We start from the raw sequence: 57,671 nt of genomic DNA, 5'->3' as shown, positions 1-57,671 counted from the left end.
AAATCCTCCTTCATTAGTGTTTTCTGTCTTCCATGACTATCATAACAGAAAATGTCTAATTATTGTTCCCATATTGTATAAGAATCTTGAATATTTAATATCTTATTATATTACAATGGTTTATAATTTCTATTGGCATAATTATATTGTTATACTATTGTAACAAGGAACAATTTAAAGCAAGTTTACATTATATACCTTGACAAAACTTTGACAATAATATATGTATGGTACATTATGATTGCAAAACACCCCATAAGAGTCGTCTCCAAAAAAACCGGCCTCTCCCCCCATCTGATCAGGATTTGGGAGAGACGTTACAGGGCTATCCTTCCGGAGCGATCGAGTACTAACCAAAGGCTGTATTCCGATGAGGATATTGAAAAACTGAAACTGCTGCATCAGGCCACTGAATCCGGCGAAAGTATCAGTCAGATTGCCGGTTTATCGACTGGAGAACTCCGGAATATGCTGGGTGAAAATTCCAAATCACCATCCATACCTTATCAGGATTCAAAGTTGAATGGCCCGGGAGCGGGGCAACCGTTACGCGAAATCATCGAAAATTGCATTATGGCTATCCATGAACTTGATTCCGTCAAACTGGAGGCGGTTTTGTTGCGCGCCTCGGTTGATTTGAGTCAGCGGGTATTGATTACAAAGGTTATTCAGCCCCTGATGTATGAAATTGGCAATCTCTGGGCCAGGGGCAGTCTTAAAATTGTTCACGAGCATCTCGCTTCGGCGGTTATTCGGACTTTTCTGGGCGAGATGATGTCTTCTCTCAGATTATCCCATTCTGCCCCTGTTCTAATAGCCACCACGCCTCGCGGTCAGACCCATGAATTCGGGGCAATGATTGCGGCAATTCTGTCCTCATTCGAGGGCTGGCGGCCGATTTATCTCGGGCCGGATATGCCTGCCGATGATATTGCCCATGCCGCCAATACAAGGGAAGCACCAGTAGTCATTCTGAGTATTGTTTATCCTTTAAATGATCCTCTTCTGGTACGGGAACTGCGTCGGTTGAAAAAACTACTCAATGGCGATATTTCGATTCTTGCCGGCGGGCGTGGAATTGAAAACTACCGTGGGATTCTCGCTGAAATTGGAGCCATACCGATAAACGATCTCGATAGTTTGATTACGGAGTTGAAGTCTATCCGACCTTGAAAAGGAGTTCGGCCCGAACCCAGCTGTATCCGTCGGCTCCATGAAAATAATAATTGCCGGGCAGAAAACCTTCCCACAGAAAATGACCAGTCAAGTTCTTATCGATGACGAATTTCAACAGGCCGATGAAAAGGTTACCGCGGTTATGTCCATCTCCGCCGGGAAAAGCCGATTCCGGGTCCGCCACCCGCGGAGCCATCAAATGGTGATATTGCAAACTGAGGTTAATCTTCGGAGTGAAATCGAAATCGCACCGGCCATAAAGCGAGGCCAGATTGGTCCACCAGGCCACCCGGTCCTCTTTGATCTGGGTATAAATATACGATTCGCTCCACTTGGGCCAGCGGGCAAATATTGGATTCCACCCTTCATCTTTCTCGGTAGCCCGATTATCCCCGCTCAGGCAGATAACTCCCAGCTGAATCATTTTCGGCAGATACGAAGGCCAGACCGTTTTATAATCAAGATGAAAATACCCCCCGAATGCGGCCCGATCATATTGTCCCGCTTGGCCGAACTGGAATGCTCCCTCGCCGGTTACCGACAGACTCTCAATCAATGGAGATACAATCCGACCCCCGATCGTGTTGATTTCCGATGCTAGCGTATCGATATTGTTGGCATCGACATTTTTCCGAACATAATACCCCTGGATATCATAGCGGTTTATCCTGCCGGAATAATACAAACCGATCCCTTCCTCGGGTTGCTCGACCAAAACCTGGTCAACTTCGTTTATCACCGGAAGCCATTCATCGATTTCTTCCTGATAGCTGTAAAAAACGGTTAGTTCATGCCCGGGAGTTATCCGCCAGTCGAACCGCGCGGCATTGAAATAAATCGAGCGGGAACCGTCCAGAGGATGTCCGTCCATTACGATAAACCCCTCACCCAGCATAATATTCTGTCTTCCAAGAGTCAGAATCCCATCCAGCGGCTTTTTCAGATTCCATTTCAAATAAAGCTGATCGACAAAAATCTCATCGATCTCGAATTCGCGGTCGGCCGGTATAAAATAATAGCGGAATTCGTTGGTCAGTTTCAGGGCCAGTTCCATTTTCGGATCAGGATAATACTGCCCCATCAGGCTGGTCCGGTGACGGGTAAAAGTGGTGGTTTGGGCGGCTGAATCGGCCAGGGTTATGGTATTGTCCCAGGTCACCAATCGCAGGCGTTCCGAAAACGATATTTTTAAATGCCTGAAGTTATTTCTTTCTGCGGTTTCTTCAGAGGCAACCGACTGCATGATAACGCCGCTTATCAGAAGTATAATGATTAACGTTTTTTTCGCCATTTCGCCTTGCACTCTCACCGGTTAAATTTACGTAAATTCGGTTTTAAAATATACATCATAATTATTTCTGAGACAAGACCTTTGGCGAGGGGACACCATTGGGGGCTTATAGCCCGGATACCGGGTTATTTTGTCAAATAAAAAACATCCATTTACACGAAAATTGTAAGGCTTCGTCATTACTCTTGTAAGTTAATTTTAGTCTACCATACGACCTCCATCAATTTCCATGCCCCCCAGTGGACCTTCTGACCTTCCCGGAATGATGGAGGCCATTAATTATGGGAAAAATCGGCCAAGAAATCGGCCGAATAAGGGTTTAAAGCAACTGGCCGGATTTAAGTTTCTCATCCATCAAGCGGCATCCTTCCATCAGGATCGATTCGTTGGAGAGATCATTGTTGGGCGCAGGAAGACTTTCCGGGCCAATTGGCTCCACCGTCCAGATTCCGTCCCCCCAGGTCAGCCCTTCGTAAACCGCCTCGGCCCCGACCAGATCCCGCAGTTGCGCAAAACTCAAAGAACCCCGATCGAGATAAATAGTCAGGCGGTCACCTTCGGCGGCACTGTTTATGACAGATATTTTGACAGTTTTCAGACTGGGACCGAGCGCCTGAAGTAAATCTATCAGATTCATATCCGCCAGCCGTCCGCGGGCGCCCGAGGTTCCTCCAGCCACTTCATCGCTCTTATTGACCCGCGTTTTACTGCGAGCCTGGAATTTACTGATTTTGGTGACCAGCATATCGAGATTGTTATCCCGGGCGATGATATCCTCGACCCCTCGTTCCAGCAGACCAGTCAACCGCGATATGGAACTGGTATCGGTCAGAAGGAATGTAGGCGTTTTTTCGAATTCAATTCCGCCCTCGGTCAGCTCATCGATAAACAGCGTTATCCCATGCGATTCGCCCGCCACCACCAGAATCATGATATCCGGCCTGGAACGCTTATAGAGGTCTATAAAGGAGGTAGTCGAGGTATGTGAAACGGTCCGGAATCCTTCGTTCTTAAGGCGCATCTCGAGCGGCTGCAATAACAGCAGGTCCTTGCAGTAAATCATCACCTGGCCATTGTTTCGCGAGGTGTCGTGATCGAGTATCTCCTCCTGGATCAAATCGATAAAGGCCTCGACCACTTCGGCCAGGAAAAGCTTGCCGATCATATCGCGGAGTTTTTTCCTGATGGCATCGAAGCGATCCAGCGATAACCGGTCGTACTGCAGGGTGCTGTCACAGAAAAGATCGACAATGGTTAAAATATTCCCGCCCAGAATTTCAATCGGTAAATGCCGGGTGTATTTATCATTCAGGTCGAGATACATGGATTTCAACATTTCCAGCACCACCGGGGGATAATTAAGAGAGGCCAGAAGTTTGATAGTCAACTGCACCACCTTGCGGTTGTCCTCGGCCTCCTCACTGTGGTAATAAAACCGGGCCAGATCGTGAATGTAGGCGGCGTTGGTGATCAGCATCCGATCCTTTTCGGGAAGCCCCAGTTCACGGCAGAGCTTTTCGGTATAATGGCCCACCTGGCCGCCATGATTGATCGGCAGTTTGGATTTAGACGACAATAGCGAGGTGAACAGGTCCAGATTACGCTGAAGCAGATCGCTTTCGACCGTTATGGCTTCCTTTTGAAGCAGGAGCGAGGCGGTATTACCGTAGTACCGAACGGTTGTCCCCGGAGAAATTTTCCGCACCCGGTCAATCAATCGTAAATAGTCACCAGGGACAGTATCTTTGACCAGCATCGACTGGAATTTCATATCGCCGATAATATCGTAGGCGTCATCGGCCGAATCGGTCATCACCACCCGATAGTTATCCCGTTCCAAGATGGATTGAAGAAGCGGCGCGGTGTAAATCTCGTCGGTCACCAGAAGAATTGCCGGACGATTGGTTTCGTTCAATTCCGGCGCGGCGGATTCCTCGAGGGTTGGAATCCGGCCGGTATCAGTAGCGATATCGGGGATTTCCAGAAGGAGATTATCCTCCAGAGTAATATCCTGACCATGATAAAAACGGGCTATGGCGGTGGTGATGGCGATTTCGGCGGCTACGTATAATTTTACATTCTTGCCCCGGGCCACGAAATTCAGTTCATTGATCAGGCTCTGATCGTTGGGATCGGGACAGGCAATCTTGATTACATTCTCATCGGGATTGTAATCGAACGGAATCACCCGGCGCACCTCGGCCACCTTCTGCGGAATCAGCTTGATTATAATTTCGGGAATTTCGAGACCGGAGAGTACTACACCCTCGCATTCCAACTGGGTTTTGAGAGCCTCGACCAATCCGGTTTCATCGATATATCTATAGTACAGTAGTTGTGAGCCGAATTTCCCGCCCCGGGCTTTCTGGCGAAGAAGCGCTTCCTTGATCTCCCCCTCGGAAATCAATCCCTTTTCCACCAGAATTTCATCGAGACGTTTTTTCCCGTTCGCTTGCCCCATATTACACTTTCACCTCATGTTCCATAGGAATCGGCATTTCGATAAAACTGCCGGGGTCGGCCGCCACCCGGGCCGCCTCTCGGGCGGTTACGGTTCCGGATTCGACCAGGCTTCTCAGGTGGTTGTCAAGAAGCCGCATACCTTTCTTACTTCCGGTCTGAATGGCCGTTTGAATCTGGTGCGTCTTGGCTTCACGAATCTGGGTTGAAATAGAAGTGCTCTGCAACAGTAATTCATAAGCTACTACCCGACCGCTTCCATTGGCCCGTCGTAATAATTGCTGCGAGATAATTCCTGCCAGAGAATCGGCCAGCATGATCCGAATCTGAGCCTGCTGATCGGACGGAAAAACATCGATGATGCGATCGATAGTGGCTGTCGCCGAGCAGGTATGCAATGTCCCCATCACCAGCAGGCCGACTTCGGCGGCCGTTACGGCCAGTGAGATGGTTTCGGTATCGCGCATTTCACCGACCAGGATAACATCGGGATCCTCGCGCAGGGCGGCCCGTAGTCCCGAGGCAAAAGTCTGCGAATGAAGGCCGATCTGGCGTTGCGAAATCAATGAGTTTTTCGGCTGGTGAATATATTCAATCGGATCCTCAAGCGTAATAATATGTTTGGAAAAGTTGGTGTTGATATGATCGACCATGGCCGCCAGAGTGGTTGTCTTGCCCGAATTAGTCGGACCGGTAACCAGCACCAGACCCGCTTTGGTTTCGGCCAGCCGGGCCGCTACCTCGGAAAAGCCGAGCGAAGACAGATCGGCGATTTCATCGGAGATAAGTCGAATTGAGGCCGCCAATCCTTTGCTGGTCCGATAAATATTCAGCCGAAATCGCCCCACTCCATCTATTCCATGAGCCAGATCGAGATCGCCCGTCCGTTCGAATTGCCGTATCTGATCATCAGATAACAACTCATAAATTAACTGGCGAATATCCTCTTCGGACAGATTCCGATGCCGGGTTTTTTCGAGTTCGCCATTGACCCGTATGATCGGGACCGATCCGGCCACCAGATGCAGGTCAGAAGCTTCGGCTAACTTGACTATTTTCAAAAGGTTATCTATCTTGGCCATAATCCATTTCCTGTCGGTGAGCATTTCCCATTATGTTTTAGATATCGGACGATTGCAGTAAAATTTAAACCATGCCGGTTATGATATTGAGCGATTTTTTATCCCGCTTGTTTGGAATGACACTCTCGACCGTTTTTCCTTTCGAATACCTCCCGAATCGTTTAAATTGGATGTATATCCGGAAAATAATCCAGGACATTAACTAAAGAAGGGATTATCTATGGTGTCGGCCGGAAAATCGGTATCATCAATTCGAATCGGTATCAGCGCCTGCCTGCTGGGTCAGAAAGTCCGCTTCGATGGCGGGCATAAACAGAACCACTATCTGACTGATATTCTCGGGGAGTACTTCCACTTTGTCCCGGTTTGCCCGGAGGTTGAAGTCGGTATGAGTGTCCCGCGCGAGGCGGTTCAACTTGAAGGCTCTCCCGATAATCCGCGTATGATCGGCATTAAAAGCCGTCGTGACTGGACCGATCGGATGAATCGCTTTGCCGCTAAATGGACCAAAAAGCTGAAGCGCGAAAATCTGTCGGGGTACATCCTGAAAAAAAATTCCCCCAGTTGCGGGATGGAACGGGTGAAAGTGTTCAGTAAAAGCATTCCCGCTAGGACCGGACGAGGTCTTTATGCCGCCGCCCTGATACGACATTCTCCGCTTCTCCCGGTTGAGGAGGAAGGACGGCTTAACGATCCGGCCCTGAGAGAAAACTTTATCGTTCGGGTTTTTGCCTATGCCCGGCTGAATCAATTGTTCGACGATCGTTTCAGCCGCCGGTCGGTGATTGATTTTCACACCAATCACAAGTACCTGCTTCTGGCTCACAGCCCGAAACATTACCGGGAAATGGGGCAATTGGTGGCAAGGATCAAGGACCTCCCCCCAACTGAGTTCCGGGACCGATACAGCCGGTTATTCATGGACAATCTCGGGGTTAAGACAACGATTAAAAAGAATGTCAATGTTCTGATGCATATTCTTGGCTTTCTAAAGAATAAAATTACTTCCGATGACAAGCAATCGATTTTATCGGTTATCGAGGATTACCATCGCGCCCTGGTACCGCTGGTCGTTCCCCTGACGCTTATAAAACATTATGTTTTAAAACATAATATCGAGTACATCAAAGACCAGATATACCTTAACCCGCACCCGAAAGAATTGATGTTGCGTAATCATGTCTGATACCCGGCTTGGTTGGAAAGGAGTCTCCTATGTCACCGGATGGGTATGAAATTATTGTCGAAGTCATGGTGGAGATAATCAAAGGCAGTCGCAATAGGTACGAGTACGATCCGGTCCGGAAGATGATCTGCTTCGATCGGATGCTTTTCTCGGCAGTTCATTATCCCAGCGATTACGGCTTTATCATAGATACTCTGGCCGAAGATGGCGATCCTCTCGACGCTCTGGTACTGGTCTGGGAGCCGACCTTTCCCGGTTGCCTGATCGAGGCCCGCCCGGTGGGGGTCTTCAAAATGTGGGACGAAAAGGGAAGCGATGAAAAAATCCTCTGCGTTCCCATCAACGATCCAATGTGGAACAATATTATGGAGCTGGAACAGGTTCCCCCCCACCTGCTCAAGGAAATCGAGAATTTCTTCAGAATCTACAAGGAGTTGGAACAAAAAAAGACCGGGATTGAGGGCTGGATGGGGCGTGATGAGGCGCTTGAAGTGATCGAAAAATCGAAAGGAAATTTCCTCCGTAAAAACCGCCCCTGACATCTGAAGATGCAGTGGATTAAATAACCTCTCGTATCTATACGCCTCCCTTGACAATCGAATCGATCCGGCCTATATTTGAAAAAAACGGGCTTCAATTTCCCTGCCGGCATTAAGGAGTCATTATGAAATTACGGCTGATTACGATTTTAACCAGTGGTCTGGCATTATGCCTGCTTTGTACAGGTTTAGCCTTTGCCGGCGAAAACGGGGCGCTGACCCCGAAGACGGTCGACAATATTCGTTCCCGGTTCATTATGGATCCGTATCTCCGGGCCATGTATAACGCTGTCACCAATAATAACATCAGTAAATTGGCCTTGAACCGCGATCTTCTCCGGGATCACAATAATCTGTTCAGCCATAAAATTAAAAGTCGGGGCATCACCGACCAGAAAGCCTCCGGCCGCTGCTGGATTTTCGCCAGCCTTAATACTCTCCGCCCGGTCATGGTCGAAAAATATAAACTCGATAATTTCGAATTTTCCCAGAATTACCTGGCCTTCTGGGACAAGATGGAAAAAGCCAATACCTTTCTGGAATTTATGATTGAATTCCGCGACCGGGACCCGCTTGACCGGGAGATGGAGGGGCTCCTCCGCCGTCCGATCGGCGATGGCGGCTATTGGCAATGGGCGGTGAACCTGATTGAAAAATACGGGGTCGTTCCCAAAGAAATTATGCCCGAAACCAACAGCTCCGAAAATTCATGGAACCTCAATTACCCCCTGGAACGTCTGCTTCATTCCGATGCCGCCCGGTTGAGACGGATGGCCAAAGATGGCGCAAATGTCAGCGAACTGCGGACCGAAAAGGAGAAAATGCTGGCCGATGTTTATAAACTGCTGGTGATGAATCTCGGCATGCCGCCTGTTCAATTCGAATGGCGCTATGAAACTAAGGATACCGCCCAAATCGATTCCGCCAAGCAAAATGACACACCCGAAAACGATACCAAAGACAAAAAAACAATCGTCTCGGGAACCTATACGCCGTTGAGTTTCTACCATGATGTGGTCGGGGTCGATCTCGATGAATATGTCGATATCTTCGATAATCCCACCCAGGAATACTACCGGCATATTCTGGCCCAAAATACCCGGAACATGTACGATCGCGATGATCTGCACTATGTCAGTGTCCCGGTCGATAATCTCAAAAAGATTGCCATGGCTTCGGTCCTCAATGATGAGCCGGTCGTATTTGCCTGCGATGTCGGCCATGACCAGGACAGCGACGACGGGATTATGGCCGGCAATATTTACGATTATGGAACCGTGTTCGATATCGACCTGACCATGAGTAAGGAGGATATGGCTCGCTATTTCGAGAGTACTTCTAATCATATGATGGTTTTCCTCGGAGTCGATACGGCCGACGGCCAGCCGGTCAAATGGCTGGTCGAAAACAGCTGGGGTGATAAGAAGGGCAAAGACGGCTACTGGACCTTGTACAACGATTGGTTCGATAATTATGTTTACGGAATCATCGTGAAAAAAAAATATGTCCCCGAAGAAATCCTGAAAATATATGATCAAAAACCACTGGTTATTCCGCCGTGGGATCCAAACACTCAGATGCATCGGCTGGATTGATATGATTGCAGGTTGATAAGGGGCGCGGCCATTGCGCCCTATTTCCGTCCGTGCGGCTGATCAATAGAATTTATCCTAATCATCGTTTTTGTCTTTTGCATATTTTGCTTGTTTTATCAAAATCCTGACCTGCGCCTCTTGCTTTTTCGCCGGGAATAATATATAAATAACGCCTGTATATATGGCGTTTTGCTGGAGGAAGCTATGACCCTGACGTCTAAAAGAGCCGGGGATATTATGATTCCCATTCACCGGTATCCTAATGTTCTCCATACTGCCACCCTGCACCAGGCCGTAGAAATCATGGAACATGCCTCAATTGATATTGATGGGCGGAAATCCCTGCCTCGAGCCCTGCTGGTTTTCGACGAGGAATACCATCCGCTGGGAATTGTCCGACGCCGCGATATCCTGCGCGGTCTGGAACCGAAATTCATGCGAATTATGTCGGTCCCCCATCGCCGCAAACTGTTCGATATCGAGGGCGATCCCAACCTGGTCGAACTGGCCTATGGTAAGATCGCCAGCGGCATGAGGGAACAGGCCGAACACCCGGTCAGCGAGGTGATGCAACCAATTGTTTCGACCGTCGATATCAATGATCACCTGGCTAAAATTATCTTCAAGATGATTACCAAAGACCTCAACCTTCTGCCTGTTCTCGACCAACAGAAGGTGGTCGGTGTGGTCCGCAGTGTGGATGTGTTTAACGAGGTGGCGCATTTACTTGAGGACTGATGCTGTAAGGCGGGGGTCCTTCCATAATTGGAGAACCTATGTACAGAAAGTATCGTGACAGGGACGAACGCGGGGGGAGCGGCAAAGAACCATCATCGATGCCGCGCGATATTTACCTGGCCAGGGTAACCCGTAAGTTTGACTGGAAAAGGCTGTTCTTCATTTTTCTGGGGCTCTTTCTTTTCGCTATCGTCTATTTTTCTCCTGACTGGCCCGATGCCATAGATCCCAAAGGACAGCATTTCGTTTTAACTTACGAGGGTAAGGCGGCCTTGGGGCTGTTTTTCCTGGCCGCTGTCTGGTGGGTGTTCGAGGTTATCCCCATCGGCGTCACCGGGATCGCCATTGGCGTGATCCAGGCCCTTTTCCTGATCCGCGACACCCGGGTGGCTTTCACCGATTTTCTCGACCCCTCGGTTTGGTTTATTGTCGGCTCGGTGGTGATCGGGATGGCTTTTGCCCGAACCGGATTGACCAAACGCATGGCCTACAAAATGCTCCTGCTGGTCGGCGAAAAAACCAGTATGATCTATCTGGGATGCTTTATCATGACCGCCATGTTGACTCTGATTATGGCCCATACGGCCGTGGCCGCCGCTGTCTTTCCCCTCCTGATGGCCATTTATTCGCTCTACGATGAGGGTGATAAGCCAACCCAATTCGGCAAGGGGCTTTTTATCGGCATGGCTTTCGTGGCTGGGGCAGGAAGCGTTATCACTCTACTCGGAGCGGCCCGCGGGGCGGTCGCAATTGGCTTTTTCAAAAGTATTATCGGCCGCGAAATTACCTTCTTCGGCCTCTCGGAATACATGTTTCCGCTCGGCGCGGTCATGGTTATTCTGCTCTGGGGATTGATGATGATTATGTTCAAGCCGGAACAAAAAACTATCCCCGGCCTTCGCCAAAGAGTCGAAACCCTGAATAACAACCTGGGTGGAATCACTCGCCGGGAAATTCTGACCCTGGTGATTGTCTTCGCCACCATCGCCGTTATGAGTCTGCGCTCCTTTATCCCGTTTCTCGAGGATTTGAATAAAAGCGCCGTAATCCTGATCGCCACTCTCCTCTTTTTTCTTTTGAAAATCCTGACCATTGATGATCTGGAGGAAATTCCCTGGAATATCGTCCTGCTGTTCGGCGGGGCCATGAGTATCGGTTTCTGTCTCTGGCAAACCGGAGCCGCCAGCTGGATCGCTATCCAGTGGCTGGCGATTCTCAAGGATGCTCACTGGTTTATATTCGTCATGGGTATTTCGCTCTTTATCCTGATTATGACCAACCTGATTATGAATGTTGCCGCCATCGCCATCTCGCTCCCGGTGGCGCTGGTGATTGCACCCTATCTCGGAGTGGCCCCGGAAGTGGTCATGTTTTCGTCGCTGGCGGTGGCCGGGATGCCGTTCCTGCTTCTGGTTGGTGCCGCCCCTAATGCCATTGCCTATGAAAGCCGGCAGTTTACCAGCGGAACATTTTTCATGGCCGGAATCCCCGCCAGTCTTTTACTTTTGATTGTGCTGGGGCTTTTTGTCTGGATTATCTGGCCCTTGATGGGTATGCCGGTTACCATCGATAATCGAGCCCCTGAAATCCTTACCATATCCGATCAGACAATCATGATCGGGGAAAAATTCCTCGATATCCCGCTCGATTCATTTATCAGCGATGATAAACCAATTGAAGAAATCAATTGGAGTTTCTCCGGCAATGAAAATCTCATGGTCCGGATCGAACAACGGGTGATGAACATTGACATTCCCGTCACCGGCTGGACCGGGACCGAAGCAATTTGGCTGAAAGCCTGTGATGCTTCCGGATTGTGTGATTCCGCCGCTGTCAAATACACTGTCCTGGCGCCATAGAGCATCCTGAAGCGGATCGGACAGGTCCGCCTTGGTATATATCGACTCAATCCCCCGGAACTCAGCGGACCTATTAATCTTCTTGACATTTCCGCAGTTATGCGCATTCTATACCATAAAAACAGCCACTTGCGGCCGTTTGAAGCAGTTTAAAAGCGGAAAAGAACATGTTTTCTCGAAAAAGCCGGCCGCCGGAAATAGTCCGGAACAGACCATCAGCCAGATCGGCCAAGGATTTTATTTTCCTCTCACACCAGATTCTCCAGCTGGCCGATCGCAGACTACGCCGTTCCGATTTTATGAGAAAAATAGCTTCTCTGCTGGTTAATTTTTCGGAGTGCGATGAGCTGGAAATTAGGCTGGGGCAGAACAATGATATGTTGCATTGTATATGCGGCCGGAATATCGATGAGACCTTTCATCTGGAGACGCGCCCCTGCCTGAAAACGGCCGACAGAGTTTGTCTGCCCTGTTTGACCGGCGACCATACGACTGAAATAATCTGTCAGAAAGCGGCGGATATTTCCTTGGTGCCATCTCCCCCGCTGGTTGCCAATAAGGGAAGTCTGTGTATTAATTTCGCGGGAGAAAGTATCAGAATTCCCGTCAGGGGACAAGATTCGATTGAAATAAAAAGCGAACTCTTTCCCGGTTTTCAATCGACAGCGTTGATGCCCTTTGAAACTGATGATGGCAAAAAGGGATTGTTGATCTTAAAAGCGCGGCCAATCGATTATTTTACTTACGAACTGGTCGAAGCCTATGAGGAAATCAGTCACATCCTCGGGATGACTATAAGCTACCGGAGTACCCGGGTCGCCCTGCGCGAACGGGTCAAGGAACTGACCTGCCTGTACCGGATTGCCCGGGCCGCGGCCAATCCGGACCGATCGATTGACGATATTCTAAGGGAAGGCGTTCAACTCCTGCCGCCGGGCTGGCTTCATCCGGAAATAGCGGCGGCCCAGATCGAACTGGATGGACGCCGTTATGCCACCATCAGTTTCGACCGTTGTGTTCAGAAAATCGGTGCCGATATCATTTCCCTTGAAGTTCGCCGCGGCCGGGTCGAAGTGGGTTATGTCAAAATCATGCCCGAACTTGATGAAGGAGCGTTTCTTCGCGAAGAACGGGACTTGATCGATGCTGTCGCCGCCGAAATCGCCATGATTATCGAACGGCGCCAGGCCGAGGAAGATAAGATCAATCTCCAGGAGCAGTTGCGGCATGCCGACCGGCTGGCAACCATTGGCCAACTGGCGGCCGGAGTGGCCCATGAGCTGAACGAGCCGCTGGGCAGTATCCTGGGATTCGCCCAGCTGGCCAGAAAGGACCCGGAAACACCTGCCCAGGTGGGTCAGGATTTGGAAAAAATCGAGGCGGCCTCACTCCATGCCCGCGAGATTGTCAAAAAATTGATGCTATTTGCCCGACAGGCTCCGGCTCAAAAAGAATCGACCAACCTCAATCGGATTATCAAAGACAGCCTGTTTCTTCTGGAATCCCGTTGCGCTAAAGCCGGAATTATCCTGACTCAGATATATTACTCGGATTTGCCGGATATTCGGGCCGATGCCGGGCAGATATCCCAGGTTTTGGTTAACCTGGTCGTCAATGCCATCCAAGCCATGCCCCGGGGCGGTAATCTGACCATCGAAACCGATCTTAAAGATGACCAGGCACTATTGATAGTTGCCGATACCGGTCACGGTATCGACAAAAAGGTTATTGATAAAATTTTCCTGCCCTTTTACACCACCAAGGATATCAACGAGGGAACCGGATTGGGGCTGGCGGTGGTTCAGGGAATAGTGGTGGGCCACGGAGGCTCTATCGGGGTCGATAGCGAGCCGGGAAAGGGAGCCCGTTTCGAGGTCTGTCTGCCGCTGGTTAACGGCAACCATTTTACCGGTAATGGAGAAATCGAGCATGACTAAAGATAAACCATCAATTCTGGTGGTCGACGATGCTGTGGATACTCTCGAAATTCTTCAGCGAAACCTGTCATCGCAGGGTTACCAGGTATTTACCGCCACAGGGGTCATGGAGGCCATCCAGTTTTTAAAAGGCACCCCGGTCGATCTGGTTATCACCGACCTGAAAATGCCGAAAGTCAGCGGCCTTGATCTTATACGGCATGTCCGTGAAAATATTCGCGATACCGAGGTGATGATGATTACCGGCCATGCCACGGTCACCGGAGCAGTCAAGGCGGTTAAAAGCGGAGCCGAGGAATACCTGCCCAAACCGTTTACGGACGAGGAATTATTCACGGCGGTGCGGCGGGTTCTCGATAAACTCAAAGCCCAGCGCATTGCCCGGTCAAGGACCACCGCCAAATCCGGCTCCCGCTATGGTATTATTGGGGAATCGCCGATTCTTCAGGATGTTTTCCGGTCGATTGCCAAAGCGGCTATGACCTCGGCCACGGTTTTAATTACCGGGGAAAGCGGAACCGGAAAGGAACTGGTGGCCAGGGCTATTCATTACAGCAGTCCCCGGGCTTCGGCTCCCATGGTGCCGGTTAATTGCGGTGGTATTCCTGAGGGTCTTCTGGAAAGCGAGCTATTCGGTTATGTCAAAGGGGCCTTTACCGGGGCCACTGAATCGCGCGCCGGGTATTTTCAGACCGCCGAAGGCGGCACCATCTTTTTTGACGAAATCAGCGAGACCGGCCTGCCGATGCAGGTTAAACTGCTTCGGGTATTACAGGATAAGGAGGTCTGCATGGTTGGGGCCAGCCGAACCAGAAAAGTCGATGTCCGGATTCTGGCCGCCACCAATAAAGACCTTCGCAACCTTGTCAACAAAGGTTCCTTCCGTGAAGATCTGTTTTTTCGTCTCAGTGTTATCACTATCGCGGTGCCCCCATTACGTGAGCGGGGTGATGATATTTTTCTCCTGATCAATCACTTCACCCGCAAATTCGCCGAGGAATTCGGCAAACCAACCCCCAGATTTTCCGATGAAACACTGGATATTCTGAAAAACTACTACTGGCCCGGCAATGTTCGCGAACTGGAGAACGTTATCCAGCGGCTGGTGGTTATGACCGATGATGATGTTATCAATGTCCCCGACCTGCCGGCCTTGATGCGATTCTCCATTATCCGCGAGGCGGGGCTTGATCGATCTCTGGCAGAGATTGAAGCCGAATACATCCATAATGTCCTGGCCGGAGTTGATGGCAATAAAACCAGGGCCGCCGAAATATTGGGGATCGATCGCAAGACACTCCGCAAAAAATTGGAGGGATTCAAAGACAAACCCTCCTGAGTATTTGACCGGGGAATATTTCCCCGGCGGGACGATTATCCTCAGATATATGAGGCCGGTTTTACCGGTAGCATTTCGAGAAATACGCAGTATTTTTCATTCAATCATTATAATCTATTGTCTATCAATAAAATAAACGCGCTGTACAACGGGCGGGAAACAGCAAAAAACATCCCTGGTATATATCAAATGTTTGGCACGCTTATTGTTATATAATTGGTCAAATATTAAACAGGTAATCAGGGAGATTTATCTTAATTAAAAGCGCTTTTAAAGGAGGGACCAGCCTTTTCTTCCCCATTTAAACTCCTTGCTATTCTTGATGGAGGGAGAACAGGTCGAGTCTCTCGTTTAAAAGCGCTTTGTAATTAAGAAGCGCCGCCGGAAAGAATCTGTCAAGCTAATTTTATTCCAGAGTCTTCCGGTACAAACAAATTCAAGTAAGAAATTCTCCCTGATTTCACCGGTCACGCAATTTAGAGTTTTGTGCCGTGCCATGTCATGATTGACGATAAATCTTCATCGCCAGATCAAAAGAATGATGGCCATCGCGGTCATTCCCAAAACACAGCCAAATCCTCAAACAACAATCATTCACCACAAAAACCATTCAAGGGGCTCTGTGTCAGTTGTGCCATTCGAGATACCTGCACCCGGCCCAGGCCCGATGATGGAGTCTGGCATTGTGAGTATTACCGCTGATTTCAAACCATTTTGTCAATGTATAGATGATTCAACTGTACGGAAGGTTAAGCCATATGGATCATGTCGAAATTTCGGGTATCCTGAAAAAACATGAAAACGAAAGGGAGGGTATTATCGCCATTCTGGGTGATATACAGTCGAAATACGGCTATCTTCCCGAGGAAGCGCTGAGAGAGGTGTCGCTGAAAACCAGGCGGTCCCTGGTCGATATTTACGGAGTGGCTACTTTTTATAAGGCTTTCAGCCTGAAGCCGCGCGGTAAACATTTGATCTCGGCCTGCCTGGGAACGGCCTGCCATGTTCGGGGCGGTCCCTCTATCGCCCGTGAAATCGAAAATCAACTGGGTATCAGAGCCGGTCAGACTACCGACGATCGTGAATTCACCTTCGAAACCGTCAACTGCCTGGGTGCCTGTGCCATCGGGCCGGTGGTCGTAGTCGATGGACATTATTTCTCCAATGTCAAAACCTCAATGGTCAAAGGCATTCTGGATAAAGCCCGTCGGGGATTGGACCGAATCGAGGTCGAGACCGATGAACGGGTCTTCCCGCTCGATGTCAGCTGTGCCCATTGTAACCATAGCCTGCTTGATCCCAGGCATCGGATTGACGGTCACCCTCCAATCCGGGTAACCATTTCATTCGGCAATAATCATGGCCGACTGGCCCTGTCGAGCGTCTACGGCAGTTATAATGTCGAAGCCGAATTCGAGATTCCCCCCGACACCATCGTTCAAATGTTCTGCCCCCATTGCCATGCGGAATTGACCGGCGGCGCCCGGTGCGGCGAATGCGGAGCGCCGATGGTCCCAATGATTGTCCGCGGCGGCGGGGTGGTGCAAATTTGTTCGCGGCGCGGGTGCCATGGTCATATGCTTGACCTGCGCGGCGCCGGAATCGAATAATGCGGTGAGATATGAGGAGTAATGACAAATGAGAAAACTAAAAACGGTTCAGGAATTGATTGATTTCCGCCGCCGCATTATCAGCGATAATGAAATCCAAGAGGTTAAACCGACCTTGGTTATCAGTGCCGATACCGGGGCCCAGGCCAGCGGAGTCAATGATATTATCCGAATTGTAAAAAGATATATCCTGGAAAGAAGCCTCAGAGAACGGATTAATCTGAAAATAACCGGATGTCACGGCTTCTGTGAAATGAATCCCTATATCGTGGTCGAACCCTACGGCCATTTCTATCCCAAACTGAAAATGGAAGATATCCCCAAAGTTATCGATGCCGCGCTGGGCGGTTATGTCGCTCAGGCAGTGATTTATAGGGATGTCAACGGAACAGCGATTGAAAAGAAACAGGATATTCCTTTTTTCCGACGGCAAACCCGGAATATTCTTGGCAAAAATGAAAAAATCGATCCTATCCGGATTTTCGATTATATCGAAAACGGCGGCTATAAAGCCCTTGAAAAAGTAATCCTAAAGAATGATCCCGAATGGGTCGTCAATGAGGTGATCGCTTCGGGTTTGAGAGGCCGCGGCGGAGCCGGTTTCCCGACCGGGAGGAAATGGCAGTTTGCCCGGGCTTCCGGCCGCAAAGGCGAAGAAAAATACATTATCTGTAATGCCGATGAGGGCGATCCCGGGGCCTATATGGATCGGGCTGTTCTCGAGGGAAATCCTCATGCCATAATTGAGGGTATGATTATCGCGGCCCTGGCCATTGGGGCCACCAAGGGTTACATTTATGTCCGCAGCGAATACCCGCTGGCCATCAAGCATTGCCTGATCGGGCTACGACAGGCCCGGGAAATGGGCCTGCTTGGAGACAATGTCCTCGGATGCGGAATCAAGTTCGATATCAAGATTTTCCGTGGCGCCGGGGCTTTTGTCTGCGGCGAGGAAACGGCCCTGATTCGATCTATTGAAGGGCATATGGGTGAACCCCGCCAGCGGCCACCCTACCCGATCGCCAAAGGTCTCTGGGGACATCCAACCTGTATCAACAATGTTGAAACGCTGGCCAATATCCCCGATGTCATTAACAAGGGCGCGGCCGAGTACGCCAAAGTGGGTGTTCCGGGCAATACCGGGACCAAGATTTTCTCGCTGGTCGGAAAAATCAGGAATACCGGTCTGGTCGAGGTCCCTCTGGGAATTACCATCGGCGAAGTGGTTTATGATATCGGCGGCGGCGCCTCCGGGGGCGGCAAAATAAAGGCCGTTCAGACCGGCGGCCCCTCCGGCGGCTGTATCCCCGCCCGCATGTTCGATCTGCCGATCGACTATGATAATCTGGCCAGGGCCGGTTCGATTATGGGCTCCGGCGGCATGATTGTCATGGATGATAATACCTGCATGGTTGATGTCGCCAAATATTTCATGGGCTTCCTGAAAGATGAATCCTGCGGCAAATGTTACACCTGCCGCAAGGGCACGCAACGGATGTACGAGATTCTCGATGATATCACGCGCGGGGTGGCCACTATGGAACATCTTGATCTGCTCGAGGAACTGGCGGTGGTCGTCCGGGATACTTCCATGTGCGGCCTGGGTCAATCGGCGGCCAACCCGGTCCTCAGCACCCTTAAATATTTCCGCCATGAATATGAGGAGCATATCAGGGAGAAAAAGTGTTCGGCCTTCGTCTGTCATGACCTGGTCGGCGCTCCGTGCCAGTCGGCCTGTCCCTTGGGAACAGAGGCCTGGCGCTATGTGGCTTATATCGCCGGAGGTGAATATGAAAAGGCCTACACGGTTATCCGCGAAGCCAACCCCTTCCCGTCAGTTTGCGCCCGCGTCTGTCATCATCCGTGCGAGTCGCGATGCAAAGCGGGGACTTCGGGAGGCGATCCGATTGCCATTCGCTCGCTAAAACGTTTTATCACCGACCGGATCGAGCCTTCGACCTATATCCCGATCCGCGAGGTATGGACCGACGGTGAACCGCCACGGGTAGCTATCATCGGTTCCGGACCGGCGGGGCTGACAACGGCCCACTATCTGTCGCTTCGCGGTTGCAGGGTGACCGTGTTCGAAGCCGAGGATTGTCCCGGCGGCATGTTAACCTGCGCCATCCCGGCTTACAGGCTTCCCCGCGAGACTATCCAGAAAGAGATCGATTCTCTTCTGGACGACAATATCGAGGTTATCTGCAACCGGCCGCTTGGTGCCAAACTCACCGTGGATGGCTTATTCAAAGATGGTTTCAAGGCAGTCCTTCTGGCTATGGGAGCTCACAAGAGTAAGCCTCTAAAAATCGAGAACGAGGATGCCGAAGGAGTTTATCCCTCGATAGAATTCCTGAAATCATTCAATTTGAAAAATCAACAGAAAGCCAAAGGCCGGGTCGGGATTATCGGCGGCGGGAACTCCGCTTTCGATGCCGCCCGCATGGCTCTTCGCCAGAAAGAGGTTTCCGGCGTGACGATTTTCTATCGCCGGACCCGGAATGAAATGCCGTCCTTCGAAGAGGAAATCGAAGCGGCCGAACAGGAAGGAATCAAAATCGAGACTCTGGTCACGCCGGTTCGGATTGTCAAGAAAAACGGTCACGTGGCCTCGCTGGTCTGCCTCCGCAATCGGCTGGGCGATCTTGACAGCAGCGGCCGGCGGCGGCCGCTTCCGGTCGAAGGCTCGGAATTCAGCGTTGATCTGGACACTCTGGTGGTGGCTATCGGCGAGGATTCCGGAACCGATTGTATCGCCCCGGCGCACTCCAGCGGTATTGAAACAACCGAATGGGACACTGTCAAGGTTGACCGGGAAACGCTTCTGACCAACCGCCCCGGGGTGTTCGCCGCCGGCGATGTGGTCACCGGCCCGAACACCGTGGTCGATTCTATCGCGGCCGGAAAACGGGCGGCTATCATGATCGAGCGGTACCTGAAAGGTCAAGAACTGAAACAGGCCCATCGGCCCAATCTTCCCCGTGTCTACGTCGAACCGGTCAAAATAGAACCTGAAGAAATACAGCAAATGAAACGGGCGGAAACTCCGCGCGCTTCGGTTGAGTGGCGGAAACGCAATTTCGCCGAGGTCGAGGAATCCCTTTCGACGGGCGAAGCCCGGCGCGAAGCCTGTCGATGCCTGCGTTGTGATCTGGAATTCACCCGCGCGGTAAAAAACGAAAAGGAGGCAGCGGCGGTGGTCTCAGGAGGTAAAACAGTATGATTAATTTAACCATAAACGGAGTCAAGCTCGCCGTCGAAGAGGGCACCACCCTGCTCGAGGCGGCCCAGTTTCTGGGTTTCCCTATTCCGACTCTCTGCCATATGGAAGGATTGACGCCCTACGGTGCCTGCCGCCTCTGCGTGGTGGAAATAGGTGATCCGCCCAACTCGCGGCTGGTGACATCATGTACTTATCCGGCCCAGGAGGGTCTTAAGGTCCGAACCGCATCGACGCGCGTTGTTAAAGCCCGCCGGATGATTCTGGAACTTCTGCTGGCCTCCTGCCCGCAGTCCAAGACCATTCAGGATCTGGCCTCGGCCCACGCAATCAAACAACAGCGTTTTCGCCAGGAGTATGAGGATTGCATCCTTTGCGGGCGATGCGTGAGGATGTGTCAGGAACAAATGATGGCCGGTGCCATCGGCTTCCGGGGTCGCGGGGAAAACCGTTCCCTGGGAACGCCGTTCGACATCAAATCCGATGTCTGCCGGTTGTGCGGTGGATGTATCTATGTCTGCCCGGCCTGCGAACTCCGGTGCACCTTCACCGAACCGGAAAAAGCCATTTGCGGCGGTTGCGCTAACCTGGCCCCGCCTTGCCTGGAAAAAGAGAAATTTGACGACATGATGTGCTATATGAAACCGTGTGTCGCTTGTGAAATAAGAAAAGATTGAAAATAAAAGAGCCAAAGTATAGAGGAGAAAAAGCAATGTCATTTACGCGTGTGAATGCTTCGGCGGCAACCCTGACCAAAAACAGAACCGAGGATTCGGTTGTCCCCAATTCCGGCATGTGTGTTACCTGCGTGGACGGGTGTATCGGGATGTGTGAAATCGGTAAATCGGCCTATCGCGGTCATGAAGTTATCTACCCCCAGCCATTCGGCGTTATCACTACCGCCGGGGAGAAAAATTACCCGGTTGATTATTCTCATTTCAATATCATGGGAACCGCCGTCGGCGCTCATGGTATCGAAGAGGACAGCGATAAGGCCATTTTCCCCAATGTCAAGCTTGAGGTTATGATCGGGCACGATAAGGGCGTCAAATTCCGTTTACCCTGGATCATCCCCGGAATCGGATCAACCGATGTGGCCAAAAATAACTGGGAAGGTCTGGCCATCGGGTCCGCCCTGGCAGGAACCGGTCTGACAATCGGCGAGAATGTCGTCGGTATGGACCCGGAATCAAAATTCAACGGCAACGGCCGCGTAATCGATACGGTCGATCTTAAACGCCGGGTTAAATTGTACCAGGATCATCAGCGCGACGGCTACGGGGCCACTATCGTTCAGGCCAATATCGAGGATACCCGCCTGGGTACCCAGGAATACGCCATCGAGAAATTGGGTGTCCATTGTGTCGAATTAAAATGGGGCCAGGGCGCCAAAAATATCGGCGGCGAAGTCAAGATCAAGGACCTCAAAAAAGCCCAACTGCTTTATCAGCGCGGCTATGTGGTCCTGCCCAATCCGACCAATCCCGAAGTCATTCAGGCCTTTGAGAATGGCGCTTTTAAGGAGTTCGAGCGTCACTCCCGGGTCGGCATGGTGACCGAGGAATCTTTTGCCCAGCGGGTGGGTGAACTTCGGGCCGCCGGCGCCAAGTATGTTTTCCTGAAAACCGGCGCGTACCGTCCCTCGGATCTGGCCCGGGCCATAAAGTTCGCCTCGAAATACAACATCGACCTGCTCACCGTGGACGGTGCCGGGGGCGGAACCGGAATGAGCCCGTGGCGCATGATGAATGAATGGGGTATCCCGCCAGTGGAACTTCACTCGATGCTTTACGAATATACCAAAAGGCTCCACGACCGTGGCGAATATGTCCCGCCGCTGGTTCTGGCCGGTGGGTTCACGTTCGAGGATCAGATTTTCAAGGGCCTCGCCCTGGGCGCTCCGTTCGTAAAAATGATCGGTATGGCGCGTTCGCCGATTGCCGCCGCCATGGTCGGCAAAACCATCGGCAATGCTATCAATGCCCATCAACTCCCGGTTTACGTGGAACGGTTCGGAAGCACCATCGACGAGATTTTCGTCACCGCCGCCGATCTTCGTCATGAACTGGGTAACAATGAATTCGCGAAAATCCCGGCCGGTGCGATCGGTCTTTATACCTACTATGAACGCCTGGCCCAGGGTCTTCGCCAGTTGATGGCCGGAGCCCGGAAATTCTCGCTGGAACATATGACCCGCGACGATCTCTGCGCTCTTACCAAAGAGGCCGCCGAAAGAAGCGGGATTACCTACGTTATGGATGTTGACAGGGCCGAGGCGGTCAGTATCCTCGATGCCGATTAATCTTTCCGCCTTCTGATTTCTGAAGGCTGTTGATTTATGCGGGGCGGGTGAAGAATTCTTCACCCGCTCTTTTTTATGCCGACCCCGCCCGATTCAATCGTATTAATACCGTCCGATGGAACTTAGACGTTGATTTTAAGGCCCGGTTTGCTTAACATCTATGCATCGGATTCGATTATTATACCGCGACTGGAGGTTTCGTATGGGAATAGATTATTACGGTGTCCGCCTGGGAAAACTGGAAGAATGGATGAAAAGGTTTCCCCCGCGTTACCCGGAAAAATACGATAAGACACACTTCTGTACCGAGTTGAAAAATGTCCCCGATGGAACCGACAATGTTTCCACGGCCGGGCGGATTATCGCCTTTCGGGTGATGGGTAAACTGACTTTTGCCCATATCCAGGATCACACCGGAAAAGTCCAGTTCGCTCTCAATGCCAGAAATATCGAGGCCGACCTGTATAAATTCCTGGTCAAGCATCTCGACGTCGGCGATTATATCGGGATCAAGGGGGTGATGTTTACCACCCAAAAAGGCGAACGAACCCTCAATGTCAAAGAATGCCGCCTGCTGGCTAAGGCCCTGCGCTCGCTTCCGGAAAAATGGCACGGTTTGATAGATCGGGAACAGCAGGCCCGCCAGCGTTATCTCGACCTGATCTCCAATCGCGAAACCATGGAACGGTTCGCCAAACGAAATGAGATTCTCCGGTTCATGCGCCGTTATCTCGATGAGCATGGTTTTTTCGAAGTGGAAACCCCTATTCTGCAGGTGGCCTCCTCCGGTGCCTCGGCCCGACCCTTTGTCACCCATCATAACGCTCTTGATCTCCCGCTGTACCTGCGAATCGCCCCGGAGACTTATCTCAAACGGTTGATGGTCGGCGGTTATGAGCGAGTGTACGAAATCGGGAAGTGTTTCCGCAACGAGGGTATCGACCCATCGCACCTCCAGGAATTCACTATGCTGGAATATTACGTCGCCTACTGGAATTACCGTGATAACATGAAATTCATCCGGGAAATGATCCAGGCGATGGTCAAACAGACTACCGGGTCGCTCGAAATAGAATACCAGGGCGAAAAGATCGATTTCTCCGGTGAATGGCAGGAAATTACCTACCGCGATCTGGTCCTTCGCGATACCGGAATCGACCTGGATACTATTACAACCCTGGAGCAATTGAAAGAGGAAGTTAAAAAGCGAAATCTCGATATCGAACTGGACAAACATGTCGGCCAGGGATCGCTGATCGATTCGCTGTATAAAAAATACAGCCGCCCCAAATTAATCCAGCCTACCTTCCTGACCATGCATCCCAGCATCCTGGTCCCGCTGGCCCGCCAAACGGATGATAATCCGGACCGGCTGGATATGTTCCAGGTGGTGATAAATTCATGGGAGCTGGTTAAAGCCTATTCGGAGTTGGTCGACCCGATCGAGCAAAAGAACCGCCTGCTCGATCAAAAGGAACTGGCCGCCCGGGGCGATGATGAAGCGATGATGCTCGAGGAAGATTATATAATCTGCATGGAATACGGGATGCCGCCGATGTCCGGCCTGGGACTGGGTATTGACCGGATGGTGGCGCTTTTGACCGACAGTAAGAACATCCGCGATGTCATCTACTTCCCGTCACTCAAACCGATCGAACAATCGGAAATCGAACTGGAAGAAAAGGAATCCGAACCGGGCGGTAATTGAACCGGAGATTCCGGAAATAAAAAAGGCCCCGCCATTACGGAGCCTTTTTTATTTCCGAGAAATTCATAACTACATGATTTCCACTACTTCCACATCAAACAACAGCGTCTTCCCGGCCATCGGATGGTTGGCATCGATCGTCACCGAATCGGCCATGACTTCTTTGACCGTCACGGTCATAACCCGTCCGTCGGGCTGCTGCGATTGAAGTTGCTGGCCCGCGACCAGATTCATATCCGGGGGGAATTGGCTTTTGGGTATCGTGGCAATCAGGTCGGATCGAACCTGACCATAGGCTTCATCAGGGGTAATGGTGATGGTTTTGGTTTCGCCGACCGCCATTCCCAGCAGGCCGATTTCGAATCCGGGGATAATATCGCCGCTACCAATCGTTACCTCAAGCGGTTCGCGGTCCCGTGAGGAATCGAATTCCTCACCGTCTTCGAACCGGCCGGTGTAATTCACTTTGACTTTGTCGCCGTCTTTAACCCGTCGCTGACTGCTGCAACCTCCGAAAGCCAGAATCGCAATCAGTAAAAACAATAATCCTTTCGTCGCCGATTTCATAAGAAACCTCCAAATTATGTCCTGTCCGTATCTATTCTTAATCGGTACCAGTCAGGCCGTTCGGGCTGGAGTGGTCTGTCGGGAAGATTCAGAATAAATGTGCGAATTCCTGTGATCCTTTCACGTTTTCGCCGTCATAATCTTTTGACGGTCGGAAGGGTCGGCCCGGAAACCCTTATCCATCATGTCGGCCAACAATAATCATAATCCATGCCAATGTCAAGCCCGAAGGTCATTTCGGACATCCCGATAAAGCCGTTGATCTTCCCGGGCAAAAATGGTTTGCATAATTCCCGAAAATTGATTACTTTATTCCCATAAGTTTTATAATTACTTTGATTTACAAGCCGTACCGGTCTTTCCGAAATAGGGGATGGAAATTTTTATGACCAGATTTGCGGGGACCATATTTATCGTGGGATTATGTCTGGCCGCACAGTCCCTTGGGGCCGACGACCAGGTTTATCCCGCCGGATCAAATTTTAACAGCGATTATTCGCTTTCCGCTGATATTATAACGTCTGCCGATACTCTGACAATCAACCGGTATCTGGTCAACAATGAGAATTTTGAGTTATTGGGATTATACTTTTCCGACAATCTGCCAACCGAATTCGTAATCACCGAATACGCGGTGACAATAAACGGCAATCCGGTAGAAATTGTTTTTGAGGAAATGGTCGATTCCGTCTATTCCGAATACAAGACCTGTTACTGGGTGATCACTGATCCGGATGGCACGATTACCAATGATATCAATCCGGGCGACAGCCTTGATCTGGAATTGTCACTGGTATGCAACACCGCCGGTCAGTATGCTCTGCCGTTGCATACCACCGTTTTATTCGGTAATGATAACGGCTATTTCTGTGTTGGAGATTCTCTTAATGTTGAAGTTATATATCCCCCCACTTGCGGCGATGCCGATGGTAGCGGCGCTTTGAATATCCTCGATGTTACTTTTCTGGTCAACTATCTATACAAGAACGGCGAGGCCCCATCGCCGATCGAATCGGGCGATGAAGACGGCAACGGAGTCATAAATATTCTTGATGTTACCTACCTGATAAAGTACCTTTACAAGGATGGCGATCCGCCTGTCTGCCCATAATAGTTTCTATCTATTAAATATTTCACCGAAAAACTGCTTCATGGCTTGCCAGGAACGCCGATCGGCCGAGGCATTATAAGCCGTTCCTCGCGAAGGATCATCTCCCGCCCCGGGATTGGTGAAGCTGTGAACCGCTCCCCCATAAAATATCATCTGCCAATCCACTCCTGCCTGTCTCATTTCAGCCTGAAAGGCGGTTACCTGTTCGGCCGGGACATAGGGATCATCGGCGCCATGCAAAACCAGCACCTTACAGCGGATGTTGCGGGCATCGTCAGGATTCGGCGTATCCAGGTTACCATGGAAACTGACCACTCCGGAAACGGCCGCGCCCGACCGGGCCAGTTCCAGAACCGCCCCGCCGCCGAAGCAGTAACCGATAGCCGCAACCTGCATGGAATCGACCAACTTTTGTTTTTTGAGAAAATCAACTCCGGCTTTTATCCGCTCCCGCATCAATTGCCGATCACTGCGATATATTTTGGCCTGGGCCGCGGCCTCTTCGCTATTTAGCGGCCGGATTCCTTTGCCATAAATATCAACCGCCAGAGCCACATATCCCATTCCGGCCAGTTTTTCGGTTCTCATCTTGGTATAATCATTGATACCGGTCCATTCATGGACCACCGCCACGCCCGGTCGTTTCCCGGTTATTGCTTTATCATAGGCCAGATAGCCTTCCAGAACCGTATTGCCCTGGCGATATTCAATGGTTTCCGTGACAATTTCCGCCCCGGCAACACTCCCGAAAAATACCAGTAATAACATAAACAGAATAATTTTCATAATATCTCCTTGATTGATTCGACCCCTGAATTCTATTCTCAAGATTAATACGGCGGAGAACATCAATTCATTGAACCAACGGCTAAATTTCAATAATATTGATTTTCGTCTAACTTAATGGTTAAGAATGTTGTATAATTCAGCAAATTGATTAAATTCCAACCGGATATTATTTATGAAACCAGGCCGACTTCTCAAATTTTTTTTAATAACGCTTTTCTTACTTCTGGCGGCGCAGAGTATTTTATGGGCTCAGACTCCCCGGACTCTGAAAATGGCCCGATTCATGGCCCATAAAGAAAACAAACTGATCCTGATGGAATTCTATCGGGAGGATTGCGAATACTGCGAAAAGGCCAACCAGGAGGCCGGACAGAATCCTCAGATGAAACAGACTCTGGCAAAAGTGATGCATCTGCCGCTCGATGTTCTAAGAGATGAAGGCGGCGAATTGGCCAGGCAGTATAATGTCGGAACGACCTATCCGGTTTTTATTCTGGTGAATATCGATGGTGATGTCATCAGCCGCTGGATCGGCTACAACGGCCCGCATCGTTTCATCACCACCCTCAACAAGGCCCTGGCCGACCCGATCACCATCAATCAAAGAGCCGCCCGTTTTGAGAAAAACCCCGATTATGCCGAGGCTCTGTACCTGGCCGGGTACAATTCCGAAATCGGGGAATACCTCAAAGCGGTTGATTATTACCGGCGGGCCGGGCAGTTGGGCGAAAAGAAAAAGGATTTTTCTTTTGATATTTTCAAAAACTATGCCAATGCCGCCTGGAAAGATTCCATCCCGTTCGATCAGGTCCTGCCTTCGGCCGATTCCGTCCTGGTATCGGGTAATATCTCTGGCAATGATAAAATAATGGCTATCAAAATCCTGGGGCGGCTGGCCCGTGATAAAAATACGACCGATTGGTTGATTCCCTACCTCCAGAAAGGGCTTGATCTGACCAGAGCTACCCAAACCGAGGAATCGATTGCGGCCTACGATCTTTTCCGGGGGGATCAGGCGCTTTATGCCCGGCATGACACCGCCGGGGCGATTGTCATCCAGCAAACTTCCCTGGGACCGGACTGGCAGAAAGATCCCGAAAAATATTTCGCCTTTGCCAGGTGGTGCCTGGAGCGAAAAATCCATCTCGACGAGGCCGAGACATATGCCCGTCAGGCCCTGCAACGAGCCACCGGAGACAGATTTCGGGCTATGATTATGGCCACTATCGGGCAAATTTGCGAGGCCCGGGGTAATAGCGATCAGGCCGAGGCAATGTATAAGGCGGCTGTCGAGACCGACCCGACCACCCGGTATTTCAAAACCCTTCTGGAAAATATTCAGGAGGAATAAGGCGGTTTTCCGGTAGTTTTAACCAAATCCAAGCATAACTCTTATTTCGACCTAATTTAATTAACGATATTGGTTCCAACTTTGAAATAGAGTCCGGGTTTTCACCCGGTAAAAGAGGAGGAGATGGCCTCCTCTTTTTTTGTTGCACCCTTTTATCAGGATTTTGTACTTTTCGGGAAAGACAATTACCCGATGCCGGCTATCCCGAACTTAAGACATGACAGCTTTGCGGTTATGGCATAAACTCGGCTAAACGGAGGTTACCATCATGAAGAATATATTATTCGTGCTATGTATTATCCTGATTTTGATTACCCCGGAAGTCCGGCCGCAGCATGAAGCAGCCGAACCGGCCACCGAGGTCACGCGTCTCAATGATAATCTCTTCCGGATAACCTGTATCGGCGCTTTCCGTATCAATGTTACCGCCTTAACCGGTAATGAGGGCATCCTGCTGGTGGAATCCGGCCTGAGAAACACCACCGAGGTTCTCAAAGAATCCCTGGCCAAAATCAGTGACGGCGAGGTGAAATACATTATCAATACCCACATGCATGCCGATCATACCGGCGGCAACCGGAATTTCCCCGATGACATAATCATCGTCGCCCATGATAAAGCGCGCCTGAGGATCGGCGGCCAGTTTTATCATCTCCCGCCCTACCTGACCGAGGGCCTGCCGGAAATCACCTTCAGTGATACCATGACCATCTATTTCAATGACCAGACCCTGAAACTAATTTATTTCCCCGACAATCACACCGATGGCGATATAATCGTTTACCTGCCGGACTACAAAACAATCTGCATGGGCGACCTGTTTTTCGCCGAGGGTTTCCCCTATATCGACATTACCTCAGGCGGGAATGTGGTCAATTATACCCGGACCATTGACCGGATCGCGGCCATGATGCCCGATGATGCCATATATATTCCGGGGCATGGCGGCAATTTCACCAAAAACGAACTGCTCCAGTACAACGACACTCTCAAGGAAAGCATCCGGGTGATTCGGAGTGAAATGGCCCGGGGCCGCACCGCCGAACAGATGATTGTCGATTCGGTTCTGAGCCGATGGTCCGACTGGAATAAATATCCATTTGTGTCCAATGATCAGTGGCTTCAAACGGTTTACGAAAGTCTTCACCGTGATGCCACTCCCGGCTACACCTCCATCTGCGACCCGGTCAGCCGGGCGCTGGTGGAAAAAGGTATCGATGAAGCCGTCAGGGTTTATCGTTATCTCAGCCGCAATTATCCCGGTCGCTATGACTTCGAGGAAAATCAGCTGAATATTCTGGGTTATCAGCTTCTTCGGCGCGGGATGATCGATGAGGCTATTGCCGTTTTCGAGCTTAATATCGAGGCCTACCCCGAATCGGCCAATGTTTACGACAGCATGGGCGAGGCGTTTCTGGCTAAAGGTGACACCACTCGGGCTATTGAAAATTACGAAAAATCCCTGGAATTGAATCCCGAAAACGAAAACGCCGTGCAACTGCTGGAGCAAATTCAGGGTGAATAATTACCCGGTTTAAGACCGCAAAAGCCGTAATCTCATTCCGATATTGACAAAAATCGAAATCAGATTATATTTTATATGATAACCATGGGGTTATCGAAATCCGCCGCCCTGATACTCATCGCCGGAACCGCCAAACCAGTGACCCTGGGGGTGACATATGCGCAACTGCTTAGCGAAGTTCTTTCTACCTGTATTAATTATCATCTTATCCGCCAGCGCCTTTTCATTCGAACCGCTTTTCGACAGCCGGATCGATTATGACATCGGCACTGCGGCTCCCCGCGATGCCGTCGCGGCCGATTTCGATGGCGACGGTGATCAGGACCTGGCGGTATCGGCGCTTAATACCATGTCCATCGGTTATTCCAATGTCACCATCTTCCTGAATAACGGCGACGGCACTTTTATCCGGGCCGGGGTGTACTACATCGGCGATGGCGGTCACTCCATCATTGCGGCCGATCTCGATGGCGACACCGATTTCGATATTGTCGCCGATGACTGCTATTACGGCCAACTCAGTGTCCTTTTGAATAATGGCGATGCCACCTTCCAGAGCCCGGTCAATTATCCCGCCGGAGGTGTTCCGCTGGCGGTGACGGCGGCCGATTTCGATGGCGACGGTGACAACGATCTGGCCACTGCCGATCAGTACCGCGACAGCGCCTGGGTTATGTTCAATAATGGCGATGGCACTTTCGCCGCCCTCGCCGGCTACCAGGTCGGCGATAACCCGCTCGATATCGTCTCCGCCGATCTCGATAACGATACCGATTTCGATTTGGCCGTAATCAACCAGTACACCATGGATATCACTCTACTGGATAATGACGGCACCGGTTCGTTTTATTACGCTGTCGATGTTTCGGCCGGTTTTTACCCCACCGATCTTTGCGCCGCCGATCTCAATGGCGACCGGTTCCCCGATCTGGTGGTGGGGAATTACGGCTCCGATGATATCCTGGTACTGTTCAACAATGGCGACTGGACATTCAAATCCCCGGTCAGTTATTTTACCGGCGAAAAACCGACCTCCGTCTTCGCCGCCGATTTCGATCTGGATGATGATCTCGATCTGGCTGTCACCAACCGGACCACCAACAAAATCTCGATTTTGATCAACCGCGGTGACGGGGATTTCGATTCGGCCGTCGATTACTATGTCGGCCTGGAACCCTTCGGCGCCTGCGCCGCCGACTTTGACGGCGACGGCGACTGCGATCTGGCCAATGTCAACGAGCGGACCAATGATCTTTCGGTGTACCGTAATACCGGCGCCGGGCTGTTCAATCAGCCGCCGATATACCCGGTCGGCGGATACCCGCTTTATATCGCATCCGGTGATTTCGATGCCGATGGTGACAACGACCTGGTGACCGCCAACCAGTCAAGTAACGATATCTCGTATCTGCAAAATATCGACAGCGGCTCATTTGCCGCCCCGGTCTATTACCCGGCCGGCAACGGCCCCGCCTGCCTGGCCATATCCGATTATGACCACGACACCCGTCTCGATCTGGCTATCCCCGCCTACCGCGCCGATTCGGTCACGGTCATATTCGGCGATGGTTCCGGCGGATTTATCGATGCTTTTCAACTCTATACTCCCGGTCAGCCGAATTTCATCACGACTGCCGATTTCAACCACGATGGCCATGATGATCTGGCGGTGTCATGCTATGATTCCGCCAAAATCGCCATCTATTTGGGCAACGGCGACGGCACTTTTCAGCCGGGCGTTCGCTATGATGTCGGCGATGGTCCCGGATGTTCGGCTGTGGGTGATATCGACGAGGATGGTGATCTCGACCTGGTGGTCGCCTGCTGGTTTTCCGATGCGGTCTCAGTCATTTCCAATCTCGGCGATGGGACCTTCGGGCCGCCGGTGAATTACACTGTCGGCTATAATCCGTTCGGTTTGGTCTGTATGGATTTTGATGATGACAAATATCTCGATCTGGCCGTGGTCAATTACGGCTCCGACAACCTGATGATCCTGCCCAATATCGGCGATGGAACTTTCTATATTTCGAATATCTACCAGACCGACTTCTATCCCTGGTTTCTCACCGGGGCAGATTTCGATGGCGATAACGACAACGATCTGATCGTCACCTGCTGGGATGGTTTCCATGCCGCCTTCTATGCCAACAACAGCGCCGCCGTTTTCGCCGAGCCGGTCAAATACGGCACCGGCGACACTCCCGCCTCGTCCTGCGCCTCGGATCTGGACAACGACGGCGATCTCGATCTGGCGGTCGGCAATTACTATTATGATAATATCTCGGTGCTGTTCAATCTCTCCTCCGGTCCGGGGGTTATATGCGGCGATGTTAACGGCAATGGCGCGATTAATATTCTCGATGTGACTTATCTGATTAATTATCTGTATCGTGATGGTCCGCCGCCGCCGTCGATGTGGGCGGCTGATGTCAACGGGAGTGGCGAGATCAATATCCTTGACGGCACATATCTGATAAATTACCTGTACAAATCCGGCCCCGCACCGGACTGCCGGTGAGACTTATTTAATACTAATTATAACTTTAACCGAATGGATATATTTAATAAAATGCAGTATTAACCATAACTTGTATTATTACTAGGGAGTTATATTTTGGATCAAATCGGTGGCATGAATGTTATATATTATAAGCGGCAAGATATTTTAATCGTTGGTTTTCAAAACCGAGATTTGTTTGACAATAAGAAATACATGGAGTTATTTGCTGGTGTTATAGTATCTCAAATGATAAATGATTTAGACGGAATTGATACGCTGGTAGGTTTTCCTTTAAAAAAGACCAACAGAAATCCGGATCAAATTAATTCGATTTCACTTATTGGACTCCTGAAAGATAAAAGTCTAATTGCAGATGATGATATAGATATATGTATTGGGGATTCATCAAGAACATATTTAAGTAAATGCCAAATTACGCGAGTACCAGCATTTGGCAATAGAAGTGCAATTACTGCTCTTAAAGAAATATTAAGCAAAAAACTACTGGTTTCTACAGATACATCCATTTGCCTAATAATTAACATTGAAAACAATATTGTGTTTGATATCAATGAATTAAAAAGTGTTTTAAAGGATAAAAAAGTACCCTATGGAGCGATTTTCGTTGTAGGTAAAATAAAAGAAAATGAATGGCGTTTTAAATGCTATCGCATTTTTCCAGATTTTGCAGAAAGCGATGAAATAGATATTCACCTTTAATAGTCTTGGTAGGTCAGGAGCCCCGCGCTCCTGACTATTTCATCTACGCAACAATGTAATCCACCAAACGGGTTGGTAAAAGCCATCAAGGCAATAACTCATGCCTAAACAAATCTTCTCTTCAATTTCAAGATTATCTTTTATAAGAAAACAATAAAAAATACGCCATCAGGGACTCGAACCCCGGACCCGCTGATTAAGAGTCAGCTGCTCTACCAACTGAGCTAATGGCGCATTCTCGTCTGTTTTTTTATGGTGAGGGTGGATGGGATCGAACCATCGACCCTCTGCTTAAAAGGCAGATGCTCTACCACTGAGCTACACCCCCGCCACAAACAAGACCCTATAATATAAAAATGCGACCCAAAGTCAACCGGTTTTTTACACCGGAGGTCAGTTCAGGCCCAGTAACTCGACATCGAAAACCAGAGTGGCGTTGGGCGGAATCACCCCGCCGGCCCCGCGCGCCCCGTAACCGAGTTCGGGCGGGATAATCAGACGGCGTTTGCCGCCGGTCTTCATGCTCATAACGCCTTCATCCCAGCCCTTGATAACCTGGCCCATTCCGATCGAGAAAACGAACGGCTGACCGCGGTCCACCGAGCTGTCGAACTTCTTGCCGTCCAACAGCCAGCCGGTGTAATGAACCTTAACCTTGTCGCCCTTCTTCGGCGAGGCGCCTTCGCCCACCTTGAGGTCGATATACTTCAGCCCTGATTCGGTTGTAACGGTGTCGGCTTCAGCCATTTCCGTCTCCATTCCAGCCGCTCCGCTGTCCGGCTGAACGGCTTCGATTTTTTCGGTCGCTTCCTTGACCGGTTCATCCTTGGTCTTCTGGTTATCGGCGCAGGCCACCATGCCCATCAAAAACAACACCGATAAGAATACAACGAACAACCTCATAAAAACTCCTGTAAGGATGGGTTTAAAAGTTATTTCAAGTCGATATATAACAAATTACGCCCCGATTGTCCAGCCCCGCGAGGATTTTATGAAAAAAGCCGGGGATCATGCCCGATCCCCGGCCGTGTAATATCACTTCCCGTTTCCGCCCTATTTCCCCTCAAGAAGCAATGCCTCGAACTGATCCACCAGTTCCGAGAAAATCTTAAGAGTATATTCCACCGGGGTCGAAGTGGTCATATCGATCCCGGCCCGTTTGAGAATATCAATCGGGTATGCGGAAGTTCCGGTTTTGACAAAATCCAGGTACGCTTGCTGGGCTCCCGGCTTACCCTCCATAATCATCCTCGAAAGCATCTGCGAGGCGGCGTAACTGGTGGCATACTGGTAAACATAATACATCCGGTAAAAATGCCCGATCCTGAGACACCCCAGATCGCGCCCCTCGGGAATAAAGTAGTCCGACCCGTAATATTTCTGGTAAATCTCGCGGTAAATCTCGCGCATTTTGTCCGGCGACAGTGCCCCGCCGTTTTCCACGATTTCGTGAATCTTCAACTCGAACTCCGAGAAAAAGACCTGGACATAGAATGTCCCGATAATTTGATCGATATAGTAATTGAGCAGGTATAGCTTCTCATTGCGGTCTTTGGCCCGGTCGAGCATATATTTTATCATCAGGGCTTCGTTGCAGGTCGAGGCCACCTCGGCCGTGAACAGTGAATGCCCGGCATACACATACGGTTCGTTGGCGTTGGTGTAATAGGAATGCATGGCATGGCCCATCTCATGAGCCAGCGTGAAAACATTATCCAGCGAGCCGGTGAAATTCAGCAGGACCACCGGGTGAACTGAATAGGTCCCCCAGCTGTAACCGCCGGAACCTTTCCCCTGGGTTTCATAAAAATCGACCCAGCGCGAATCCAGGCCCATCTCCAGGTTGCTCAGGTATTCCTTGCCGAGCGGTTTAAGAGCCTCCAGAACCAATCCGCGGGCTTCCTCGACCGTGTATTCCTTTTTGACATCCTCGACCAGAGGAACATACATATCGAACCCGAACAGGGTATCCACCCCGAGAGCTTTTTTGCGCAGGGCGGTGTACTTGTGAAGCGGTTCCAGATTGTTGCTGACCGTTTCGATCAGATTATAAAAAACCGAGATCGGGATATTGTTGCCGTCCAGCGACCGGTCCAGGCAGTTGTTATAACCGCGAGCTTTGGTGTAAAACAAATCGCCGTCCACGGAACTGGCCAGGGTGGCGCCGAGAGTGTTGATATACCCCTTATAGGCGTCGTTATAGGTTTCGCTGGCCTGGCGGCGGACCTCGCGGTTGGACGATTGCAGAAGCAGTGAATAGCGGCCGCGCGTCAGCTCGATCTCGTTACCGTCCTCGTCAATTACATTTCCGAACTTGATATCGGCATCATCCATCATACGGAAAATCTTCCCCGGCCCGGATGTGGCCGGCCCGGCCAGAGCCAGGATATTCTCTTCCTTCGCGGACAAAACATGGGCCTGGCGGCGGAACATGTCTTCCAAATAAAAACGATAAATAGCCAGTTTCGGGTTTTTGGCCATGAATTTTTCGACTTTTTCATACGGGATGGTCAGGATTTCCGGCTCGATATACGAGGTCGCCTGGGAGAGCGAGGAATAAAGCTGGCGGATACGGTCGCTCATCTCCTGGTACTTGCCGACCCGGTTATCCTCATCCTGTTTCAAATTGGCATAAACATACAGGCGGTGGGCCAGAATACTCATCGAATCCGACATATTCAGACATTCATAGAGAATTTCATCGCCGGAACCGAGCTTGCCCTTATATTTCTCCATATCGGGTATCCGGGCTTCAAGCGCCTTGAAGGCATCTTCCCAGGCCTCATCGGACGGGTAAAAATCCCGTAAATCCCATTTATACTTATCTTCGATCTGGTCCCGGGTGGGAGCCTCATCGACCTGCGCCAGAACCGGCCCGAAAGCCATCACGGCGAGTAGAAGTGATGCAAGAAGCGTTAGCGATTTGATGGTTTTGCTGGAGGTCATTTACATCTCCCTGTCAGAAGTGGTTAATCAATTAATTTCCAAACCTTGACGATTTTCTAATATGTTAATATTACGTTAAATTGCAAGAGGTGTTGCAGAGATAATGGGAGGAAAATAATATCAGCCGATACGCATTTTTGGACAAGCCCGACAGAATTGGTCCGGCTTCCCGGTCATGAAACCCCTGCGAAATCGCCCGTATTCGCGGCTGTTCCAGATTGCCACCGGCGAACGGGAGTGGATATTACCGAATTCCACCCGGCGGTAGATAGTTTCACCCCGTTTATTTTCAAGAACCGGTCGGGTCATGGGCAAATTCAGAAACACACAGGGTGAGACGGTACCATCCGAGGCTACAAACATCGAATGTTGGATATTTTCGGTGCAGAATTGACGGGTATGATCCGGATTATAGAGATTATAAAAAATGCTGGTTCCCATCCTCGCGGCCTCCATTACCACCCGATCCAGCCGGATTTTTATTGCATCGTATTCGACCCTGTTTTGCGGCGCGATGGTTTCCAGAGCCAATTTTTCATCTGGGATAAAATCGAGAGTGCTGATCACTACCTGGCTGATTCCGAGATTATCGATCAACTCCGGCAGGTGTTCGACCTCGTCCAGTCTCGATTTCAGCAGAAGATAGGCAATATGAATATCCGGTTTGACCGATCCGGTTTCTTTCTTACGCGCGTTTATCTTTCCGATAACTTCGATTATTTTTTTCAGCTCTGTTCCCCTGCGTAAATTATCATTACTTGCCCCGGTCCCGGCCAGGGAAAACGCTAACAGATCGAGCCCGCTGTCGATAATCCGCAATATTTTCGAATCGTCGAGAAGCATGCCGTTGGTCGAAGTGCCGACCCGGCAGCCGCACTCGCGGGCGATATTGACCATATCGAAAAAGTGCGGATTAAGAAACGGTTCGCCCCACCCCTGGAGATAAACCAGCCCGCTTTTTTTGAATACCGGGACCAGCCGCCGGAAGGTATCGAGGTCCATCAAACGGTCTTCCCAGATATCTTTGAAGACTGTATGCGGGCAGTAGGTACATAAGGCGGTGCATCGCGACGATACTTCGACCAGCACCCAGCCGAATACAGGCAGGTGAAACAGATTCAAGAAATCGGTAAAAGCCATCTATTCAATATAAGAATCAACATGCCATCCGGCAACCTTCGTCAGATAGTTTTGAGGAGAGTCGGTGACTTTGTCGGGAAACCGAACCCGGCCGCGTAAATTCCCCGGCCGGGTTCAATGATATACAGATAAAATCTATTTCATGATCAGATGGCCGAAGGTATTGGCCTCGTATTCAAGCGGCACCTGCCAGTCAGCCACAGCATTCAGATGCTGCTGTTTGCGCCGGAAATTGAGACGCATTTTCTTGCCCGATTCCATCTTCAATCCGAACTGTTTCAGGGGAATCCGGGCTTCAATTGACCAATACCCGTTACCCTTGTTGGTCTTGACTTCATACTGGCCATTCCACTCGCGGCTGCCGTCAAGCCAGCCATCTTCGCCGATCCAGTAATTGGCGTCATAAACCACTCCGTCGGAATTGAAATAAATCTGAAAAAGGCTGTCACTTCCAAAAGACGGTTCCAGAAAATACCCGACACAATCATCGGCATACACCGGCCCGTCATGCTTGTCGGCCAGGGATCGAATGGAATCTGGGGTGCTTTCGGCGCAGTAAGCGGCCACATAAAGATTATCCTTGTCGTAAGCGAAGAAAAATTTGGTTGGTTCCAGAGTCATATCCGAACCATCGTAATTAAACAACACCGTTTGGGGAGATTCCCAGCATTTTTCTTTGATGTCGCCGTCGATTTTCGGTTTTTTTCCGGCCGGCAAACATTCCGCCTGGCGGGCCACCGTAAGGGTCTTGGAGACTTTCACCTTCTTGTCGGCCGCATAATTGAAATTAACCGCTACTCCCGGCAAGGGGAAAAGCGGCCCGGTGCATTCAGCCGTAAATTCGAAATCACCGTCAATCCCGGCCGCCGCCGTTACCGGCATGATCTCCGGAGTTATTTTCCACCCGTCGGTAGTTTCCCAGCGCAGCGTATCATCAAGCGCGAATCGGGAGAAGGAATTTTTCAGAATTATATCCACCGGGGATGGAATTGCTTTTAAATCCTCACCAATCGGAAGTTGTCCTTTGAATTCCAAGCCCGATGTCCGCAATGGATTATAGATCTGTCGATCCGCCACGGTCACCTGGTCCCATGGCAGGACAGCTCCCATCTTGATCGGGACCGGGTGAATTCCGGTGCTGTCAACTGTCACCCACATAAAGTGGTACTCCAGGCCGGTCGGATCGGGATCGGTATCGGCCCCGGAACTGCCGACATTGGTATACATGACACCATCGTAATTGGCCGCGAAATATTCATGATAGTGCCCTGAAAAAGCGGCATTGACACCGTATTTCACGAACAGGTCATGAAGCGGATGGGCTTTCCCCCTGGCAGTATACTCGTGCCAGAACGGTTTGTGGAAAAAGACCAGAGTATAATCGGCCTGCTGATTTGCCTTCAAATCATTTTCAAGCCAGGTAAGCTGTTCGGCCGGGAAAGAATCATTGACTTCGGCCAGCCCGTAATTGAGAACCACGATATGCAAACCCTGCCGGTTGAATGAATAATAAGGCGGACCAATTATTTCGCGATACATTTTTTCGGACAGGTCTGACCAGATATCATGGTTACCGGGCACATGATAGAACGGCATGGTCAGAGGACTGATAATGGTATTGTATTCCTCCTTTTCAGCTATGATTCTGGCTGAATCATCGACATACCCCTCGACCTCATCGCCGACCGTTATAACGAAATCCGGACGCATCCGGACAACCTCGGCGATCACCTGCTCATGGATTCCCTCTATATGGCTACCCGTGCGATCCCCGAGAATAGCAAAACGGACCGGACATGAGCCTGACTGATCGGCCCGAACCCCGGGGCCGAACCACCCCATAATCATAATCGCCAGAAATAATAATCCGGCACTCCTGAAATTAGTGCGATAACTTCTCATAATTCCTCCTTTAGATTGTGGGTGTAAATTGAAATAACGGCCCCCGGACCGTCCTGATAATTATCCGCCGGTGGCAAAATTCTCATATTTTTTATCAGATTAAGTGAGTCGGGAAAGTAATCCCTTCGATTGTTCATGTCAAGCATAAATATCGGGGAAATTTGATGAAAGGCTATTGACATTCGCCCAAAATTTTCTAAATTCCTGACGTTTGTGAAATTTTTATCAAACTGGTGTAGTTTTTTTTATAGCAAGGAGTTGAAAATGAACCAGTATCTGATGTCCGTTATGGACATGGTTAAGGCTAAAAATCCGGCCGAACCAGAATTCCATCAGGCAGTGCAGGAAGTTCTCGAATCCCTCGAGCCGGTTCTCGACAAACACCCCGAATATGTGGAAGCCAAAATTGTCGAGCGTATTGTTGAACCGGAACGTGTTATCATGTTTCGTGTCCCCTGGGTCGATGACAGCGGTCAGGTCCAGGTCAATCGCGGTTTCCGAGTTGAATTCAACAGCGCTATCGGTCCGTACAAAGGCGGTCTGCGTTTTCACCCGAGTGTCAACCTCGGTATCCTCAAATTCCTCGGATTCGAACAGGTTTTCAAAAACTCCCTGACGACGCTCCCTATGGGTGGCGGCAAGGGCGGATCGGATTTCGATCCCAAGGGGAAATCGGATCTTGAAGTGATGCGTTTTACCCAGAGCTTCATGACGGAACTGTTCCGGCATATCGGTCCCAATACCGATGTTCCGGCAGGTGATATCGGTGTCGGCGGTCGTGAGATTGGTTTCATGTTCGGACAGTACAAACGAATCCGCGATGCATTCGAAGGTGTCCTGACCGGTAAAGGTATCAACTGGGGCGGCAGTCTTATTCGCCCGGAGGCCACCGGTTATGGAACGGTCTATTTCGCCGAAGAAGCACTCAAGACCAAAGGCGAATCATTCAAAGGCAAGAAGGTGGCTGTCTCCGGTTCCGGAAACGTCGCCCAGTTTGCCGTTGAAAAAGTAAATCAGCTCGGCGGCAAAGTGGTTACTCTCTCCGACTCCAGCGGCTATATTGTCGATGACGAAGGCATTTCTCCCGAAAAACTCAAATTCGTCATGGATCTGAAAAACATCAAACGCGGTCGGATCAAGGAATACGCCGACAAGTACAAATCAGCCAAATATTTCGAGGGAGCCGGCGTTTGGAACGTACCGGTCGATGTGGCTCTGCCCTGCGCCACTCAGAACGAAGTCAACGGTAAAGACGCGGAAACCCTTCTTAAAAACGGGTGTAAGTGCGTGGCTGAAGGCGCCAATATGCCCAGCACCCCGGATGCGGTCGATAAATTTATTCAGGCTAAAATACTTTATGGCCCGGGTAAGGCGGCCAACGCCGGCGGTGTCGCAGTCTCCGGTCTGGAAATGTCCCAGAACAGCATGCGCCTGAACTGGACTCGCGAGGAAGTCGACAACCGGTTGCATTCGATCATGAAATCGATTCACTCGGCCTGTAAAAATACATCCGAGGAATACGGGCATCCCGGCAACTATGTTGTCGGTGCCAATATCGCCGGTTTTGTCAAAGTCGCCGATGCCATGCTCGACCAGGGTGTGGTGTAAGATACTTTCTAAACCAGTTATAGATAATTTCCCGACATGGTGGGACAGCCCGGCTGTCCCACCATGTCTTTTTTCACCGATCGGAGAGTAATTCCCAATATCCTGATTTCATCATGGGAATCGGCCGATCTATCGTAGTTGTTTCATATGATCCGGAAACCTGTCATAGATCCCAAGGACTACGAATCGGGATTCGCCCGATTCGATTCTTTGATGCAGTACCGGGTCAAGGATATTCTCCTGGTCTCCAGTCTTTACGATTCATTCATTCTCGAAGAAGACGGCCAGATCGCCCAGCTGATTTCGAGTGAATACGCCGAACATAATCTCACTTTTGCTCCGCAGATCAAACGGGTTTCGAGCGGCGAGGAAGCGCTCCGGCTCCTGGAACAAAAAAAGTTCGACCTGATCATGGTCTTCCGTAAGCTGAGTGACATCAATATCATCTCTTTCGGTCTCAGGGCCAAGGAAATCGACCCTGATATCCCGATCGTTCTGCTGGCCTTCAATCCCCGTGAACTGGCTATCAGGCAGGATCCCAATTACGAACGCGCCATCGATAAAGCTTTCATCTGGAACGGCGAGTCCGATATCCTTCTGGCAATTGCCAAATTCGTTGAAGATAGAAAAAATGTCGACAACGACACCCGGTTGGTCGGAGTCCGGGTTATTATCCTGATCGAGGATTCGGTCCGGTTTTATTCTGCCTATCTGCCGTTAATCTACACCGAAATCGTCGAACAAACCCAGGCCCTGATGTCGGAGAGCCTGAATAAGCCCGATAAATTACTGCGCATGAGAGCGCGGCCGAAAATCCTGCTGGCCGAAACATTCGAAGAAGGCTGGCAGTTGTTTAAAAAATATCGTCAGTTTCTCCTGGGAATTATCTCCGATGTCAGCTTTTTTCGAAACGATATCATGGACAAAGAGGCCGGGCTGAAACTGGCCGAGGCCATTAAAAAAGAAATCCCCGATCTGCCTATCCTGTTGCAGTCATCCAATCGAAAGTACGCCGAGATGGCCCGCGAAAAAAAGGTGGCTTTTCTTTATAAGAATGCCCGGACTCTGTTAACCGACTTGCGTAATTTTATCATGCTAAATTTCGGATTCGGCGATTTTGTTTTCAGACTGACCGACGGGACCGAGGTGGACCGGGCCGAAAATTATCACGAAATGGAACGGTGCCTCGAAACCGTTCCGGAGGAGTCGCTGATTCATCACGGTAACCGCAATCATTTTTCCAACTGGCTGATGGCCCGGACGGAATTCGACCTGGCCGTTCGCCTGCGCCCCAGAAAAGTCACGGAATTTAACGATATCGCCAGCATGAGACAATACCTCATGGATACTTTCCGGACTTTCCGCCATGAAAAACAACTGGGAATGGTTTCTGATTTCTCCCGCCGCCAATTCGATCTCCAGACCGATTTCGTCAAAATCGGTAACGGTTCACTGGGAGGTAAAGGGCGGGGTCTGGCTTTTATCAACCGTCTTCTGCGGCGATACAATGTCTATGATATTTTCGAGGGAGTCAGGATAACCGTCCCCCCTTCATTTATTGTCGGAACCTCGGTCTTCGACAAATTTCTCGAAAAAAACAACCTGCTTAAATTCGCCCTGGGCGATCACTCCGATGATGAAATCGCTGCCGCCTTTGTCAACGGTAAGCTCCCCAAAGAAACCTCGGATGACCTGAAGGCCATCCTCGAGGTGATTAAATATCCACTCGCGGTCAGGTCGTCATCACTTCTGGAGGATTCGCACTATCAGCCCTTCGCCGGAATTTATGAAACTCACATGCTCCCCAACCGGCATCGGACTCTGGGGGGACGGCTTAGCCGGCTCGAGGAAGCTATTAAGTACATCTATGCCTCGACCTTCTTTAAAAAATCAAAGAATTATATCGAGACTACCGGCAACCGGGTCGAGGAAGAGAAAATGGCGGTTATCCTTCAAAAGGTGGTTGGAAGTCTCCGGCGCGGCAGTTTCTACCCGGTGATTTCCGGAATTGCGCGATCATACAACTTCTATTCCATCGGGCATATTAAACCGGAGGAAGGTATTGCCTATGCCGCTCTTGGCCTGGGGCGAACAATTGTCGAAGGCGGCGATTGCCTTTATTTTTCACCGAGTAATCCCATGGTTCTGCCGCAGTTCTCGACAACCAAGGACTTTTTTAAAAACTCCCAGCACGATTTCTTCGCCATTGACATGAGTAATCCCGCGGTCCATCCTTCACCCGACGGCGGCAGCGGGTTGATGCAGTTCAAGATCGATCGGGCAGTTGAGGATGGATCCATGGGATTTGTCGGCTCGACCTATTCCCGGGAAAATGACCGGGTGTACGACGGCATTAACCGGAAAGGGGTGAAACTGGTGACCTTTGCCCCAATCCTGAAAAACCGGATTTTCCCTCTCGATGAGATCATCAGGTTTCTTCTCCGTCTGGGGAGCAACGGGATGAATTTCCCGGTTGAGATCGAATTCGCCGCTGAACTCCATGCCGATTCCAAAATACCGGATGAATTCGGATTTCTTCAGATTCGCCCGATGGCCGTTGAGGCCGCCCATGAGAGTATCTCCCTGACCGATCTCGATCATGACAGGATTATTTGCCGGAGCGATGATTGTTTGAGCCATGGTCGCATCAATGACATTCAGGATATTATATACGTCCGACCCGACACTTTCGACCGGGCCCGGATGAGCGAGATGGCCGTCGAGGTCGGGCGCTTCAATGAATTGATGAAAGCCGGTCAACGGCCGTACCTTCTGATTGGCCCGGGGCGATGGGGTACCGCCGACCGGTGGCTGGGAATACCGGCCAAATGGGACCAGATTTCCTCGGCCCGGGTCATAATCGAAGCGGCTTATGGCGATTTCTCGGTCACACCTTCATTCGGAACCCATTTTTTCCAGAATCTGATTTCCTTTCAGATCGGGTATTTAACCGTTAACCGGACTAACGAATTGAATTTCATTGACTGGAACTGGCTGGAATCCCTGCCGGTCAGTCAGGAAACCGGGAATCTACGCCATGTTCGTTTGGCTCGTCCCCTGGAAGTCATAATTAACGGCCACGATGGACAGGCCGTGATTCTAAGGCCCGCCGATCAATAACCGGTTTTGAGTTATTCCCGATTTTTTATTTTATATCTGGAAATAAAGGCATTATTGTAATATCTTCTATCGATTTCCTGGTAATTGGAAATTTGAAACAAATCATTGGTATTTAAATTGAAATGCAATATTTTGTCAAGCGGAAAATTATTATTTATATGAAATAAATCTTGCGTTTTCATGTAAGACTGTGTTACATTTATGTTTGTGCGACCTGACCATATTCAGATTTTTGCCCGAAATTTGACTAACTTGAAAGATCAGCGGGGCATAACTCAGGAGGAAATTTCCCGAATTACCGGGATTCCGCAATCGACAATAGCATGTCATTTGGGAGGAACCCGCTATCCCGGAATCGATATCCTGGTTAAATATGCAGATTATTTCAGAGTCACCCTCTATGAATTAACCGGTATTGAGCGGCTGAAAGACATTGAAAAAAAAACCGCCGGCGGAATTGAAATTGACCCTCAGGCCAAAGAATTCCTCGATCTTTATCTGAGCCTGCCCGAGGATGACTGGCGGAAAAAAGCCGTCGATGAAATCCTGCTCGGTTTGAAAAAAAAGACCAAAGACAAGGGAAAGGATGAATAATCTTCCTCGCTGGCTGAAAATCCAGCTCGTCTGGGGAGTCGTCATCATGGTAATAGCGGCGGCCTACTATTTGGGGAAAGGATTATTCTGATATAGAACTACGGAGAGCCTTTTTATGTCCAAAAATAATAACCAATCCGGTGAAATTATCGCCCTGGCTATTTTTATGGCATCCGCCTATTTCGCGGCCGGAGTAGTTTTCGCCCCACAAATCATAGAATCTCCTTCCGGAGGATTGGGCACTACTCTACTCAAAATATTTTTCGTGGGCATCGGAATTATATGCCTGATAGCCATAGGCGTAAAGGCGGATAAATTAGATAAGAAATGAAATTTGAGATTAAATTATCTGAGAATCTCCGGCGGCTGATGGATGAAAAAGGTTTGAATCAGCCAGAATTATCAAGAAAATCAGGCATCGACCAGCCTAACATAAGCCGCTATTTAAACCGACATCCAGAGGGCAAAACACCCACTCTAAAGCATTTGGTAAAACTTGCTGATGCCCTCGATGTCAGCCTGGACGAGCTCGGTTGTACAATGTAGTCAAATATAAAAATTCAACCAAACATTGGAGGTTTTGATGGTTTCAAGAACTATCGCCATGGCCGTTTTACTGGGTGTGCTTATATTTTCGATGGCCACGGCACAGAATTCGGGGAAAGTCGAAGGATTGCTCAAAGAAATCGACTCCTGGGTTATGACAGATACGACCCAAATAATGTCCTTCATCGACAGCACCAAAGCGCTGACAACGAATATGCTGGAATCGTCGAAATACTGGGAACCTACGGTCAACCAACTGACCTTTTTACTGGGTATCGACATGATTACCACTCCCCAGATCGATAATACCGGGCGGATATATTTTCTGATGCGCCTGACGGGGGAAAGCGCGGCCCTGTTTTATATGGACAAACCTATGGGCTGGCCGATCCAGATAACCCCCAATAACTGGGCTGAAGAAGGATTTACCATCTCTGACTATGCCGTTTACCCGTCCGGGGATTTTATCATTGTCAGCGTTTACAAGCATGGCGATGAAATGCATGACCTGTGGTATTTCTCCCGCGACGGCAAATTCCGGCCGCTCCTGGTGGACCGTAAAACGGCCTTCTTCGGACCGCTTTTTGATGAAGACAATCCTGATCAATTTTATGTCGTTCCGTACGATCGCCGGACTATTCATTTTGCCCGCTATACTCTGTCAACCGGTATTCTTGATACCATCTATACCGAACCTGGGGTCTTTTTCCCCGGCGATTATTATAAGGGTAAAATGACCGTTATGAGAAGTTACTCGGCCTCGGAGTCGCAGTTGTGCCTGTACGACCTGGCCGCCAATAAAATGACGGTTCTTTCCGATACCGCCATTTTCAATGGCGCCCAATTTACCAAAGACGGTAAAATCCTGACCATGACATCGATCAAATCCAAACCGGAAGAATTTCTGAAGTACTGCCTGCTCGATCCCGCCAAACCTAATGAATTCAGAGTTCTCTATGATCCGAAGGTGGAAATCGATAAATCGGGATTCGACCGCAAAAGCGGCCGTCTGTTTATGATCTTGAACACGGAAGGCTATTCCCGGCTGGCGGCTATTGATCTGAATGGCAAACCAATTCCGATGCCGGAGACCGAAATCGGAATTATCTCCAGCATGGGCAGCAATGATTCCGGCGATGTGGTTTTTGATTTTTCTTCCCCGACCATGCCGCCGACCGCTTACAAATTCAAATTGGGTGAAAACAAACTGCAGCAAATAGGCAAGGTTTCGACTTTTGGAAATGATTTTTCAAATGTCAAAGTCGAATTAATCAAGTACAAATCCTACGATGGGACCATGATCCCGGCCTTTATCTATATCCCGAAAAACGCCGCCAAAGACGGTACCAATCCGGCCATCATCAATTATCACGGCGGCCCGGCCGGCCAGAGCCGACCCTATTTCCAAAGGAATATGGCTTTTGCCCTGAGTAATGGATTTATTTATATGCTTCCCAATGTCCGGGGTTCATCGGGCTATGGCCCGGCCTATGAACAGGCTGACAATCTGGAAGGGCGTTTCAATGCTCTTAAGGATGACGAGGCGGCTATCGATTACCTGATCAACGAGGGCTGGTCGAAACCCGATAAAATCGCCATCTGGGGAGCCTCATACGGCGGCTACACTGTCGATTGGCTGGCCACCCAGTGCTCCGATAAAGTGGCCTGTATCGTTTCCGAGGTGGGTGTATCCGATCCCGATCATACCATCCTGAATTCCAACCCGGTCTTCATCCCGTCCTGGGAGAAAGAATACGGACCGGTGGGCGGCGATCTGAATCGCAAAGTGGCCCCGATCTTCTATGCCGAGCAGGTCAGTAAACCGATTCTGGTCACCGGCGGATTTAACGATCCCCGGGTCCCGCCCTCAGATCCCCGGCGTTTTGCTTATGTCCTCTCTCGTTTGGGCAAACAGGTGTGGTATTACGAGGAAACCGAGGCCGGTCACGGGGCGGCCATGAAAGCCCAGACCATTCACGATCTGGCCAGTAATTATGTATTCACTATGATGCATGTGATGAAATAACAGCCGGATTTTATATATTTATATCAAGGCGGTACGGCCAACCGGTACCGCCTTTTACTTAAGTCAAACACTATTTCAATTCAGGAATATCTTGACACAAATATCATAATATTCTGTTCTTAAAACATATGAAAGCGCCCGCTGTCGACAGGAAAATCCTGGTATTGCTGGCTGGTCTGGTATGGTCGCTGGTCGGTATTGGTTTAATGATCGCCGCGATTTCATGGCTGATACCCGCCGGATATGGTTCAATCCTGGCATTCAGTATCGGTGTTGTGGCGGGAATACCGATCAATCGCCTGGGTTTTTCGAAGCTGGCCAAACGAAATATTGTACGGATTTTTCAACAGGCTCCGGGAAAGGATAAAATCTGTCTGTTCGCCTTCCAGAATATCAGAAGCTATTTCATTGTCCTGATCATGATGGTTATGGGGTACGCCCTGCGCCATCTGCCGATCCCGAAGATTTATCTCTCACCCTTATATCTGACGATCGGATGGGGATTATTCCTGGCCAGCCTCAAGTACTATGCCCGGATATGGGTCTGAAATCAAGCCAGCAATCGCTGACAGAGTTCATCCATTTTATCTTCGTGATTACGAATTAATTCCTCGGCCAGGAGTTTCAACGTTCGAATGTTGGACAGTGAAGTGTCATCCATTGCCTCATTGGATGAATCCAGCGACACCTGGAAACGGAAATAACACTCATGTCCGCCGCACGGGGGCAGAAGCAGACTCATCTGGTGATCGACCGTGATATTGATGCCATGAAGGACCACATCCAGAAGTGGCGGGGTCCACTGGATAGCACCCCATTTTCTGACATCATCGTAAATATACCGGCTGGTGGCCGCGCCGGTCCCCAGCGACACGACCAGAAATTCATCCCGGTCGGGAAACATATTCTTGGCTTCGACAAAGGCACACATGGCCGGATTACTGGCAAAAACCAATCCGTCAATCAGGGCATAATATTCGGCCGGACTGCTGGCCATAAGTTTGCATGGTTCAAAAAAAGTGGGTGCGGCCGAGGTGGCGCGGGCAGCATCTTTCATATAAAAATCATTGGATTTATCCAACACGGCCTGGGTGCTTTTAAAAATGAATGGCCTCTGCCGCTCGATATCATAACTGGTTACCAAAACCCCGGTCAGCGATTCGCTCAGTCGCGTTTTACCGAACGTCTCCTCGAGAACCTTCTCGATCCCCTCCGATGTATATTTCACTTCCGCGATATTACCGACCGCCTGAATTCGATGCCACAACGAACGGGAGAAAATCCTGACACCCTTCTTCTCATAAAGCGAAGTCAAATCCGAGGCCCGGTATTCGGGAAGGTTGTCTTTTTTCGGTTTGGCCAGGGCCAGGGCCAGGATGCCGCCGGTTGAAGTCCCCGCAATCAGATCGAACATCGAGGAAACTCTTTTGGCAGTTCGACGCTCAATTTCGGCCAGAATAGTGGCGGGAATCACCCCCCGGATACCGCCCCCGTCAATAGCCAGAACTTTGATCGGTTTAGACAATTGTTATCCCAATCCTTTTCACTGTTAGCAACATCTTATCCACAGCTTATCAACATTAATATGATCGAGGATCTAATTCATGCCCGTTAATTACATTATGTCATGACATAGATATTAATACACTTATCGGTTACCATCCGGGATAATATAGCATTAGCCCTTCATAAGCCAATATAAAACCGTATGCTCCAGTAAATCAGCTTGATTTCTTGAATTATAGAGGAAATTATATACCCCGTCTCAGCCGCCGTATCATGATCGGCGGCTGAGCGGCAAAGGGATAGAATGGCTATTTGAGGACCAGGGTGTCGAGTTCCCAGTTGGAATGATAGGAATAACTGCTGCCAAAAGTTTCCATTTTGACAAAACCGGTATTCGGCCCCAGAAAAATACCCGAGTATCCCGACTGGCCGACTCTCAATTCATACTGGCAACAGGCGTGAAATCCCTGGGGAACGGTAACACTCACATTTTGGGCTATGATTTCAATCGTGTAGGTTGCCCCCCAGAGATTGGAAGTATACTTATCCCCGACTTTCCCCGGAAATTTAAATATCATTTGCGGTTCCGCCACCCCCAGATCATTCTCGGCAGTAATTACATAGACGCCGTCCTGGCGAACCGTAAACCAGCCGAAAAGGCCGGTCGTTCCGTTGGCCTTGCTCTTTATCAGATACCAGTTTTCCTCGCCCACGACACTATCGGCCGTCACGAAATAAATTATATCAACGGTACTGGTATCATAGATTGTGGTGGTCCGCGTGGTACCGCTCCAGGCGTTACCGACAGCCAATGGCAGAGGATCACCGGTCATTGGCTGATTGTTATTATCACCGGTACCATTATCATCGCCGCTACACCCGGCCATCAGCAGGGCGCAACCCACCATCATGGCAAGCAATAGCTTCCCCATATTCTTAGCCTCCTTATTTATGTTCTGATGATGCGAAAATTTATCTATATACCGGCATCAACCGGATATATTCGAAATGATTCTTCTTTTTTGACGAGAATGGGTCAAGCAATGTTGTGAGTTAATTACCCGTCATCTTGATCGCAGCCTACCGGCTGATACCGGATAATACACCATAAATCATTTGGTGTCAAGACAATAAGTTCTCAGTCTCGGGTTTGCGAAAGGTATATTCCAAGCCTGATTGAATTGCTCACATTTTCGATCGGATCTGCCGCGAAAGTGGTTACCAGCGGGGCTATCCCTCCCCAAATCAAACCGGCCGCCCTGGCCCTGACATAAATCACCATCGCCTTATAAAGGCCATTAGCCGTTTCCATCGATGGGCCGACAAAAATGTCAGTTTCGCCCGTCACTGCTGAATTGGTAATACCCTTTGATCGCGCCACCTCGGCATTGATAGCTACATCGAAAGACAACGGACCATCGATAATGACATCCTTAATCTGCCCCCGATCCGACATCTTGGCTATAGCCGCTTCTTCCATCGTCACCGGGACAGCCGGATAGATGGCTTCAACGGCCGCCAGAAGTGCCGCGCGGGGCGATTCCACCCCCAGTTTCCGGGCCACCGTGGCGGCATTGCGCGTGATGGCGATTTTAGTACTGGCATCCGGCTCGTTGTTGACTGCCGCATCGGTAATAAATATCAGCTTGTGATACCGCTCGGTTTCCATGATTCCGACATGCGACAGAATCCCGCCTCCTGACACAAAGCCTGTATCGGAAAGGAGAAGAACATCGATAAGCTCCCTCGTTCCGACCGAACCTTTTAAAAGAAAATCAAGCTCCCCGGCGCGGGCCATTTTCACACCGGTTCGGACGGCCTCTTCAAGGCTGTCAACATTCACTATTTCCATCCCGCACAGGTCGCAACCCTCTCTGACGATGCAATCCTCAATGGCCTCACGGGGACTAATCAGGCTGACCTTTACGGTTTTCTCGGAGGCCGCGGCGGTGGCCGCCTCGAGACATTTCCCGCCGCGCGGATATATAATTCCCATCCGGGGGACTTTCTTCCCATCACTTCCGGACTTAACTTGGTCCTCAAGTTCGGCAAAGGATCTGATCATTGGTCACCTCCCATAACACCGCTCTGCTTGTAGTATTCCGCCACCAGGCAGGCAATTGACACCGAGGCTTTTTTATTCTTGATGGTATCGGTCCTCGATACCAGGCTGATCGGCACCCGGGCCCCGACTATAACTCCGGCAAAAACCGCCTCGACGAAATTAATCAAAGCTTTGGCAATGATATTACACTCCTCGATGCTGTTGACCACGAAAATATCGGCCTGACCGGCCACCGGACCGGTAATACCTTTGATTCTACATACCTCGGCGGATGTGGCGGCATCGAATGTCATCGGACCCTGGATGACTACATCCTCCATATTTCCCATCTCGATCCGGGCTTTGATTTCGCTGTTTTCGATCGTCAACGGCATATCCTCCCGGACCTGGTCAAATGCCCCGGATATAGCCACCCGGACCGGCATCAGACCAAGCGCCCGGGCGACCAATACAGCGTTTTCGATTATCTGAATTTTCTGATCGAAATTCGGCCGGACCACCATCCCCCCGTCGGTCATCGACAGCAGTTTATGATAACCGGGGATATCCAGAACGGCAGTGTGTGAAACCAGGTTTTTGGTACGAAGGCTGAAATCCCGGGAGAGAACCGTTTTAAGCAGGGCCGAGGTTGATACAAAGCCCTTCATAATGATATCGGCTCGACCCTCGGCGGCCATTTTAACCGCCCCATATACAGCCCCGGCGGCATCCGCTTCGGGCATGATCTCCAAACCGGAGATATCGATCCCGCCCTCATCGGCCGCTTTTTCGATTTTATTCTTCTCGCCGAAAAGGGCCGCCTCGAGAATCCCATCGGCATGCGCCGAGGCCAGGGCTCCGAGAACATCGACATCGCTTGCCCCAGCGACCGCCACCACTTTCTTCCCGGCTATTCGGGCCAGTCTGATAGCCGACTCGATAATTTGATCGGAAGAGGTTATTGGTTTACCGTCCATAGCATCTCCCTTCCTGTCAATCCGGGTTTAATACTCTTTGGGGATTTCGGTTTTATTGAGAACTCGCAGGGCTCCGGCCGCCAGCGCTTCCATTTCGAATTCGCCCGGAACCACGATGACTTCGCCCAGAAAAGAGATATAATCCCGTAATAATTTTACCAGTTTTACCGATCGGGCCATGCCGCCGGTGAGAATAATACCATCGAATTCCCCACGAAGAACCACCGCACAGGCCCCGATCTCCTTGGCGATTTGATAAGCCATGCCATAAAAATAAAGAGCCGCCCTGTCGTCACCGTTTTCGATCATCTGCTCCACCTTGCGCAAATCCGATTCCCCGAGATATGCCTTTAATCCCGACTCCCGTGATAATCGGGTAATCAGCTCTTTTTCACTGTAACGGCCGGAATAAGCCAGTTTGACCAGAGCCCCGATCGGCAGGGCGCCGGCCCGGTCCGGCGAATACGGGCCCATCCCCAGTAAAGCATCGTTAACATCAACAATCCGCCCCCGATCAAGAGCCGCGATTGATATCCCTCCTCCCATATGGACCGCCACATAGCGGCAATGCTCGAGCGATTTCCCGATTGTCTCGGAATGACGGCGGCAGACTTCCTTGATATTGAGAGCATGAGCCCGGCATTTCCGCTCTATTTCCGGGATTCCTGAAAGACGGGCAATGTCGGTGAAATTATCAATCGTCACCGGGTCGACAATAACCGCCGGGACATGGTATCGTTTCCCCAGATGGTCGGCGATAATTGCTCCGAGATTGGAGGCATGGTTGGAATAGCGCATTTCGCGGAGATCATCGAGCATCTTCCGGTTGATCTGGTAAACGCCACCATCCAGCGGTCTGAGAGGCGCCCCGCGTCCGGCCACCGCGACAACTTCTTTTTCATTGATCTTCTGGGCCGTCAAAAAATCATCGATATTTTTCATCCGCAGCTCGAATTGATCGGCGACATTATCGAAAGCCGCCAGCTGATCGGCCGGATGCGTGATTACCTCCTCGACCATCCGGGCTTTCTCTTCAAACAACGCCATTTTAGTCGATGTTGATCCGGGATTGATTACGATTATCACCTTCCGCATAATTTCCCTCCCCGCTAATGGCCTAAACGGCCGCCCCGGCCGACTCCTTGGCCAGTTCCCGGCCCCGGGCAAACGCTTTCAGATTCAAATCGACAAACTTGGCTTTAACCCGGGCCCGGATGGCTTCTTCCCAGACCGAAATCTCGAAATCCAGTCGGCTGGAAACCACCCCCAAAAGGAGAATATTGACCAGCCGGGGATTCCCCAGCTCCAGGGCGATTTTATCGGCGTCAATGGCAATCACGTTTTTGACTTTCTTCTTAAGATCCGCCACCGGATCATCGGGATATTTGAATTTCCCCCCGGCCGTAATCGGCGGCACCAGGCGGGTCCGTGAAGTCGCTATCAGGCCGTCTTTTTTTATCCAGTCGACCGCCCGCAGAGCCTCGGCTTGCTCGAACGAAATTAATATATCGGCTTGACCATAGGGAATAATCGGCGAATATACTTTGGGACCGAATTTGACATGGGAACTGACCACTCCGCCCCGCTGCGACATCCCGTGGACTTCCGACTTTTTCACATCGAGACCGGCCTTCATGGCCATCTCCGAGAGAACCTCCGAAGCCAGAAGGACTCCCTGACCGCCGACCCCGACTATCAGAACATTGATAACCTCATTCATAATCCACCTCACTTTACACTCACGGGTTCTTCGGCCAGGACAATCGCCTCGGGTTTACACACCTGGGCGCAAAGACTGCATCCCGTACACAGGACCGGGTCAATAACCGCTTTGGGCTTGTTCCGTTTGGTCATTTCCTTCGATGGCATAATGGCCGGACAGCCAATCCGGAAACAGGCCGTGCATCCGTTGCACAACTCCGGATCGACTACATAGGGTCGATCCATAATCCTCTTCGGCATCAGGACACACGGACGATTGGTTAAAATCACCGATGGCCCCGGCCGAGCCATCTCCTCTTTTATGACATCGATCATGGCCTTCAGATCATAAGCATCCACCACCCGGACCGATTCAACTCCCAGAGCTTTGCATAATTCCGTAAAGTCAACCGCCCGGGTCTTTTCCCCCATCAGCGTATAGCCGGTGGCCGGGTGTTGCTGTCCGCCGGTCATGGCCGTTACCCGGTTGTCCAGAATCATAACGGTAATATTGCTTTTATTGTAAACCGCATCGAGCAAACCCGTTATTCCGGAATGCAGGAAAGTGGAATCACCGATAACCGCCACCACTCCCTTATCATAACCGCCGACTTTTTCCATCCCGATGGCAGTTCCGATCGAAGCCCCCATACAGATACAGCTGTCGAGCGTTTGCAGGGGCGGAAGCATGGCCAGGGTATAACAGCCGATATCACCGGTTACCGCTACCCCGACTTTTTTAAGCGCCATGAAAGCGCCCCGGTGCGGGCATCCCGGACATAATACCGGCGGCCGCGGGAATAATGGGCCGGCTTCGATCTCGGCTCCCTTAATCTCATCAATCAAGCCGGCTTCTTTCAATCCCAGGCCGACTTTGTACGGCGACAATTCCCCGAGCCGGGAAAAATATTTTTTTCCCTCCACCTTCATTCCGGCGGCCCGGATAATTTCCTCGTAATACGGCTCCAGCTCCTCGACAATAATCACCCGCTTGTGCGACTCGATAAATTTACTGATCTTTTTCAGCGGAAGCGGGAAACCGAAACCAATCTTAAAATAGTCGGCGTCCGGCAGATTATCCTTGGCATACTGGTATGATATCCCGCCAGTGATAATCCCTATTTCGGAGCCGTTTTCCTCGACCGTATTCAACTCGGTCGTTTCCGAATACTCCGCCAGTTTTTTCAACCGTTCGGTCAAAACCACATGACGTTTTTTAGCATTCGAGGGAATCATCACAAACTTTTCCATATCTCGTTTAAAGCCGACTGCCCGAGGCTCCATTGGATCGGATTCCTCGACAATCCCTTTGGAATGGGAAATCCGGGTGGTTAGGCGAAGCATCACCGGGGTATCGAATTTTTCCGAGATTTCATATCCCTTCAGCATGAAATCTTTGGCTTCCTGGCTGTCCGATGGTTCCAGAAAAGGGATCTGGGCGAATTTCGCGAACAGGCGGTTATCCTGTTCATTTTGTGAGGAGTGCATTTCGGGATCATCAGCGGAAATAACAATAAATCCGCCCTGCCCGACGCCGGTATAGGCGAACGTCATCAGCGGATCAGCCGCCACGTTGAGCCCGACATGCTTCATGGTCACCAGCGTGCGTGCACCTCCCAGGGAGGCTCCGATACCGACCTCGAATGCGACTTTTTCATTGGGTGACCATTCGGCGTAGATCGAGGGGTATTCTTCGGCTATAGTTTCAAGTATTTCGGTTGAGGGGGTACCGGGGTAGGCCGAGGCCAGCTTTACACCGGCCTCGAAAGTTCCTCGGGCAACCGCCTCGTTTCCGGATAGTAATCTTTTCATATAATAAATCTCTATTTTATAAGTTGGATGATAAAATTCATGTCATATTATAATTGAATGACAACAAATAGGCAACCCCCGTGAGAATTTTCCGGATTTTTGTCAGACAATGAGAGAACAACCGGGAATCAGGGTTGCACACCGCGATCAATCAGATGCTCCCTTGCGTGGAAGTTGCAGGGCGAAAATCATATCAATCAGAACAATGCCGGCGCCGATCAGAAATGTCGCCGTATACCCGAATAATTCCCAGATCACTCCCCCGGCAACCGGAATAACGACGGCCGTAATATGATTGGCCGTCATTCCCATGGCCAGGCAACCGGTCAGATCTTCGCCGGTTGAAATTTTTCTCAAGTACGATTTCAGGGCTATCGAGGATCCGAATAAAATATTGTCGATCAGGTAGAAAATAATCAGGAGAGGTAAATAATCAACATAAGCATAGCCTGAAAAAATGAAAATAAGAATAAAAGAACATCCCGCCATGACCGCTCTCTCGCCCAATCGGTCGCTGAGTATTCCCAACCAGCGATTGGTAAAAATAGTAATCAGATTATTGGCCAGAATGATCCCGGAAATCATGGTGATATTCAGACCATGATTTTTTACCAGCAGAAATATGGCAAAAGTCGTGAAAATATGTCGGCGGCAACCCCGAAGAAAATACAGGGTGTAATACAGCCAGTATTTTTTCTTCAGCGTCAATTTGCGCTTCTCAGCCAGACCCCGATTAGGAGGAATAGCCGCCAGAAGGTACAAACCTATCAGTAAAACTAATCCGCCAACCGCGTAAAACGTCGCCCGGTATGACAGAAACAAGGTCAGGATCAGGACAAGGGAACCCCCGGTTAAACCGGCAATTGATTCCCACGATCGGAGTCGACCCTGGATTTTTCCATAATTGTCGGCTGAAGCCAAAAGAAGCAGTTGCGACGTATTAAGCGGTTCGAAATAATGAAGACCGAAAGAAATAACCAGAGTGGCCAGGCCAAAAATAACCAGAGAGGGAGCCAAGCCGGATAGGATTAATCCCAACCCCACCAGGATAACCGAAATCGAGACAATTTTGGATTCGGTCAGAATCAGGGCCAGGGCCCCGGCCCCGAAAGCCAGCAATCCCGGAATTTCCCTCACGGACTGGATGATCCCGATCTCTGCTGGCGACGCATCGAAAATCTCCACTGCAAAATTATTGAAAATGATTCTCCAGGCATAAAATCCGATCCAGATAGTAAAGTTTGAAAAGGCAACTGTAAGGAAGGATACTCTGTTGATTCCAAGAGCCATAATCGGCTCAAGATAACAAAATGACGACTCGTGCGCCTATGAAAATTGCAGATTATAATGAGAAATTCCACCACCGGCAGGCATAATCCTGAAATACGTGATAAATATTAAATGGATATGTCGATAAATAAAATACACCCACCGACCAGTGAAAGAATTAGCCGGCCGGGAAAAACCATTGACGGAACCGACCTTTATGTCATATATTTGAACTCCCTAAACAGCGAATCAGAGGAAACGAGATGGATTTTGACAAGTCAATTTTTAAGGCTTATGATATTCGTGGCATCGTTCCCGATCAGTTGAATACCGATATTGCCTATCGTATCGGCAACGCCCTGGCGGCTTACCTGAAACCAACCTCAATCGCGGTCGGGAGAGATATGCGGATTTCATCACCGGAGTTGTTCGAGGCTCTGGCCCGCGGCATTCTGGATCACGGTGTGGATGTCGTCGATCTGGGTCTGGTTTCCACCGACGGCCTCTACTTTGCGGTCGGAAAATATGGATACGATGGCGGGGTTATGATTACCGCCAGCCACAATCCCAAACAATATAACGGCTTCAAAGTCTGCCGCAGGGAAGCCTTGCCGCTTTCCGGTCAGGCCGGACTGGATAAAATTCGGGATGCCCTCATCAACGATACCCTGGTTAAATCATCCCAGCGCGGTAATATTGCCCGCAAAGATATCTCCGGTGATTATGCCGAACACTGCCTGTCATTCATCGACCTCTCGGTTATCAAACCTTTCAAAATCGTGGTCGATGCCGGCAATGGCATGGCCGGATTAACCCTGCCCCCGGTCTTCGAGAGACTGCCGGTCAAACTCATTCCTCTTTATTTTGAACTGGACGGCTCTTTTCCACATCACCCCGCTTCACCCATAGAACTCGAAAACCTGGCCGATTTACAAAAGAAAATCGCCGACGAGAAAGCGGATTTCGGTGTGGCTTTTGATGGTGACGCTGATCGGATGTTTCTGGTTGATCGAAATGGCCGACAGGTCGGGGGGGATATGGTTACGGCTCTGGTGGCCGAAAGCCTCTTGAATAAAAACCCCGGCGAGACCATTCTGTATAATCTGATCTGTTCTAAAGCGGTCCCGGAATTGGTCGAACGCCTGGGCGGCAAGGCCATCCGTACCCGGGTCGGCCACGCCCTCATCAAACCGTTGATGAAAAAACATAACGCCATTTTCGGCGGCGAACATTCGGGCCATTTTTATTTTCGCGATAACTGGTTTGCCGATTCCGGACTGATCGCCTTTCTGGTTTGCCTGGAGCTTCTCAGTAAAAGCGATCGACCGCTTCACCAAAAAATTGCCGAAATCGATCCATATTTTCGTTCCGGGGAGATTAACAGCAAGGTTGAATCGGCCCGCGATAAAATCGAGGAGATTGCCGACCACTTTTCCGGCGGGGAACAGGACCGAATCGATGGTCTGACGGTGGATTTCGGCGATTTCTGGTTTAACCTCAGACCATCCAACACCGAACCGCTATTGCGGCTCAATGTCGAGGCAAAAACAAAAGAGCTTCTCGACAAAAAGGTCGCCGAGATTCTTAAAATCGTCCGGGACTGATCATTGTTCCGATAACATATTAAGGCAGAATAACTTTCTGCCTTTTTTCTTTCCCCGGAGCCCTTTTGTCGGTATTTTTTGGGAAATCATAAAACCGGTTGATTCCTGCTTTCTGATTTTGTAATATAAGATTGTTATCTATTTCGGATAATTGCTGAACTCAAAGCACCATTCTACCAAGACACAAAAGCCCCGCTATTGCTAGCGGGGCTTTTGATTGGGTGGTGTTCCTGAAGTAACGTCAGGTCGGGCGTTGACGTTACTTGAT

43 protein-coding genes and 2 tRNA genes are annotated in these 57,671 nt (G+C 50.1%); 26 read left to right on the top strand and 19 right to left on the bottom strand.

Annotated features, from left to right (window positions below; all coding sequences use genetic code 11):
• The first annotated feature begins 237 nt into the window (after positions 1 to 237).
• Positions 238 to 1,173 (top strand): MerR family transcriptional regulator, encoded by a 936-nt coding sequence (locus JXQ28_06395; protein MBN2277358.1) that lies wholly within the window; start codon positions 238 to 240, stop codon positions 1,171 to 1,173.
• Here JXQ28_06395 and JXQ28_06390 read toward each other — a convergent pair.
• The 3 genes from JXQ28_06390 to JXQ28_06380 form a co-directional block, all read right to left on the bottom strand.
• Positions 1,160 to 2,467 carry an alginate export family protein gene (locus JXQ28_06390; protein MBN2277357.1) on the bottom strand — a complete coding sequence of 436 codons (1,308 nt, stop codon included), beginning with the start codon at positions 2,465 to 2,467 and terminating at the stop codon, positions 1,160 to 1,162. The genes JXQ28_06395 and JXQ28_06390 overlap by 14 nt on opposite strands.
• 319 nt (positions 2,468 to 2,786) lie before the next feature.
• The gene (locus tag JXQ28_06385; GenBank protein MBN2277356.1) at positions 2,787 to 4,928 is read right to left on the bottom strand and encodes a DUF4388 domain-containing protein; all 2,142 of its coding nucleotides are present in this window, start codon (positions 4,926 to 4,928) and stop codon (positions 2,787 to 2,789) included.
• Between the two features lies 1 nt (position 4,929).
• Positions 4,930 to 6,009: a PilT/PilU family type 4a pilus ATPase gene (locus JXQ28_06380; protein MBN2277355.1), complete on the bottom strand. Its 1,080-nt coding sequence runs from the start codon at positions 6,007 to 6,009 to the stop codon at positions 4,930 to 4,932.
• A gap of 220 nt (positions 6,010 to 6,229) precedes the next feature.
• On the opposite strand from JXQ28_06380, the gene JXQ28_06375 reads away from it, so the two are divergent.
• The 12 genes from JXQ28_06375 to lysS all read left to right on the top strand — a co-directional run bounded on the left by JXQ28_06375 (position 6,230) and on the right by lysS (position 24,042).
• Positions 6,230 to 7,195, top strand: coding sequence for a DUF523 and DUF1722 domain-containing protein (locus JXQ28_06375; protein MBN2277354.1), 966 nt, complete (start codon positions 6,230 to 6,232; stop codon positions 7,193 to 7,195).
• Between the two features lie 29 nt (positions 7,196 to 7,224).
• The gene (locus JXQ28_06370) at positions 7,225 to 7,734 is read left to right on the top strand and encodes an inorganic diphosphatase (protein ID MBN2277353.1); all 510 of its coding nucleotides are present in this window, start codon (positions 7,225 to 7,227) and stop codon (positions 7,732 to 7,734) included.
• A 125-nt stretch (positions 7,735 to 7,859) separates the two neighbouring features.
• On the top strand, positions 7,860 to 9,329 hold the full coding sequence (locus JXQ28_06365) for a C1 family peptidase (GenBank protein MBN2277352.1): 1,470 nt from the start codon (positions 7,860 to 7,862) through the stop codon (positions 9,327 to 9,329).
• Positions 9,330 to 9,533: 204 nt separating this feature from the next.
• Positions 9,534 to 10,067, top strand: a complete 534-nt coding sequence (locus tag JXQ28_06360; protein MBN2277351.1) for a CBS domain-containing protein — start codon at positions 9,534 to 9,536, stop codon at positions 10,065 to 10,067.
• A 98-nt stretch (positions 10,068 to 10,165) separates the two neighbouring features.
• Positions 10,166 to 11,926 (top strand): SLC13/DASS family transporter, encoded by a 1,761-nt coding sequence (locus JXQ28_06355; protein ID MBN2277350.1) that lies wholly within the window; start codon positions 10,166 to 10,168, stop codon positions 11,924 to 11,926.
• A gap of 167 nt (positions 11,927 to 12,093) precedes the next feature.
• Positions 12,094 to 13,863, top strand: coding sequence for a hypothetical protein (locus JXQ28_06350; protein ID MBN2277349.1), 1,770 nt, complete (start codon positions 12,094 to 12,096; stop codon positions 13,861 to 13,863).
• Entirely contained in the window at positions 13,856 to 15,202 is a 1,347-nt protein-coding gene (locus tag JXQ28_06345) for a sigma-54-dependent Fis family transcriptional regulator (GenBank protein ID MBN2277348.1), read from the top strand. The genes JXQ28_06350 and JXQ28_06345 overlap by 8 nt, the downstream gene beginning before the upstream one ends.
• A gap of 728 nt (positions 15,203 to 15,930) precedes the next feature.
• Complete coding sequence (locus JXQ28_06340) at positions 15,931 to 16,812, top strand: NAD(P)H-dependent oxidoreductase subunit E (protein MBN2277347.1); 882 nt, start codon at positions 15,931 to 15,933, stop codon at positions 16,810 to 16,812.
• Between the two features lie 28 nt (positions 16,813 to 16,840).
• Entirely contained in the window at positions 16,841 to 20,035 is a 3,195-nt protein-coding gene (locus JXQ28_06335) for an FAD-dependent oxidoreductase (GenBank protein ID MBN2277346.1), read from the top strand.
• Entirely contained in the window at positions 20,032 to 20,709 is a 678-nt protein-coding gene (locus tag JXQ28_06330; protein MBN2277345.1) for a (2Fe-2S)-binding protein, read from the top strand. The genes JXQ28_06335 and JXQ28_06330 overlap by 4 nt, the downstream gene beginning before the upstream one ends.
• Positions 20,710 to 20,744: 35 nt before the next feature.
• Positions 20,745 to 22,334: an FMN-binding glutamate synthase family protein gene (locus JXQ28_06325; GenBank protein MBN2277344.1), complete on the top strand. Its 1,590-nt coding sequence runs from the start codon at positions 20,745 to 20,747 to the stop codon at positions 22,332 to 22,334.
• Between the two features lie 202 nt (positions 22,335 to 22,536).
• On the top strand, positions 22,537 to 24,042 hold the full coding sequence (gene lysS / locus JXQ28_06320; GenBank protein ID MBN2277343.1) for a lysine--tRNA ligase: 1,506 nt from the start codon (positions 22,537 to 22,539) through the stop codon (positions 24,040 to 24,042).
• A 69-nt stretch (positions 24,043 to 24,111) separates the two neighbouring features.
• Here lysS and JXQ28_06315 read toward each other — a convergent pair whose 3' ends face one another.
• Entirely contained in the window at positions 24,112 to 24,609 is a 498-nt protein-coding gene (locus JXQ28_06315; GenBank protein MBN2277342.1) for a peptidylprolyl isomerase, read from the bottom strand.
• A gap of 385 nt (positions 24,610 to 24,994) precedes the next feature.
• Between JXQ28_06315 and JXQ28_06310 the strand changes: the two genes are divergently transcribed.
• Positions 24,995 to 25,720, top strand: coding sequence for a dockerin type I repeat-containing protein (locus tag JXQ28_06310; protein ID MBN2277341.1), 726 nt, complete (start codon positions 24,995 to 24,997; stop codon positions 25,718 to 25,720).
• Positions 25,721 to 25,726: 6 nt separating this feature from the next.
• On the opposite strand, the gene JXQ28_06305 is transcribed toward JXQ28_06310, so the two are convergent.
• Positions 25,727 to 26,506, bottom strand: coding sequence for a dienelactone hydrolase family protein (locus tag JXQ28_06305; GenBank protein ID MBN2277340.1), 780 nt, complete (start codon positions 26,504 to 26,506; stop codon positions 25,727 to 25,729).
• A 175-nt stretch (positions 26,507 to 26,681) separates the two neighbouring features.
• On the opposite strand from JXQ28_06305, the gene JXQ28_06300 reads away from it, so the two are divergent.
• From JXQ28_06300 to JXQ28_06285, 4 genes are all read left to right on the top strand, one after another.
• The gene (locus JXQ28_06300; GenBank protein MBN2277339.1) at positions 26,682 to 27,860 is read left to right on the top strand and encodes a thioredoxin family protein; all 1,179 of its coding nucleotides are present in this window, start codon (positions 26,682 to 26,684) and stop codon (positions 27,858 to 27,860) included.
• 268 nt (positions 27,861 to 28,128) lie between these two features.
• The gene (locus JXQ28_06295) at positions 28,129 to 29,385 is read left to right on the top strand and encodes an MBL fold metallo-hydrolase (protein MBN2277338.1); all 1,257 of its coding nucleotides are present in this window, start codon (positions 28,129 to 28,131) and stop codon (positions 29,383 to 29,385) included.
• A 157-nt stretch (positions 29,386 to 29,542) separates the two neighbouring features.
• On the top strand, positions 29,543 to 31,906 hold the full coding sequence (locus JXQ28_06290; protein MBN2277337.1) for a VCBS repeat-containing protein: 2,364 nt from the start codon (positions 29,543 to 29,545) through the stop codon (positions 31,904 to 31,906).
• Between the two features lie 96 nt (positions 31,907 to 32,002).
• A complete protein-coding gene (locus JXQ28_06285) occupies positions 32,003 to 32,608 on the top strand; it encodes a hypothetical protein (GenBank protein ID MBN2277336.1) in 606 nt (201 codons plus the stop codon).
• A 161-nt stretch (positions 32,609 to 32,769) separates the two neighbouring features.
• Here the strand turns inward: JXQ28_06285 and JXQ28_06280 are convergent.
• The 6 genes from JXQ28_06280 to JXQ28_06255 all read right to left on the bottom strand — a co-directional run bounded on the left by JXQ28_06280 (position 32,770) and on the right by JXQ28_06255 (position 38,596).
• Positions 32,770 to 32,842: transfer RNA gene (locus JXQ28_06280), tRNA-Lys, on the bottom strand.
• A gap of 19 nt (positions 32,843 to 32,861) precedes the next feature.
• A tRNA-Lys gene (locus JXQ28_06275) sits at positions 32,862 to 32,936 on the bottom strand.
• Between the two features lie 65 nt (positions 32,937 to 33,001).
• Complete coding sequence (locus JXQ28_06270) at positions 33,002 to 33,511, bottom strand: FKBP-type peptidyl-prolyl cis-trans isomerase (GenBank protein ID MBN2277335.1); 510 nt, start codon at positions 33,509 to 33,511, stop codon at positions 33,002 to 33,004.
• Between the two features lie 150 nt (positions 33,512 to 33,661).
• Positions 33,662 to 35,554, bottom strand: coding sequence for an oligoendopeptidase F (gene pepF, locus JXQ28_06265; GenBank protein ID MBN2277334.1), 1,893 nt, complete (start codon positions 35,552 to 35,554; stop codon positions 33,662 to 33,664).
• A gap of 120 nt (positions 35,555 to 35,674) precedes the next feature.
• On the bottom strand, positions 35,675 to 36,694 hold the full coding sequence (locus JXQ28_06260) for an SPASM domain-containing protein (GenBank protein ID MBN2277333.1): 1,020 nt from the start codon (positions 36,692 to 36,694) through the stop codon (positions 35,675 to 35,677).
• A 135-nt stretch (positions 36,695 to 36,829) separates the two neighbouring features.
• A complete protein-coding gene (locus tag JXQ28_06255; GenBank protein ID MBN2277332.1) occupies positions 36,830 to 38,596 on the bottom strand; it encodes a metallophosphoesterase in 1,767 nt (588 codons plus the stop codon).
• Positions 38,597 to 38,860: 264 nt separating this feature from the next.
• Between JXQ28_06255 and gdhA the strand changes: the two genes are divergently transcribed.
• The 7 genes from gdhA (at position 38,861) to JXQ28_06220 (ending at position 47,038) form a co-directional block, all read left to right on the top strand.
• Positions 38,861 to 40,204 (top strand): NADP-specific glutamate dehydrogenase, encoded by a 1,344-nt coding sequence (gene gdhA, locus JXQ28_06250; GenBank protein MBN2277331.1) that lies wholly within the window; start codon positions 38,861 to 38,863, stop codon positions 40,202 to 40,204.
• A 147-nt stretch (positions 40,205 to 40,351) separates the two neighbouring features.
• On the top strand, positions 40,352 to 43,324 hold the full coding sequence (locus JXQ28_06245; GenBank protein ID MBN2277330.1) for a histidine kinase: 2,973 nt from the start codon (positions 40,352 to 40,354) through the stop codon (positions 43,322 to 43,324).
• Positions 43,325 to 43,567: 243 nt separating this feature from the next.
• Positions 43,568 to 43,918, top strand: a complete 351-nt coding sequence (locus tag JXQ28_06240; GenBank protein ID MBN2277329.1) for a helix-turn-helix transcriptional regulator — start codon at positions 43,568 to 43,570, stop codon at positions 43,916 to 43,918.
• Positions 43,919 to 44,033: 115 nt separating this feature from the next.
• Entirely contained in the window at positions 44,034 to 44,249 is a 216-nt protein-coding gene (locus JXQ28_06235) for a hypothetical protein (protein MBN2277328.1), read from the top strand.
• Positions 44,246 to 44,464, top strand: a complete 219-nt coding sequence (locus tag JXQ28_06230; GenBank protein ID MBN2277327.1) for a helix-turn-helix transcriptional regulator — start codon at positions 44,246 to 44,248, stop codon at positions 44,462 to 44,464. The genes JXQ28_06235 and JXQ28_06230 overlap by 4 nt, the downstream gene beginning before the upstream one ends.
• A gap of 37 nt (positions 44,465 to 44,501) precedes the next feature.
• Positions 44,502 to 46,490, top strand: a complete 1,989-nt coding sequence (locus JXQ28_06225) for a S9 family peptidase (GenBank protein MBN2277326.1) — start codon at positions 44,502 to 44,504, stop codon at positions 46,488 to 46,490.
• A gap of 128 nt (positions 46,491 to 46,618) precedes the next feature.
• Complete coding sequence (locus tag JXQ28_06220) at positions 46,619 to 47,038, top strand: hypothetical protein (protein MBN2277325.1); 420 nt, start codon at positions 46,619 to 46,621, stop codon at positions 47,036 to 47,038.
• 2 nt (positions 47,039 to 47,040) lie between these two features.
• Here the strand turns inward: JXQ28_06220 and JXQ28_06215 are convergent, their stop codons facing one another.
• The 8 genes from JXQ28_06215 to JXQ28_06180 all read right to left on the bottom strand — a co-directional run bounded on the left by JXQ28_06215 (position 47,041) and on the right by JXQ28_06180 (position 55,820).
• Positions 47,041 to 48,015 (bottom strand): patatin-like phospholipase family protein, encoded by a 975-nt coding sequence (locus JXQ28_06215; GenBank protein MBN2277324.1) that lies wholly within the window; start codon positions 48,013 to 48,015, stop codon positions 47,041 to 47,043.
• Between the two features lie 289 nt (positions 48,016 to 48,304).
• Entirely contained in the window at positions 48,305 to 48,928 is a 624-nt protein-coding gene (locus tag JXQ28_06210) for a hypothetical protein (GenBank protein MBN2277323.1), read from the bottom strand.
• A 206-nt stretch (positions 48,929 to 49,134) separates the two neighbouring features.
• On the bottom strand, positions 49,135 to 50,061 hold the full coding sequence (locus tag JXQ28_06205; protein MBN2277322.1) for a phosphate butyryltransferase: 927 nt from the start codon (positions 50,059 to 50,061) through the stop codon (positions 49,135 to 49,137).
• On the bottom strand, positions 50,058 to 51,017 hold the full coding sequence (locus JXQ28_06200) for a phosphate butyryltransferase (GenBank protein MBN2277321.1): 960 nt from the start codon (positions 51,015 to 51,017) through the stop codon (positions 50,058 to 50,060). Before JXQ28_06200 ends, JXQ28_06205 begins: the two co-directional genes overlap by 4 nt.
• Before the next feature lie 27 nt (positions 51,018 to 51,044).
• Positions 51,045 to 52,112 carry a butyrate kinase gene (gene buk, locus JXQ28_06195; GenBank protein ID MBN2277320.1) on the bottom strand — a complete coding sequence of 356 codons (1,068 nt, stop codon included), beginning with the start codon at positions 52,110 to 52,112 and terminating at the stop codon, positions 51,045 to 51,047.
• A gap of 22 nt (positions 52,113 to 52,134) precedes the next feature.
• Positions 52,135 to 52,737: an indolepyruvate oxidoreductase subunit beta gene (locus JXQ28_06190; protein ID MBN2277319.1), complete on the bottom strand. Its 603-nt coding sequence runs from the start codon at positions 52,735 to 52,737 to the stop codon at positions 52,135 to 52,137.
• Between the two features lie 8 nt (positions 52,738 to 52,745).
• Positions 52,746 to 54,530 (bottom strand): indolepyruvate ferredoxin oxidoreductase subunit alpha, encoded by a 1,785-nt coding sequence (gene iorA, locus JXQ28_06185; protein ID MBN2277318.1) that lies wholly within the window; start codon positions 54,528 to 54,530, stop codon positions 52,746 to 52,748.
• A 147-nt stretch (positions 54,531 to 54,677) separates the two neighbouring features.
• The gene (locus tag JXQ28_06180; protein MBN2277317.1) at positions 54,678 to 55,820 is read right to left on the bottom strand and encodes an MFS transporter; all 1,143 of its coding nucleotides are present in this window, start codon (positions 55,818 to 55,820) and stop codon (positions 54,678 to 54,680) included.
• 242 nt (positions 55,821 to 56,062) lie between these two features.
• Between JXQ28_06180 and manB the strand changes: the two genes are divergently transcribed.
• Complete coding sequence (gene manB / locus JXQ28_06175; protein ID MBN2277316.1) at positions 56,063 to 57,403, top strand: phosphomannomutase/phosphoglucomutase; 1,341 nt, start codon at positions 56,063 to 56,065, stop codon at positions 57,401 to 57,403.
• Positions 57,404 to 57,671 lie beyond the last annotated feature (268 nt).

The organism is Candidatus Zixiibacteriota bacterium (genome assembly GCA_016933955.1).
GTDB lineage: Bacteria > Zixibacteria > MSB-5A5 > GN15 > PGXB01 > JAFGTT01.
The sequence above is the reverse complement of the archived record's forward strand: the minus strand, read 5'-3'. Positions and strand labels throughout refer to the sequence as shown.

What these genes read in the sequence shown, in the direction of transcription:
- JXQ28_06395 (MBN2277358.1), top strand. Translation starts at nt 238, where the DNA reads ATGATTGCAAAACACCCCATAAGAGTCGTCTCCAAAAAAACCGGCCTC.
- JXQ28_06380 (MBN2277355.1), bottom strand. Translation starts at nt 6,009, where the DNA reads ATGGCCAAGATAGATAACCTTTTGAAAATAGTCAAGTTAGCCGAAGCT.
- JXQ28_06295 (MBN2277338.1), top strand. Translation starts at nt 28,129, where the DNA reads ATGAAGAATATATTATTCGTGCTATGTATTATCCTGATTTTGATTACC.
- JXQ28_06370 (MBN2277353.1), top strand. Translation starts at nt 7,225, where the DNA reads ATGTCACCGGATGGGTATGAAATTATTGTCGAAGTCATGGTGGAGATA.
- gdhA (MBN2277331.1), top strand. Translation starts at nt 38,861, where the DNA reads ATGAACCAGTATCTGATGTCCGTTATGGACATGGTTAAGGCTAAAAAT.
- JXQ28_06390 (MBN2277357.1), bottom strand. Translation starts at nt 2,467, where the DNA reads ATGGCGAAAAAAACGTTAATCATTATACTTCTGATAAGCGGCGTTATC.
- JXQ28_06180 (MBN2277317.1), bottom strand. Translation starts at nt 55,820, where the DNA reads ATGGCTCTTGGAATCAACAGAGTATCCTTCCTTACAGTTGCCTTTTCA.
- JXQ28_06335 (MBN2277346.1), top strand. Translation starts at nt 16,841, where the DNA reads ATGAGAAAACTAAAAACGGTTCAGGAATTGATTGATTTCCGCCGCCGC.
- JXQ28_06385 (MBN2277356.1), bottom strand. Translation starts at nt 4,928, where the DNA reads ATGGGGCAAGCGAACGGGAAAAAACGTCTCGATGAAATTCTGGTGGAA.
- JXQ28_06200 (MBN2277321.1), bottom strand. Translation starts at nt 51,017, where the DNA reads ATGGACGGTAAACCAATAACCTCTTCCGATCAAATTATCGAGTCGGCT.
- buk (MBN2277320.1), bottom strand. Translation starts at nt 52,112, where the DNA reads ATGCGGAAGGTGATAATCGTAATCAATCCCGGATCAACATCGACTAAA.
- lysS (MBN2277343.1), top strand. Translation starts at nt 22,537, where the DNA reads ATGGGAATAGATTATTACGGTGTCCGCCTGGGAAAACTGGAAGAATGG.
- JXQ28_06365 (MBN2277352.1), top strand. Translation starts at nt 7,860, where the DNA reads ATGAAATTACGGCTGATTACGATTTTAACCAGTGGTCTGGCATTATGC.
- manB (MBN2277316.1), top strand. Translation starts at nt 56,063, where the DNA reads ATGGATTTTGACAAGTCAATTTTTAAGGCTTATGATATTCGTGGCATC.
- JXQ28_06375 (MBN2277354.1), top strand. Translation starts at nt 6,230, where the DNA reads ATGGTGTCGGCCGGAAAATCGGTATCATCAATTCGAATCGGTATCAGC.
- JXQ28_06235 (MBN2277328.1), top strand. Translation starts at nt 44,034, where the DNA reads ATGTCCAAAAATAATAACCAATCCGGTGAAATTATCGCCCTGGCTATT.
- JXQ28_06305 (MBN2277340.1), bottom strand. Translation starts at nt 26,506, where the DNA reads ATGAAAATTATTCTGTTTATGTTATTACTGGTATTTTTCGGGAGTGTT.
- JXQ28_06270 (MBN2277335.1), bottom strand. Translation starts at nt 33,511, where the DNA reads ATGAGGTTGTTCGTTGTATTCTTATCGGTGTTGTTTTTGATGGGCATG.
- JXQ28_06340 (MBN2277347.1), top strand. Translation starts at nt 15,931, where the DNA reads ATGATTCAACTGTACGGAAGGTTAAGCCATATGGATCATGTCGAAATT.
- JXQ28_06255 (MBN2277332.1), bottom strand. Translation starts at nt 38,596, where the DNA reads ATGAGAAGTTATCGCACTAATTTCAGGAGTGCCGGATTATTATTTCTG.
- JXQ28_06220 (MBN2277325.1), top strand. Translation starts at nt 46,619, where the DNA reads ATGAAAGCGCCCGCTGTCGACAGGAAAATCCTGGTATTGCTGGCTGGT.
- JXQ28_06190 (MBN2277319.1), bottom strand. Translation starts at nt 52,737, where the DNA reads ATGAATGAGGTTATCAATGTTCTGATAGTCGGGGTCGGCGGTCAGGGA.
- JXQ28_06310 (MBN2277341.1), top strand. Translation starts at nt 24,995, where the DNA reads ATGACCAGATTTGCGGGGACCATATTTATCGTGGGATTATGTCTGGCC.
- JXQ28_06325 (MBN2277344.1), top strand. Translation starts at nt 20,745, where the DNA reads ATGTCATTTACGCGTGTGAATGCTTCGGCGGCAACCCTGACCAAAAAC.
- JXQ28_06330 (MBN2277345.1), top strand. Translation starts at nt 20,032, where the DNA reads ATGATTAATTTAACCATAAACGGAGTCAAGCTCGCCGTCGAAGAGGGC.
- JXQ28_06350 (MBN2277349.1), top strand. Translation starts at nt 12,094, where the DNA reads ATGTTTTCTCGAAAAAGCCGGCCGCCGGAAATAGTCCGGAACAGACCA.
- JXQ28_06355 (MBN2277350.1), top strand. Translation starts at nt 10,166, where the DNA reads ATGCCGCGCGATATTTACCTGGCCAGGGTAACCCGTAAGTTTGACTGG.
- JXQ28_06260 (MBN2277333.1), bottom strand. Translation starts at nt 36,694, where the DNA reads ATGGCTTTTACCGATTTCTTGAATCTGTTTCACCTGCCTGTATTCGGC.
- JXQ28_06225 (MBN2277326.1), top strand. Translation starts at nt 44,502, where the DNA reads ATGGTTTCAAGAACTATCGCCATGGCCGTTTTACTGGGTGTGCTTATA.
- JXQ28_06360 (MBN2277351.1), top strand. Translation starts at nt 9,534, where the DNA reads ATGACCCTGACGTCTAAAAGAGCCGGGGATATTATGATTCCCATTCAC.
- JXQ28_06290 (MBN2277337.1), top strand. Translation starts at nt 29,543, where the DNA reads ATGCGCAACTGCTTAGCGAAGTTCTTTCTACCTGTATTAATTATCATC.
- JXQ28_06230 (MBN2277327.1), top strand. Translation starts at nt 44,246, where the DNA reads ATGAAATTTGAGATTAAATTATCTGAGAATCTCCGGCGGCTGATGGAT.
- JXQ28_06300 (MBN2277339.1), top strand. Translation starts at nt 26,682, where the DNA reads ATGAAACCAGGCCGACTTCTCAAATTTTTTTTAATAACGCTTTTCTTA.
- pepF (MBN2277334.1), bottom strand. Translation starts at nt 35,554, where the DNA reads ATGACCTCCAGCAAAACCATCAAATCGCTAACGCTTCTTGCATCACTT.
- JXQ28_06315 (MBN2277342.1), bottom strand. Translation starts at nt 24,609, where the DNA reads ATGAAATCGGCGACGAAAGGATTATTGTTTTTACTGATTGCGATTCTG.
- JXQ28_06205 (MBN2277322.1), bottom strand. Translation starts at nt 50,061, where the DNA reads ATGATCAGATCCTTTGCCGAACTTGAGGACCAAGTTAAGTCCGGAAGT.
- JXQ28_06210 (MBN2277323.1), bottom strand. Translation starts at nt 48,928, where the DNA reads ATGGGGAAGCTATTGCTTGCCATGATGGTGGGTTGCGCCCTGCTGATG.
- JXQ28_06245 (MBN2277330.1), top strand. Translation starts at nt 40,352, where the DNA reads ATGATCCGGAAACCTGTCATAGATCCCAAGGACTACGAATCGGGATTC.
- iorA (MBN2277318.1), bottom strand. Translation starts at nt 54,530, where the DNA reads ATGAAAAGATTACTATCCGGAAACGAGGCGGTTGCCCGAGGAACTTTC.
- JXQ28_06345 (MBN2277348.1), top strand. Translation starts at nt 13,856, where the DNA reads ATGACTAAAGATAAACCATCAATTCTGGTGGTCGACGATGCTGTGGAT.